Annotated in this window: 54 protein-coding genes and 1 pseudogene (1 of these 55 cut by a window edge); 22 read left to right on the plus strand and 33 right to left on the minus strand. The window is 69.7% G+C overall.

Translation table 11 applies throughout. The features are described 5' to 3' along the window. Positions 1-543 precede the first annotated feature (543 nt). Entirely contained in the window at positions 544-1,428 is an 885-nt protein-coding gene (locus ABZ420_RS02950; RefSeq protein ID WP_357116489.1) for a LysR family transcriptional regulator, read from the minus strand. 78 nt (positions 1,429-1,506) lie between these two features. Between ABZ420_RS02950 and ABZ420_RS02955 the strand changes: the two genes are divergently transcribed. From ABZ420_RS02955 to ABZ420_RS02965, 3 genes are all read left to right on the plus strand, one after another. Next, a complete protein-coding gene (locus tag ABZ420_RS02955) occupies positions 1,507-2,439 on the plus strand; it encodes an EamA family transporter (RefSeq protein WP_357116491.1) in 933 nt (310 codons plus the stop codon). Beyond that, positions 2,436-3,068, plus strand: coding sequence for an NAD(P)H-binding protein (locus tag ABZ420_RS02960; protein WP_357116493.1), 633 nt, complete (start codon positions 2,436-2,438; stop codon positions 3,066-3,068). Before ABZ420_RS02955 ends, ABZ420_RS02960 begins: the two co-directional genes overlap by 4 nt. 64 nt (positions 3,069-3,132) lie before the next feature. Continuing rightward, positions 3,133-4,071: a superoxide dismutase gene (locus tag ABZ420_RS02965; RefSeq protein WP_357116495.1), complete on the plus strand. Its 939-nt coding sequence runs from the start codon at positions 3,133-3,135 to the stop codon at positions 4,069-4,071. Positions 4,072-4,075: 4 nt separating this feature from the next. Here the strand turns inward: ABZ420_RS02965 and gatB are convergent, their stop codons facing one another. The 5 genes from gatB to ABZ420_RS02990 all read right to left on the minus strand — a co-directional run bounded on the left by gatB (position 4,076) and on the right by ABZ420_RS02990 (position 9,534). Further along, the gene (gene gatB / locus ABZ420_RS02970) at positions 4,076-5,581 is read right to left on the minus strand and encodes an Asp-tRNA(Asn)/Glu-tRNA(Gln) amidotransferase subunit GatB (protein ID WP_357116497.1); all 1,506 of its coding nucleotides are present in this window, start codon (positions 5,579-5,581) and stop codon (positions 4,076-4,078) included. 64 nt (positions 5,582-5,645) lie between these two features. Then, positions 5,646-7,022 carry an alpha/beta fold hydrolase gene (locus ABZ420_RS02975; protein ID WP_357116499.1) on the minus strand — a complete coding sequence of 459 codons (1,377 nt, stop codon included), beginning with the start codon at positions 7,020-7,022 and terminating at the stop codon, positions 5,646-5,648. Between the two features lie 36 nt (positions 7,023-7,058). Further along, on the minus strand, positions 7,059-7,502 hold the full coding sequence (locus ABZ420_RS02980) for a hypothetical protein (protein WP_357116501.1): 444 nt from the start codon (positions 7,500-7,502) through the stop codon (positions 7,059-7,061). Positions 7,503-7,526: 24 nt separating this feature from the next. Next, on the minus strand, positions 7,527-8,561 hold the full coding sequence (locus ABZ420_RS02985; RefSeq protein ID WP_040868533.1) for an ATP-dependent 6-phosphofructokinase: 1,035 nt from the start codon (positions 8,559-8,561) through the stop codon (positions 7,527-7,529). Positions 8,562-8,643: 82 nt separating this feature from the next. Beyond that, positions 8,644-9,534 (minus strand): serine hydrolase, encoded by an 891-nt coding sequence (locus ABZ420_RS02990; protein ID WP_357116504.1) that lies wholly within the window; start codon positions 9,532-9,534, stop codon positions 8,644-8,646. A 521-nt stretch (positions 9,535-10,055) separates the two neighbouring features. On the opposite strand from ABZ420_RS02990, the gene ABZ420_RS02995 reads away from it, so the two are divergent. The 5 genes from ABZ420_RS02995 (at position 10,056) to ABZ420_RS03015 (ending at position 13,088) form a co-directional block, all read left to right on the plus strand. After that, positions 10,056-10,379 (plus strand): metalloregulator ArsR/SmtB family transcription factor, encoded by a 324-nt coding sequence (locus ABZ420_RS02995; protein ID WP_357116506.1) that lies wholly within the window; start codon positions 10,056-10,058, stop codon positions 10,377-10,379. Further along, positions 10,376-10,549: a hypothetical protein gene (locus ABZ420_RS03000; RefSeq protein ID WP_357116509.1), complete on the plus strand. Its 174-nt coding sequence runs from the start codon at positions 10,376-10,378 to the stop codon at positions 10,547-10,549. Before ABZ420_RS02995 ends, ABZ420_RS03000 begins: the two co-directional genes overlap by 4 nt. Before the next feature lie 314 nt (positions 10,550-10,863). Beyond that, positions 10,864-11,964: a cytochrome P450 gene (locus tag ABZ420_RS03005; RefSeq protein ID WP_357116511.1), complete on the plus strand. Its 1,101-nt coding sequence runs from the start codon at positions 10,864-10,866 to the stop codon at positions 11,962-11,964. 180 nt (positions 11,965-12,144) lie between these two features. Then, positions 12,145-12,693, plus strand: coding sequence for a cysteine dioxygenase family protein (locus ABZ420_RS03010; RefSeq protein ID WP_357116513.1), 549 nt, complete (start codon positions 12,145-12,147; stop codon positions 12,691-12,693). Continuing rightward, positions 12,690-13,088: a rhodanese-like domain-containing protein gene (locus ABZ420_RS03015; protein ID WP_357116515.1), complete on the plus strand. Its 399-nt coding sequence runs from the start codon at positions 12,690-12,692 to the stop codon at positions 13,086-13,088. The genes ABZ420_RS03010 and ABZ420_RS03015 overlap by 4 nt, the downstream gene beginning before the upstream one ends. A gap of 1,576 nt (positions 13,089-14,664) precedes the next feature. On the opposite strand, the pseudogene ABZ420_RS03020 reads toward ABZ420_RS03015, so the two are convergent. The 3 genes and pseudogenes from ABZ420_RS03020 to ABZ420_RS03030 all read right to left on the minus strand — a co-directional run. After that, a pseudogene (locus ABZ420_RS03020) lies at positions 14,665-15,492 on the minus strand (serine/threonine-protein kinase); the annotation flags it as partial. A 70-nt stretch (positions 15,493-15,562) separates the two neighbouring features. Continuing rightward, positions 15,563-16,216, minus strand: a complete 654-nt coding sequence (locus ABZ420_RS03025; RefSeq protein WP_357116967.1) for a response regulator transcription factor — start codon at positions 16,214-16,216, stop codon at positions 15,563-15,565. A gap of 277 nt (positions 16,217-16,493) precedes the next feature. Beyond that, entirely contained in the window at positions 16,494-17,807 is a 1,314-nt protein-coding gene (locus ABZ420_RS03030) for a histidine kinase (RefSeq protein ID WP_357116517.1), read from the minus strand. Between the two features lie 158 nt (positions 17,808-17,965). On the opposite strand from ABZ420_RS03030, the gene ABZ420_RS03035 reads away from it, so the two are divergent. Genes ABZ420_RS03035 through ABZ420_RS03045 form a run of 3 tightly spaced genes read left to right on the plus strand, consistent with a single transcriptional unit; the run spans position 17,966 to position 21,575 of the window. After that, positions 17,966-18,274, plus strand: coding sequence for a hypothetical protein (locus tag ABZ420_RS03035; protein ID WP_357116519.1), 309 nt, complete (start codon positions 17,966-17,968; stop codon positions 18,272-18,274). Between the two features lie 51 nt (positions 18,275-18,325). Then, complete coding sequence (locus tag ABZ420_RS03040; RefSeq protein ID WP_357116521.1) at positions 18,326-19,033, plus strand: ABC transporter ATP-binding protein; 708 nt, start codon at positions 18,326-18,328, stop codon at positions 19,031-19,033. Between the two features lie 49 nt (positions 19,034-19,082). Beyond that, positions 19,083-21,575, plus strand: a complete 2,493-nt coding sequence (locus tag ABZ420_RS03045; protein WP_357116523.1) for an FtsX-like permease family protein — start codon at positions 19,083-19,085, stop codon at positions 21,573-21,575. 4 nt (positions 21,576-21,579) lie between these two features. Here the strand turns inward: ABZ420_RS03045 and ABZ420_RS03050 are convergent, their stop codons facing one another. Further along, positions 21,580-23,367 (minus strand): protein kinase, encoded by a 1,788-nt coding sequence (locus tag ABZ420_RS03050; protein ID WP_357116525.1) that lies wholly within the window; start codon positions 23,365-23,367, stop codon positions 21,580-21,582. 319 nt (positions 23,368-23,686) lie between these two features. Between ABZ420_RS03050 and ABZ420_RS03055 the strand changes: the two genes are divergently transcribed. Next, a complete protein-coding gene (locus ABZ420_RS03055) occupies positions 23,687-24,535 on the plus strand; it encodes a hypothetical protein (protein ID WP_357116527.1) in 849 nt (282 codons plus the stop codon). A gap of 6 nt (positions 24,536-24,541) precedes the next feature. On the opposite strand, the gene ABZ420_RS03060 is transcribed toward ABZ420_RS03055, so the two are convergent. After that, a complete protein-coding gene (locus ABZ420_RS03060; protein ID WP_040868547.1) occupies positions 24,542-25,207 on the minus strand; it encodes a response regulator transcription factor in 666 nt (221 codons plus the stop codon). Between the two features lie 189 nt (positions 25,208-25,396). Further along, positions 25,397-26,620: a histidine kinase gene (locus ABZ420_RS03065; protein ID WP_357116528.1), complete on the minus strand. Its 1,224-nt coding sequence runs from the start codon at positions 26,618-26,620 to the stop codon at positions 25,397-25,399. A gap of 167 nt (positions 26,621-26,787) precedes the next feature. On the opposite strand from ABZ420_RS03065, the gene ABZ420_RS03070 reads away from it, so the two are divergent. Genes ABZ420_RS03070 through ABZ420_RS03080 form a run of 3 tightly spaced genes read left to right on the plus strand, consistent with a single transcriptional unit; the run spans position 26,788 to position 29,462 of the window. Continuing rightward, positions 26,788-27,573 (plus strand): hypothetical protein, encoded by a 786-nt coding sequence (locus tag ABZ420_RS03070; RefSeq protein ID WP_357116529.1) that lies wholly within the window; start codon positions 26,788-26,790, stop codon positions 27,571-27,573. Continuing rightward, complete coding sequence (locus ABZ420_RS03075; RefSeq protein WP_357116531.1) at positions 27,570-28,961, plus strand: alpha/beta-hydrolase family protein; 1,392 nt, start codon at positions 27,570-27,572, stop codon at positions 28,959-28,961. Before ABZ420_RS03070 ends, ABZ420_RS03075 begins: the two co-directional genes overlap by 4 nt. Before the next feature lie 54 nt (positions 28,962-29,015). Then, entirely contained in the window at positions 29,016-29,462 is a 447-nt protein-coding gene (locus ABZ420_RS03080) for an SRPBCC domain-containing protein (protein ID WP_357116533.1), read from the plus strand. 43 nt (positions 29,463-29,505) lie between these two features. On the opposite strand, the gene ABZ420_RS03085 is transcribed toward ABZ420_RS03080, so the two are convergent. Then, the gene (locus ABZ420_RS03085) at positions 29,506-30,093 is read right to left on the minus strand and encodes a TetR/AcrR family transcriptional regulator (RefSeq protein ID WP_357116535.1); all 588 of its coding nucleotides are present in this window, start codon (positions 30,091-30,093) and stop codon (positions 29,506-29,508) included. Between the two features lie 108 nt (positions 30,094-30,201). Here ABZ420_RS03085 and ABZ420_RS03090 point away from each other — a divergent pair, with 108 nt between their 5' ends. Then, complete coding sequence (locus ABZ420_RS03090; protein WP_357116537.1) at positions 30,202-31,092, plus strand: SDR family NAD(P)-dependent oxidoreductase; 891 nt, start codon at positions 30,202-30,204, stop codon at positions 31,090-31,092. A 67-nt stretch (positions 31,093-31,159) separates the two neighbouring features. Here the strand turns inward: ABZ420_RS03090 and gatA are convergent, their stop codons facing one another. Both gatA and gatC read right to left on the minus strand, forming a co-directional pair. Then, on the minus strand, positions 31,160-32,686 hold the full coding sequence (gene gatA / locus ABZ420_RS03095) for an Asp-tRNA(Asn)/Glu-tRNA(Gln) amidotransferase subunit GatA (protein ID WP_357116539.1): 1,527 nt from the start codon (positions 32,684-32,686) through the stop codon (positions 31,160-31,162). Then, complete coding sequence (gene gatC / locus ABZ420_RS03100; protein WP_357116541.1) at positions 32,683-32,982, minus strand: Asp-tRNA(Asn)/Glu-tRNA(Gln) amidotransferase subunit GatC; 300 nt, start codon at positions 32,980-32,982, stop codon at positions 32,683-32,685. Before gatC ends, gatA begins: the two co-directional genes overlap by 4 nt. A 311-nt stretch (positions 32,983-33,293) precedes the next feature. Here gatC and ABZ420_RS03105 point away from each other — a divergent pair, with 311 nt between their 5' ends. After that, positions 33,294-33,944, plus strand: a complete 651-nt coding sequence (locus tag ABZ420_RS03105; RefSeq protein WP_062977055.1) for a hypothetical protein — start codon at positions 33,294-33,296, stop codon at positions 33,942-33,944. A 211-nt stretch (positions 33,945-34,155) separates the two neighbouring features. On the opposite strand, the gene ABZ420_RS03110 is transcribed toward ABZ420_RS03105, so the two are convergent. From ABZ420_RS03110 to ABZ420_RS03125, 4 genes are all read right to left on the minus strand, one after another. After that, entirely contained in the window at positions 34,156-34,689 is a 534-nt protein-coding gene (locus ABZ420_RS03110) for a GNAT family N-acetyltransferase (protein ID WP_357116969.1), read from the minus strand. A gap of 139 nt (positions 34,690-34,828) precedes the next feature. Further along, positions 34,829-35,152, minus strand: a complete 324-nt coding sequence (locus ABZ420_RS03115) for a hypothetical protein (RefSeq protein ID WP_357116543.1) — start codon at positions 35,150-35,152, stop codon at positions 34,829-34,831. Between the two features lie 20 nt (positions 35,153-35,172). Next, the gene (locus ABZ420_RS03120) at positions 35,173-36,417 is read right to left on the minus strand and encodes an ATP-binding protein (protein ID WP_357116545.1); all 1,245 of its coding nucleotides are present in this window, start codon (positions 36,415-36,417) and stop codon (positions 35,173-35,175) included. Between the two features lie 122 nt (positions 36,418-36,539). After that, positions 36,540-36,776 carry a hypothetical protein gene (locus ABZ420_RS03125; RefSeq protein ID WP_357116547.1) on the minus strand — a complete coding sequence of 79 codons (237 nt, stop codon included), beginning with the start codon at positions 36,774-36,776 and terminating at the stop codon, positions 36,540-36,542. 151 nt (positions 36,777-36,927) lie between these two features. On the opposite strand from ABZ420_RS03125, the gene ABZ420_RS03130 reads away from it, so the two are divergent. Further along, positions 36,928-37,281: a hypothetical protein gene (locus tag ABZ420_RS03130; protein ID WP_357116549.1), complete on the plus strand. Its 354-nt coding sequence runs from the start codon at positions 36,928-36,930 to the stop codon at positions 37,279-37,281. Here the strand turns inward: ABZ420_RS03130 and ABZ420_RS03135 are convergent. From ABZ420_RS03135 to ABZ420_RS03160, 6 genes are all read right to left on the minus strand, one after another. After that, a complete protein-coding gene (locus ABZ420_RS03135) occupies positions 37,268-38,317 on the minus strand; it encodes an S-adenosylmethionine:tRNA ribosyltransferase-isomerase (protein ID WP_357116551.1) in 1,050 nt (349 codons plus the stop codon). The two genes, ABZ420_RS03130 and ABZ420_RS03135, sit on opposite strands and share 14 nt — an antisense overlap. Next, entirely contained in the window at positions 38,314-39,009 is a 696-nt protein-coding gene (locus ABZ420_RS03140; RefSeq protein ID WP_357116553.1) for an SDR family NAD(P)-dependent oxidoreductase, read from the minus strand. The genes ABZ420_RS03135 and ABZ420_RS03140 overlap by 4 nt, the downstream gene beginning before the upstream one ends. Before the next feature lie 69 nt (positions 39,010-39,078). Continuing rightward, the gene (gene ligA / locus ABZ420_RS03145; protein ID WP_357116971.1) at positions 39,079-41,145 is read right to left on the minus strand and encodes an NAD-dependent DNA ligase LigA; all 2,067 of its coding nucleotides are present in this window, start codon (positions 41,143-41,145) and stop codon (positions 39,079-39,081) included. A gap of 408 nt (positions 41,146-41,553) precedes the next feature. Further along, on the minus strand, positions 41,554-42,591 hold the full coding sequence (locus ABZ420_RS03150; RefSeq protein WP_357116973.1) for a methionine synthase: 1,038 nt from the start codon (positions 42,589-42,591) through the stop codon (positions 41,554-41,556). A gap of 184 nt (positions 42,592-42,775) precedes the next feature. Further along, positions 42,776-43,891, minus strand: a complete 1,116-nt coding sequence (mnmA, locus tag ABZ420_RS03155) for a tRNA 2-thiouridine(34) synthase MnmA (RefSeq protein WP_357116555.1) — start codon at positions 43,889-43,891, stop codon at positions 42,776-42,778. Then, entirely contained in the window at positions 43,891-45,120 is a 1,230-nt protein-coding gene (locus ABZ420_RS03160; RefSeq protein ID WP_357116557.1) for a cysteine desulfurase family protein, read from the minus strand. The genes mnmA and ABZ420_RS03160 overlap by 1 nt, the downstream gene beginning before the upstream one ends. A 240-nt stretch (positions 45,121-45,360) precedes the next feature. Here ABZ420_RS03160 and ABZ420_RS03165 point away from each other — a divergent pair, with 240 nt between their 5' ends. Next, entirely contained in the window at positions 45,361-45,696 is a 336-nt protein-coding gene (locus tag ABZ420_RS03165) for a hypothetical protein (RefSeq protein ID WP_357116559.1), read from the plus strand. Between the two features lie 395 nt (positions 45,697-46,091). Here ABZ420_RS03165 and ABZ420_RS03170 read toward each other — a convergent pair whose 3' ends face one another. From ABZ420_RS03170 to ABZ420_RS03180, 3 genes are all read right to left on the minus strand, one after another. Further along, positions 46,092-47,117: a lysophospholipid acyltransferase family protein gene (locus tag ABZ420_RS03170; protein ID WP_357116561.1), complete on the minus strand. Its 1,026-nt coding sequence runs from the start codon at positions 47,115-47,117 to the stop codon at positions 46,092-46,094. 5 nt (positions 47,118-47,122) lie between these two features. Further along, positions 47,123-47,950, minus strand: coding sequence for a GNAT family N-acyltransferase (locus ABZ420_RS03175; RefSeq protein WP_357116563.1), 828 nt, complete (start codon positions 47,948-47,950; stop codon positions 47,123-47,125). A gap of 254 nt (positions 47,951-48,204) precedes the next feature. Then, positions 48,205-49,497, minus strand: a complete 1,293-nt coding sequence (locus ABZ420_RS03180) for an NAD(P)/FAD-dependent oxidoreductase (protein ID WP_357116565.1) — start codon at positions 49,495-49,497, stop codon at positions 48,205-48,207. Between the two features lie 112 nt (positions 49,498-49,609). Here ABZ420_RS03180 and ABZ420_RS03185 point away from each other — a divergent pair, with 112 nt between their 5' ends. Beyond that, a complete protein-coding gene (locus tag ABZ420_RS03185; protein ID WP_040868605.1) occupies positions 49,610-50,467 on the plus strand; it encodes a LysR family transcriptional regulator in 858 nt (285 codons plus the stop codon). A 143-nt stretch (positions 50,468-50,610) separates the two neighbouring features. Here ABZ420_RS03185 and ABZ420_RS03190 read toward each other — a convergent pair whose 3' ends face one another. Then, positions 50,611-51,540 carry an IPT/TIG domain-containing protein gene (locus tag ABZ420_RS03190; protein ID WP_357116567.1) on the minus strand — a complete coding sequence of 310 codons (930 nt, stop codon included), beginning with the start codon at positions 51,538-51,540 and terminating at the stop codon, positions 50,611-50,613. A 378-nt stretch (positions 51,541-51,918) separates the two neighbouring features. Here ABZ420_RS03190 and ABZ420_RS03195 point away from each other — a divergent pair, with 378 nt between their 5' ends. Together ABZ420_RS03195 and ABZ420_RS03200 are read left to right on the plus strand one after the other, a co-directional pair. Beyond that, positions 51,919-52,125 (plus strand): hypothetical protein, encoded by a 207-nt coding sequence (locus tag ABZ420_RS03195; protein WP_357116569.1) that lies wholly within the window; start codon positions 51,919-51,921, stop codon positions 52,123-52,125. A gap of 3 nt (positions 52,126-52,128) precedes the next feature. Next, entirely contained in the window at positions 52,129-52,332 is a 204-nt protein-coding gene (locus ABZ420_RS03200) for a DUF397 domain-containing protein (protein ID WP_357116571.1), read from the plus strand. 218 nt (positions 52,333-52,550) lie between these two features. On the opposite strand, the gene ABZ420_RS03205 is transcribed toward ABZ420_RS03200, so the two are convergent. The 4 genes from ABZ420_RS03205 to ABZ420_RS03220 all read right to left on the minus strand — a co-directional run. Further along, a complete protein-coding gene (locus tag ABZ420_RS03205; protein ID WP_357116572.1) occupies positions 52,551-53,606 on the minus strand; it encodes a cobalamin-independent methionine synthase II family protein in 1,056 nt (351 codons plus the stop codon). 373 nt (positions 53,607-53,979) lie between these two features. Continuing rightward, positions 53,980-54,201, minus strand: a complete 222-nt coding sequence (locus ABZ420_RS03210) for a hypothetical protein (protein WP_357116574.1) — start codon at positions 54,199-54,201, stop codon at positions 53,980-53,982. A gap of 428 nt (positions 54,202-54,629) precedes the next feature. Then, entirely contained in the window at positions 54,630-55,586 is a 957-nt protein-coding gene (locus tag ABZ420_RS03215) for an electron transfer flavoprotein subunit alpha/FixB family protein (RefSeq protein ID WP_040868613.1), read from the minus strand. Between the two features lie 37 nt (positions 55,587-55,623). Then, a protein-coding gene (locus tag ABZ420_RS03220) for an electron transfer flavoprotein subunit beta/FixA family protein (RefSeq protein WP_062969571.1) crosses the window boundary here: on the minus strand, positions 55,624-56,308 show its 3' portion. 101 nt of this gene lie beyond the right edge of the window; the window shows 685 of its 786 coding nt (coding positions 102-786); its start codon lies beyond the right edge, outside the window; the stop codon is at positions 55,624-55,626.

Below are 56,308 nucleotides of genomic sequence, written 5' to 3' on the forward strand. Positions count from 1 at the left end.
ACCAGGCCACCGACGACGTCGACCTGGCGGCGGCTGTGCCGCCCTACCCGCGTGAACACCGCGTGCTCCTCCAGATAGGCCAGCACCGCTGGCGACTTCGTCGCGGACGCGTCGGCCACTCGGACGCGAACCGGGCCGCGAACGGCGCATGCTCGGTCTCGCTTCGCTCGAAATCGGTGGTTGAGCTGGTGGGGTGTGTGAGGCGAGTGATGGCGCGACCCGCGGCTTGCCCGTCAAGGTGGTCAGGGGTCAGGGCGGCACCGACGGGCGTTCGGCGGAAATCGGACCGCTGCCAGGTGGCGTCGCGCGCGGAGCATTCGTCCACGGGCTCGCCGTGTATCCGATGGCGTGACGCCCGTAGTGCTGGATCGAGCGAGGCATGTTCTCCAGCCGGGTCCGGTCAGCGGAATCGGGGGTCCGCCAGCAGCACCACGCGGTCGGCCGCCGGATCGAATCCGAGTACCGTCGCTCCACACAACAGATCCGGCACCCTGCCATGCTGCCGGTCCGGGCCATCGGACGCAGCCGATTCCTCGGCGATCCTCACGATTCGTCACGATCTACCGGGACGCCGAGGACGGTGAGGAATGCGGTGGCCGCTGGTGGGCGGCTGCGGCTCCAGATGATGTATTCGACGCGGGCCGGGGCGTCGGAGACCTCGATGGTGACCACGCCCTCCAGTTGCGGCGCGTAGGCGGAGGGCAGCATGGCTACGGCGAGGCCGGGGCGGACGAGGCGAGCGATGTAGTCGGCGCTGGTCACTTCGAAGGCGACGTCGCGGTCCAAGCCGGCGGCCGCGAAGGCCTGGTCGGATTGGAGGCGTCCGGCGGTTCCAGCCGGAAGGTCGACGAAAACCTCGGAGGAGAGTCTGCGCAGATCGACCGTGGGCGCACCGGCGAGGGGATGGTCGGGTGCGACCACGGCGACGAGCCGGTCACGGGCGAGTTCGTGGGCGGCGACACCCCGTGGCCGGGCCGTGGTCGGCAATCCGAGAAAAGCCACGTCGAGGGCTCCCTGCGCGACTCGCTCGACGAGTTCTTCACTCGCGCCCACCCGCAGGCTGATGCGCACGTGCGGGTACCGCTGCCGGAAATCACGCAGCGCCTCCGGGATGTCGACCGCGGCGACAGTGGGAATCAGGCCGACGGCGAGCCTTCCACGTACCTCGCCGACCGCCGCGGCGACCTCGGCGGCCGCGCGCTCGGCGGCGTCCAGGCATTGGCGGGCGGCCGGGAGAAACGCCGCACCGGCCGGAGTCAATCGCACCCGGCGGCTGGTGCGCTCGAAGAGTCTCGCGCCCAATTCCCGTTCCAAGCGCGCGATCTGGTGACTCAGCGCGGACTGGACGACCAGGCATCGCTCGGCGGCTCGAGTGAAGCTGTTCGTCTCGGCGACGGCGAGGACGTACCGCATCTGCTGAAGCTCCATGGATCAATCGTGTATCGAGATCGATGAAGTGACAAACATGTGTTGGACTCATTAATCCTGCCGGGCGAGACTGCGAATGTGGAAAGTTCAGCAGCACAGAGGGTTTCCGGCAGAGACGGAAGTCTCCCTCGCACCGTCCTGACGGCGCTCGCTCCCGTGTCCTGGGGCACGACATACGTCGTCACCACCGAACTTCTTCCCCCGGGTCACCCGCTTTTCGCAGGGCTCCTGCGCGCGTTGCCCGCGGGTGTGCTCGCGCTGGCGTTCACGCGGACCCTGCCCCGGGGAGCCTGGTGGGGCAAAGCCGCGGTGCTGGGCGTGCTCAACATCGGGCTGCTGTTCCCGCTGTTGTTCCTCGCCGCCGAACGCCTGCCGGGCGGGGTGGCCGCGACGTTGGCGGCGGCCCAGCCGCTCGTCGTGGCCGTCCTGGCCGTGGTGGTCCTGCACGAGAGCCCGTCGGCGTGGCGCCTGGTCTGGGGCGCGGTAGGCGTCGTCGGCGTCGGCATGGTGGTGATCGGGCCGCACGCGACCCTCGACCTCGTGGGGATCGTGGCGGGCCTCGCCGCCGCGGCGTCGATGGCGCTGGGCCTGACGCTGACGAAGAAGTGGGGACGGCCCGCCGAGGCGAGCCCCACCGCTTTCGCCGGCTGGCAACTCACCGCGGGAGGCCTGTTCCTGCTGCCCCTCACGTTCCTCGTCGAGGGTTCGCCTCCCGCGATCGACCCGCCCGCTGCCCTCGGCTACCTCTGGCTGGGTCTGGTCGGCGGTCTGCTCGCCTATGTCCTCTGGTTCCGCGGGATCGGGACACTGCCGGTCACCTCGGTCGCGGTTCTCGTCCTGCTCTCGCCGCTGGTCGCGGCGGTTCTCGGCGCGATCCTGCTCGGCCAGACGCTCGGCCCGATCCAGCTCGCCGGGTTCGGGCTCGCGCTGGCCGCCATCGTCGCGGGACAGCTTCCCGCGCCCAGCCGCTCTTCCCACGTTGTCCCGACACCCGAAGGGGTACTGAAATGAAGATCACCGTCATCGGAGCAAACGGCATGGTCGGCTCCCGCGTCGTCGGCGAAGCCTCGAGCCGGGGCCACGAGGTTGTCGCCGTGTTCCGGAAACAGCCGCCGACCGTCCTGCCTCCCGGGGTGACCGCGGTCGAGGGCGACGCGAACGACCCCGCCCGGATGGGTGAACTGTTCCACGGCACCGACGCGATCGTGGCCGCGACCCGTCCGGGCACCGGCCAGGAACACACCGTCACGGCGACAACGACCGCCCTGCTGGACGCGGCCACGGCTACCCGGACGCGCATCCTCGTGGTCGGCGGCGCCGCCCCGCTCCGGAATCCGGAGCGTCCCGATCGGCTCGTCCTCGACAGTCCGGAATACGTACCGCCCGCGATCCGCCCGATCGCCGCCGCCAGCGTCACGCAATGGGAAACCTGCCGAGCGCATCCGGCCGACTGGGTCTATCTCAGCCCGCCCGCCCTCCTCGAACCCGGACAGCGCACCGGCAAGTATCGACGCGGCACCACCACCCTGATCACCGGCGCCGACGGCGCGTCCCGGATCTCGGCGGAGGACTTCGCCGTGGCCGTCCTGGACGAACTCGAGAACCCGGGTGAGAGCAGGCATTTCACCGTCGGCTACTGAGCGCGGACTCCGGGACTGCCGGACGTCATCCGCGATCGGCGGCCCCGGACGAAGGGACGATGGGATGAGGCGAGTCCTCGTGATCTCGGCCGCACTGGCCTGTCTCGGCGCTACGGCGCTGGTATCCACCGACCGAACAGCGGCACACCGCCCGGTCCGCACCGCGATCGACCTGCCCGCCGGGTTCCAGCCGGAGGGCATCGCGATCGGGTCGCGACCGGTGGCCTACTTCGGTTCGCGGACAGACGGCTCCATCTACCGCGCCGACCTGGTGACCGGTCGAGGCGACATCCTGAGCCCCGGGCCGGGTACCCCGGCACTGGGGATGCGGCTCGACCACCGCGACCGGCTGTTCGTCGCCGGAGGCACCGGAGGCGACGCCCGCGTCATCGACACCCGAACCGGCGCGGTGCAGGCGAACTACCGGCTCGCGACGCCGCCGGACACCTTCGTCAACGACGTGGTACTCACGCCCGCGGGCGCGTGGTTCACCGACTCACGAACACCCGTGCTGTACCACCTGCCCATCGGCGACGACGCTGCCCTGCCGCCACCCACGGCGGTGGTGCGTCGCCCGCTGACCGGCGACATCCGCTACCAGCCCGGAGCGATCAACGCCAACGGGATCGTGCGCACGCCGGACGGCACCGGGCTGATCATCATGCAGTCGGTGACCGGCCGGTTGTTCCGTGTCGACCCGGCGACCGGTACGACACGGCGGATCGATCTCGGCGCCGAGTCGCTGCCCGACGGCGACGGACTGCTGTTGCGCGGCAGCACATTGTTCGTCGTCCAGAACCGGTCCAACGCGATCGCCGTGGTCGCGCTCGATCCCGCGGGTACGAGGGGCACGGTCGAACGGCGCGTCACCGACCCGCGTTTCGACGTACCGACGACCGTGGCCGCGTTCGGCGAATACCTGTACCTGCCGAACGCCCGCTACACCACGCCGCCGACCTCGAGCACGCTCTATACCGCTATCGGGGTCGATCGACCCCGATAGCGAGTCAGCTGCAAGCAGCGAGCACGAGCTCCCGGACGCGGGCCGCGTCGGCCTGCCCCCTGGTCGCCTTCATGACGTCGCCGACGATCTTGCCCGCCGCCTGCACCTTGCCGGAGCGGATCTTGTCGGCGATGTCGGGGTTGGCGGCCAGGGCCTTCTCCACCTCCGACTGCAAGGCGCTGTCGTCGCTGACCATGCCGAGGCCCTTGGCTTCGACGATCTGCGCCGGGTCGCCCTCGCCGGCCAGCACGTGGTCGACGACCTGCTTGGCCACCTTGTTGTTGATCGTCTTCGCGTCGACCAGCTTGATCACCTCGGCGACCTGGGCCGGGGTGATCGGCAGCTCGTCCAGCGCGACCTCGCGCTCCTTGGCCTTCTCGGTGAGGTAGGCGACCCACCAGGAGCGCGCCTCGTTGGCCGGGGCGCCCGCGTCGACGGTGGCGATGATCAGGTCCAACGCACCCGCGTTGACCAGGTCGCGCATCACCTCGTCGGACAGGCCCCAGTCGGACTGGATGCGCGCGCGGCGCAGCCAGGGGTACTCGGGGATGGTGTCGCGCAACCGCTCCACCCACTCCGCGTCGGGCGCGACCGGCTCGAGGTCGGGCTCGGGGAAGTAGCGGTAGTCCTCCGCGGTCTCCTTGCGGCGGCCGGGCGAGGTGGTGCCGTCGGTCTCGTGGAAGTGGCGGGTCTCCTGCACGATCGTGCCGCCGCTCGCGAGCACCGCCGCCTGCCTGCGCATCTCGTAGCGCACCGCGACCTCGACGCTGCGCAGCGAGTTGACGTTCTTGGTCTCGGTGCGGGTGCCGAATTCGGTGGCGCCGACCGGCATGAGGGAGACGTTCGCGTCGCAGCGCAGCGAGCCCTGCTCCATCTTCACGTCGGAGACGCCGAGCGACTTCAGCAGATCCCGCAGCGCCGTCACGTAGGCCCGCGCCACTTCCGGCGCCCGCTCCCCCGCGCCGGTGATCGGCTTGGTGACGATCTCGATCAACGGCACGCCCGCCCGGTTGTAGTCCAGCAGGGAGTGGCTGGCGCCGTGGATGCGACCGGTCGCGCCGCCGACGTGCACCGACTTGCCGGTGTCCTCCTCCATGTGCGCGCGCTCGATGTCGACGCGGAAGGTGCTCCCGTCGTCGAGCAGCACATCCAGGTGCCCGTTCGTGGCGATCGGCTCGTCGTACTGGCTGATCTGATAGTTCTTCGGCTGATCGGGGTAGAAGTAGTTCTTGCGCGCGAACCGGCCCCACGGGGTGATCGAACAGTTCAGCGCCAGCCCGATCCGGATGGCGGACTCGACGGCCTTCTGATTCACCACCGGCAGCGAACCCGGCAGACCGAGGCACACCGGGCACACCTGGGTGTTCGGCTCGGCGCCGAACTCGGTCGGGCAACCGCAGAACATCTTCGTCGCGGTGTTCAGCTCGACGTGGACCTCCATGCCGAGCACCGGCTCGAACCGGGCGAGGACATCCGAGTAATCCATCAGGTCGACCGTGGGTGCGCTCATGGCCATCAGTTTAGGTAAACGCTCCCGCCGCAGCGCAGCGGCTCTCGCGTCGTGCGGCGGCGCGCTACTTCACCGGGACCCGCTGACGCAGCCAGCCGGTGACGTAGTCGAGCACCTCGGGGGCGATGGTCGTCTCGATGGTGCTGCACTCGCTGGGACGGCCGGTCTCGGTGGGCTGCATCAGGTGATTGAGCCCCGGGAAGACGTGGACGGTCGCATCGGGGTCGGCGGCGAGATGATCGCGCATCGGCTGCTCGCTCTGCGCCGGGGGCACCTGGAGATCCTTGCCGCCGAAGAACGCGAGCACCGGAACGCGCAGGGCGGCGAGGGCGGGCGCCGGATCGTAGGCGACCAGGGCGGCCAGATACGGCGTGATCTGCGCGGCCGCCTGGTCGTCGGGCACCCGCTGGTCGTCGGGCAGCGACTGGTTCTGCCGGATGGCCAACTGCCGAGCGCCGTCCAGGTCACCCGCTTTCAGCAGGGCGGCCAGTTCGGTGGTGTCGCGCACCCGGGTCTCCACCTGGTCCGGAGGAGTGCCGTTCGCGGCGGCGAGCAAGCGAGTCTGCTCGATGAGCACCTCCGCACCGGGGACACCGGGCCCGGCCATCAGGACGGCGAACGCGACGCCGCTGTCGGGGCGCGCGGCGACCAGCGGTGCGAGGTAGCCGCCTTCGCTGTGCCCGAAGAGCCCGACCCTGGCCGGGTCGAGCTCGGGGCAGGTGCGCAGGAAGCGAACACCCGCGGCGGCGTCCTCGGCCAGGTCGGCGTAGTTCGCGTCGTCCAGTTTGCCGCCGGTGCCGCCGACGCCCCGGTCGTCGGTGCGCAGCACGGCGTAGCCCGCGCGGGTGAAGGTGTCGGCCAGCAGCAGGAACGGCTTGTGGCCCATGAGGTCTTCGTTGCGGTCCTGGGGGCCGCTTCCGGAGATCATGAGGATGGCGGGAAACGGGCCCGGCCCCTGCGGTTCGGTCAGTGTGCCCGCGATGGTGATGTCGCCGTTGCGGTAGGTGACGTCCTCGGTCTTGTACGGGAACGGCGGCTTCGGTTCCTGTGGGCGGGCGGGCGGCGTCACCTTGCCTCGGCTCAGCGTGAGCCGGAAGCTCTGGCCCGCCTGGGTGAAATCGCCGGTGATGCGGTCGCTTCCGGACTCGTACTCGCCACGGAACACCGGGTCGCCCGGGATATCGGGGATCGCGAACGACACGCCGTTACGGTCGGTGCGGACGTCCTTCAGCTGCGTGCCGCTCACACCCTGCAAGGGGATGTCGATACTGGCCGTACCGTCGTCGCGGAAGCTCACTCCGACTTGCAGGGGCTGACCGGGGACCTCGATGGCGCCGTGCCAGTCACCGGTGGTCGGCTCGGGCGGATTCGACTCCGAACACCCTGCCGCCAACGCCGCGATGACCAACAGAGCCAACGCGATCAGTCGCCCACTGCGCATGCGACTCACAGTACCGACGATTCGGACCGTCCCCGGCTATTCGCCGCGCGCGTACCGCACCGCGGCGGCGATCTCCGCCATGTCCAGGCGCAGGCCCGGCTCCCGCTCCTGCACCTCGTGGAACTCCAGCAACGCGTCCTCGGCGGTGGTCTGCCGACCGAGCCGGGTCAGTTCGCGGCGCACGTACTCTCCCAACGGCAGTCCAGCGGAGCGAGCGCGCCTGCCCAGCACGTCGAGAGTCTCGATCGGCAGGTCGTAGCTCCGCACGAGCGCTGCGGCGTCTGCGTCGATCTCCGGCGCCAGGTCGCGCCCTTCGGATTCCAGGAATTCGACGACCGTGTCGTCCGCGGTGCGGCGCAGCGCCAGCGCGACCAGCTCACGCCCGAGGTATCGCGGCAGCGGTAGCCCGGCCGCACGCGCCCGGCGGCGCAGGACGTCGACGGCGGCATCCGGCAGGTCGTGCACAGGGAGTTCGGCCATACCGGCCAGGGTAACCCGGCAGCGCTACCCGAAGAACGCCTCCGCCTCACGGTGGCGTTCGGCGGGCACCCGCTTGAGCTGCTTGGTGGCCTCCGACAGCGGAACCAGGTCGATGCTGGTGCCGTGCAGCGCGACCATCTGACCGAACTTGCCCGCGTGCACCGCCTCGGCCGCGTGCAGGCCGAAGCGGGTGGCCAGCACCCGGTCGTAGGGCGTGGGGCTGCCGCCGCGCTGCACGTGACCGAGCACGGTGGTGCGGACCTCTTTGCCGATGCGCCGCTCGATCTCCACGCCCAGCTGCTGGGCGACGCCGGTGAACCGCTCGTGGCCGAACTCGTCGATACCGCCCTCGCGCAGAGTGAATCCGGAGTCCGGCGCCGGGTGCGACCCCTCGGCGACTACGCAGATGAAGTGTTTGTCGCCGCGCTGGAAGCGCCGCTTGATCATCGCGCACACCTCGTCCACCTCGAACGGGACCTCGGGCACCAGAGTCAGGTGCGCGCCGGCCGCCATGCCGGCGCCGATCGCGATCCAGCCCGCGTGCCGGCCCATCACCTCGATGAGCATGACGCGCTGGTGCGATTCGGCGGTGGTGTGCAGCCGGTCGATCGCCTCGGTGGCGATGTTCAGCGCGGTGTCGTGACCGAAAGTGACGTCGGTGCAATCGATGTCGTTGTCGATGGTCTTCGGCACGCCGACCACCGGCACGCCCTCGTCGGACAGCCAGCTCGCGGCCGTCAGCGTGCCCTCGCCGCCGATCGGGATCAGCGCTTCGATGCCGTTGTCGTCCAGGGTCTGCTTGATCCGGCCCAGGCCCGCGCGCAGCACGTCGGGGTTGGTGCGAGCGGTGCCGAGGATGGTGCCGCCCTTGGTGAGGATCCGGTCGGTGCGGTCGTCATTGCGGATCTGGATCTTGCGATCCTCCAATAGACCGCGCCAACCGTCCTCGAAGCCGACGATCGCGTCTCCGTAGCGGCCGTTCGCGGTACGAACGATGGCGCGGATGACCGCGTTCAGTCCTGGGCAGTCTCCGCCTCCGGTCAGAACTCCGATGCGCATGGCCGCTATCTTGCCCTTCATGTCCGATCTCGGCAGCCCCGCCCCCGTGAACGGCGTGTAACACTGACCTGGACGGATGGCCTCATGCGGCCGGGCAGCGCCCCCCGGCCAGCTCGTCGAGATGCTCGGAGACGACCGTGGCCAGTTTGTCCAGGATGTTCATGCCGTCGCTGAACGATCCGGACTCGGGCTGCACCGCGATCGCGATCGCGATCTTGCCCGAGGGGACGTCGATGACCCCGAACTGGCGCACGAGATAGGCGCCCGAGGTGTCCGGCCCCCAGCCGCCCTTGAACTCGGCGCCACCGAACTCGCCGAGACCCCAGCGCTGGCTTGCTATGACCTGTTCCATCAGCGAGGTCACCCGATCGGCCTGGGGCAGACATGGCAGCCGCGAGGCGAACCGCACCTGGTCGGTCAGCGACCATTCCGCCTGCCCGAAGGCCGAATGCTCGGCACGGGCACGGGTCGCGGGTACAACGGTCCTGTTGTCACCGGCCTCGCGCAACACCGCCTGCACGGCCTGCGCCGCCTCCTGCGCGGTGCCCAGCGACTGCCAGAGCGCGTCGGCTGCGGCATTGTCGGACTGCGTGATCGCCGCCGACGCGGCGTAGCTGGAGCTGCTCGAACTGCGCCGGAGCGCGGCGATGGTCAGCGGGACCTTCATCGTCGACCAGGCCGGGCCACTGGTCCATTCGCCGAAGGTGACCACCTGCTCGCCGCCGACCGGCATGATGGCCATGCCGAGCTTCCCGCGCACACCCGCCGCCAGTTCGGCGTAGCTCGCGGCCAGGGTGCCCGGCACGATGAGCGACAAGCCCTTCTGGTCGGTACGTGCCGAGGCCTCGGTGATGCTGGGTTCGGTCGACGCCGGATCTTCCGCGCGGTTGGTTCCGCATCCGGCTACCAGAGATACGACAAGCGCCGCACAACCCAGGACGGTCCGAGTTCTGCGGAATAGATCAATAGACATTCTCGACACATTCTTTTCGCGAGCTCCGCCGGGCCGCGCCACTGGTCCGGCGTCCCGATACCGTACTTGCCCGGCTCGCCGGCCGTCGGCCGCGACGGCGGGGGCGCGGCCACAGGTCGGCTGATCCTTGTGGCCCCGCCAGGTGACGACGGCGTGGTCAACAAGCATGGACACCTCCACCTACCCGCCCGATGTCGCCGAGCGGCCGGGGTCGGCAGCGGCGCTGCTCGCCGCGACCTCACCCGAGAACTGCTTCTCGTTATCCCGGAGAACGTACTAGATGAATCGATTACGCCCCAGTTCGCCGAAAACTCCTGACCGCCATCCGCACTGCCGAACCGAGCGCCGCACACCGCTCCCGCTCAATAGCATTGAGGTATTACCGCAGGATTTATCGGGTGCTGAGACGCGGGAATCGATGGTCCGATTTTTCGGGGAGCACGTTTGGCGGGCTTCACGACATGACGCCCCGAATCCCGCCTGCGCCCCTACCTGCACGCGCCCGCGAATCCGCGGATCGCATGGCATCTACGTTCGAGGCGCTGGCCGAGCCTCGCCGCCGGAAGATCCTCGACCTGTTGCGCGAACGGGAACGACTGGTCGGCGATTCGGTCGGCGAGCTGCGATTGGCTCAGCCCACGGTCTCCGAGCACCTGAAGGTCCTGCGGGGCGCGGGGCTGGTGGACGTGCGTCAGGACGCGCAGCGCCGCTGGTACCGGTTGCGGCCGGAACCGCTGACCGAGATCGCGGCCTGGCTCGCGCCGTACCGGCGAATGTGGGAATCGAGCCTGGACGCCCTGGAACGTCATCTCGACGCCGTACCCGACGAGGAAGGACAACCATGAGCGATTCCCGAGCACGACTGCGCACCGTCGACGGCGCCCCCACCCTGCGGTTCGGACGCAGGCCGTCCCATCCCCCGGAGAAGGTGTGGCGCGCGATCAGCGACCCGGGCGAGATGGCCGCTTGGTTCCCGGCCGCTGTCATGCCCAGCGGATCGCTCCGCATTCACTGATCGAGCGGCTCAAACGACCCCACCACCGGGTGCCGACTGCTTACGATCCCGTAGCACATCGCGAAACATGCACCTGCTCGGCACGTAGCCGACCCGCGTGACAGCACGCGTCGGTGAAGCGCCTTCCCCTGGAGTCATGACCTTTGTCCACGCCACAGTCCCCGCAATCCGCCTCCGACAGCACGAAAAGCTGTCCCGTACAGCACGGTTCGCCACTCGACTCCGACGGGCCCCGGTTCCCGCTGTATACGGAGGCATTCGCCGCCGATCCCCATCGCGCCTACCGAGAGATGCGCGACCGATACGGCTCGCTCGTGCCGATCGAACTGGCGCCGAACGTGCCCGCCACGTTGGTGATCGGCTATTACACCGCGTTGCGAATACTCAACGACCCCGTGCATTTTCCCTCGGACCCGCGAACTTGGCAGCAGGGCATTCCCGCGGGCTGCCCGATCCTCCCGATGATGGAGTGGCGGCCGAACGCGTTGCGCAGCACCGGATTCGAGCACCAGCGCTACCGGCAGGTGAATGTCGCGAGTATCGGCGAAGTCGATCTGCACGCGTTGCACTCGACGACCGAGCAGATCGCGGGCCCGCTGATCAATGCCTTCTGCCAGGACGGCGCTGCGGACCTGATCAGCCAGTACGCGTTTCCGCTGACGTTCGCGGTGCTCAACTCGGTGCTCGGCTGCCCGCCGGAGATCGGGCAGCAAGTCGCGATGGGCATGGCCGCCATCTTCGAAGGCGTCAACGCGGACAAGGGCAACGCGATGCTCGCCGACGCGCTGTACGACCTGGTGCAGATGAAGCGGGGAAGTCCGGGCGACGACATCACCTCGCGACTGCTGCGCCACCCCGCCGCGCTCGACGACATGGAGATGATCCACCAACTGGTCACCTTGTACGGGGCGGGCATCGAACCCCAGCAGAACCTGATCGCCAACACTTTGCGATTGATGCTCACCGACCCCCGGTTCGCGGGCGGGATATTCGGCGGCAGTCTTTCCACCCGCGACGCGCTCGACGAGGTGCTGTTCGACGACCCGCCGGGGGCCAACTACTGCTTCAGCTACCCGAAGCAGCCGATCCTGATCGACGACGTCTGGTTGCCCGCGCACCAGCCGGTCGTGATCAGCATGGCCGGTTGTAACCACGACCCGGCGATCCACACCGGCGAGTACACCGACAGCCGTGCGCACCTCGCGTGGGGAGCCGGACCGCACGCCTGCCCCGCCCGATCGATGGCCTACCTGATCGCGCAGGACGCCATCGACCAGCTCCTCGACGCGCTACCCGAGATGCGGCTCGCGGTCCCGGCAGAGGAGCTGACCTGGCGACCGGGTCCGTTCCACCGGGCCCTCGTGTCGTTGCCCGTCGTGTTCCCCGAATCCCCGCCGATGCCCACGTTCGGGTAGCGAACCGCGCGCTCGCCGGGCGCCGCGGCGGCCGCCCCCGGGCCGTATGACCGCTCCCTGACCGCGATCGATCGAATTTTGTTCGCGCTGATCGTGATTGGTGTCAAACGCGCCGCGACGGCGCAGAATCCACGCGGCAGCCGCGAAGCGCTCATCCGACCGATCCCGTCAGGAGCACATGTGACCACTTCCCTTCCGGTGAACCTCAAGCACGCGCGCGACATCCATCCCGACATCGACGTGCCGCTGGTTCGAGACGCCATCCACCCGGAGCGGGCGCTGTGGTCGGCTGCGGAACTACACCGGCTGACCAGCCTGGTGGCCGAAGAATTGGCGACGCCGCTGCTGGACATCGTGCGATTCGATGCCGATCAGCGCTGGTGGACCCGCCTGGCGTTGACCATGGGCGTCGAGTTGTGGCTGCTGTCCTGGGCCCCGGGACAGGGCACCGAACCGCACGACCACGGCGGCGCCTCCGGCGCGTTCACCATGACCGTGGGGGAACTCAGCGAGGAGTATCTGCATCTCGGCGGTTCGATCCGGAAGGCGGAACGGCGAGCGGGCGACACGGTCGGCTTCGGCCCCGATCGAGCGCACCAGCTGCGCAACGACAAGCTGTGGCCGGCCGCGTCGGTGCACGCGTACTCGCCGCCGCTCCGGCCGGTCCGCGAATACCGTACGCTGGCGGACTTCGCAGGAACGTCGGTGAGCGGAGTGGGAGCACGATGAGTACAGGCGCCGAGGACATGGTCGCGCGCGCCAGGGCGCGGCTGGAGCGGGTGACACCGGAGCAGGCCGCCGCGGTGCAGTCCCGGGGTGGACTGATCGTGGACATCCGGCCGCACGCGAACCGGGTCGCCGAGGGCGAGATACCCGGCGCGGTAGTGGTCGAACGGATCGTCCTGGAGTGGCGCTTGGATCCGAACGGCGATCACCGGCTACCGAGCCTCACCTCGGACACTCCCGTCGTGATCGTGTGCAACGAGGGCTACGCCTCGAGTCTCGCGGCGGCCGACGGGTTGCGCCTCGGGCTGCGGCGGGTGACCGACCTCGTGGGCGGGTTCCGGGCGTGGAAGGCGGCGGGCCTGCCGGTGGTCGCGGGCGGAACCCCGGCCGTGCCCTAGCCGGTCCCCCATTCCGGGCGACGCGGCATCATTCGGGCAGCCGTCAGTAGACGTAGACGACCGCGTTCTCACCGCCGCTGCAAGTGACGAGCGGCCCCTCGGGCAGGCAGTTCATGGTGTAGGACCGGCCGGTGACCGGGCTGGTCGCGACGATCGTGCGCGGTGCGTCGCGAGTCGCGTTCTGCGCCGCACCGTTCGCGGCATAGGCGCTGCGCACCGCTTCCGCGAACGCGCAACTGGTCACCGGGGTACCCGTCGCCGACTGGGTGAACGTCCCGGAGGCAGCTTGCCCCTGGCCGCACGGTTTCGCGCCCGGAGGGAGCGTCACCGGAGTCATCTTCGCCGAGGTGGACGTCGCGGGCGAGGACGACGTGCGGGTCGGCGCCTGGGTACTGGGCCGCGCGGCCGGCGCGGGCGCCTCGGAAAGGGCGGCGGCGGAGGTCGGCTCGACCTCGCCGGAGCCGAACGACTGCCAGGCGATCGCGCCGCCGACGGTCAGCGCGACGATGGCGAAGACGGCCACCATGATGGGCAGCGCTATCGAGCGACCCGCACGCGACGAGGAGTAATCGGACTCGTCGTAGTCGTCGTAGCCGTACTCCGGCTCGTCGCGGCCCACCGGGTAGCCGGTGCGCGCGGGGTAGTCACCGTGCGGCGGATAGTCGGTACGCGCCCCGTAGCCGTCCTGCCCTGCCGGTTCCAGATACTGGGTCGGCGCCGCGTCCGGTGCGGGAAGATAACCGGACGCGCCCTGCGGGGCGACCGAGCCGGGTCCTCGATCCGGATAGGGCGCGGGCTCCGGGTAGTTCTCGACTCCCGGATGCGCCCCCTCGGCGAAGGCGTAACCAGGCGCCTGGGAGTAGGCGTGCGGCGGCATATCGGAATACGCCCGAACCTCGGTCGGCTCCGCATAGCTTCGCGTGGCATCCGGATCGGCCTGCGCGAAGTCATCCGCCGGTGCCGCGTACGGCTGTGACGGCACGTCGGAATACGCCTGAATCGCGGTCGGTTCCGCGAATCTCCGCGTGGCATCGAACTCGGCCTGCGCGTTGTCCGCCTGTCCCGCGTGCGGCTGCGGCGGCACGTCGGAATACGCCCGATCTCCAGTCGGTTCCGCATAGCTTCGCGTGGCGTCGGGATCGGCCTGCGCGAAGTCCTGCGGCTGTCCCGGGTAGGCCTGCCCGGGATCGAAGTAGTCCTGTGCGGCCGGATCGGCGAAATTCTGCGGATACACCTGCGTCGGCGGAGCCGAATGCTCCGGTGCCTGCGGGTATCCCGCGGATTCTAGATATGCCTGGGTTTCCGGGTACAGGTGCGCGTCCGGGAAGGGGCGCATCGGAGGCAATTCCACCTCCGGCGTCGACAGCACTCGCGGCCCCGAGGGGGGCGGCGTCGTTTCCGCGGGCGGAAGCGGCGTGAACTGGAATTCCGCCGGCCGGATCACCGTCGGCCCGCTCGGATGGATCACCGCGGGAAGCGAGTGTTCGCCCGTCGATTCCGGCGCGGCCGCCGCACCGGGGCGCTGGGACCGGTCGGGGGCCCGCACCACCAGCATCGGCCCGGTGGCAGGCGCGGAGGTGAGCGCGGCGCGCGCCGCCCTGGCCAACGCCGTCGCGGTCGGGAAGCGGTCGGCCGGGTCCTTGGCCATACCGCGGCTCACCACCTCGTCCAACGCGGCAGGAATGCCTGCGGCCTGTGCGCTCGGCCGCGGCGGCGGATCGGACATGTGCGACTTGATCAGCACGTTCATGCTGGCCGACGGGAACGGCGTCGCTCCGGTCAGGCATTCGTGCAGCACGCAGGCCAGCGAGTAGACGTCGGCGCGGCCGGTCACCGGTCCGACGTCGAAGCGTTCCGGGGCCATGTAGATATAGGAGCCGACCGCCATGCCGACCAGGGTCACCGCGCTGTCGCCCTCGGTGTGCGCGATGCCGAAATCGGCGAGATACGCGAAATCCGCGTCGGTGACCAGAATGTTCGCCGGTTTCACGTCGCGGTGCACCAGATTGCTCGCGTGCGCGGCGTCCAGGGCGGAGGCGATCTGCTCGATGATGCCGACGGCGCGGGCGGGGCTCAGCGGCCCCTGACCGCGCAACATGGTGCGCAGGTCGGCGCCCCGGACCAGCCGCATGTCGATGAACAGCACGCCGTCGATCACGCCCCAGTCGTGGATCGGGATGACGTGCGGTTCGGCCAGCCGGGCGGCGGCCTGCGATTCGCGCCGGAAACGCAATTGGTACATCGGGTCTTTGGCGAGTTCTTCCGACAGCAGCTTGACCGCGACCGCGCGGTCCTTGACCGTGTCGTATGCCTCGTAGACCTCCCCCATTCCCCCCTTGCCCAGCAGCGACCGCAGTTCGTACGGCCCGAAACGCGTGCCGGTTCTCGGCCCAGGTTCCTGCACCCGTCATCCTCCGCATCCCGGGCGGGGATCGCACACCGAGATCACGCGGTACGCGACCGGAGCCCACCCGTCACAGAGTGGATTCTCCGGGTGCCACCACCCCGTGGTCAAACGCGAACACGATCGCCGCGGCGCGATCCCGGAGTTCGAGCTTCCCGAAGATATGTCCCACATGACTTTTCACGGTCACTTCCGAGATGCCGAGCTCGCGAGCGATCTCCGCGTTCACCCGGCCGCGCCCGATCAGTTCGAGCACCTCGTACTCGCGGGCGGTCAGGTCGGACAGGCGGGCATCGGTGTTGGTGCGCACCGGGCGCACCGTGCGATAGGCCGACAGCACGCGGCCGGTCACCGCGGGGTCGAGCCAGGCTCCGCCGCCCGCGACCATCCGCACCGCGCGGATGAGGTCCTCGGCGGGCGAGTCCTTCAGGATGAATCCGGCCGCGCCCGCGCGCAGCGCCCCGGACAGCAGCTGATCGTCGTCGAAGGTGGTGAGCACGAGAACCGGCGGAGCGCCGTCGCGCGCCCGCAGCATCCTGGTCGCGTCGATGCCGCCGACCCGTTTCATCCGCAGGTCCATCAGCACCACGTCGGGGCGGGCCTGGGCCACAGCGGCCGTGACCTCGTCCCCGTCGGCGCACTCGCTGACCACGAATCCGTCCCGCCTGCGCAGGATTCGCCGCAGTCCGCCGCGCACGAGTTCCTGGTCGTCCACCACCAGCACCGTCACGGCGTCTTCGCCACTCGCGGGCGAGGTCAGGCTCACGACCGAACCTCGCCGACGCCCGGCTCTGCCGTGCGCGACGGCACGCCGCATCCTCGGCTCGCCCGCCGACGCTGACTCACAACCACCTCATCCACGCCCCGCTCGACCCTTCGCCACGGCATACCGCATCCTCGGCTCACCCGCCGACGCTCACTCACAACCACCTCGCCGAAGCCCGGCTCCATCGGTCGCGACGACGACACGCCGTATTCCCGGTCGACTCGCTGACGCTCGCTCACGAACCCTCCCGTCCGTTCGTCGTGGACCCGGGCAGCACCGGACACGACAGCCCGCCGCGGCCGGGCGCGAGCGGAACACCGGCGCGCACCGACCAGCCGCGGTCCGACGTGCCCGCGGTCATGCGGCCGCCGAGTAGTTCGGCGCGCTGGCGCATGCCGGAAAGCCCCATGCCCGCGCCGCGGTGGGCGGGTAGTCCCCCGGGCACCGTGTTGTCCACCGTGAGGGTCACCATCGTCGCGTCCACCGCAAGCCGGACCCTGGCGGACGCGCCGTGCGCGTGCTTGACGACATTCGCCAGCGACTCCTGGCAGATCCGGTACAGCGCGAGCCCGACTGCGGGTGACACCGCGCCCACATCGCCGTCGCGGTCGTATCGCACGTCCAGGCCCGCTCGCACGAAATCGCCGACCAAGTCCTCGATGTCCTCCACGCCCGGTTCCGGGACCTGCTTCCAGGGTCGCGCGTCGAGCAGGCCGACGGTGCGGCGGATGTCGGCCATCGCCTGCCGCCCGAGCCGCTCGGCATCGGTCAGCGCTTCCACGGCTTCGTCCACGTCGCGGTCGGTCTGCAACGCGTGCCGGGCGGCGGTGAGATGCAGCAGCGTGACGCTCAGCGAGTGCGCGATCACGTCGTGCACCTCCCTCGCGATCCGGTGGCGCTCCTCGTCGGCGGCCTGCGCCGCGCGGATGTCCTGGTAGCCGCGTTCCTGGTAGAGGAAGCGGCGCTGATATTGCAGCATCAGCCCGGCCATCCAGCCGAACGCGATGCCGACCAGATAGGTGGGCAACCCTTCCGGGACGTGGCCGATCGCATCGAAGGCGACCAGTTGCAGCATCATCGCGACCGTGACCGGGATGCTCACCCGTTTCGGCGCGATCGCCGCGATCTCCCCCGCGGCGGCCACCAGGACGAACGGAGCGAAGTCGGCCGCGACCGGTTGGGCGAGGAACAGCGCCTCGGCCGCCATGGCCAGCACGCCGAGCAGCAGCGGGCGCGGCAGCACGCCGAGCAACGCGTGCAACGGACCGAATGCACAGGTCAACAAGACCGCGACGATCGGGAGCGGGGTCGGGAAGTAGCTGTGCCGCTGCACCGCCGCCGCGACCGCCACGGCGAAGACCGCGATATCGACGCTGACGATGACCGACGGCGGATAGTCGTATGGCAACTCCTCGACGCTGCGGCGGAACGCCGCGATCGGATCGCGCGCGAACTCGGCGAACCGCTCCCGGACACGCCGTATCGAGGCCCGCACGCGGCCCGCGCGAGGCGTACCGGGCGGTGCTTCGGCTACGCCGGTCGAACCCATTCTGTAAGGCTAGCCGCCGCATCCGGGCCGGTACATCGTCCCGCGAGCGGGCCGCCGCTCCTACCGTGGGCGGAGACGCATTCGGGTCCCTGGCACGACGACAACAAGACCGTCGCGTCCGTAGCGTGGGCGATAGTTCACAGAGGAAGGCGATGGCCATGTCCTGGACGGATCAGCACGCTCGAACCGACATCGTGCACACCGTGCTCACCCGCGCGGCGCTCGACCCGGCCGATCCCGACCTGTTCGAGGGGTTCGATGACCTGGATCGGCTGTTCGGTGGCGCGAAGGGGCTCCTGCTCACGCTGCGCTACCGGTGGAACCTGCATTTCGCCGCGAAACTCGACCAAGGGCTGACGGCGATGGAGGCCTATCTGGAACTGTCGGCCGAGCAGCCGGTGCTGCGCGCGGTGCTCGACGCGCAGTATCGTCGCCGCAAACTCGCGTCGGAGGCCATGGCGCGGTAGCGCGCGATGAGGAACGAAGAATTGATCGACCGTACGGAGCGGGGGACAACGATGCCGGAACCGGCGATGCTGGAACTATCGGGCGTGACGAAGGAGTACCGGGTCGGCGGCCAGGCGGTCCGCGCGCTCGACGACGTCGGATTGCGTATCGAGACGGGGGAATTCACCTCGATCATCGGGCCCTCCGGTTCCGGCAAGAGCACTCTGTTGCATCTGCTCGGCGCGCTGGACAGTCCCGACGCGGGCTCGATCCGGTTCCGGGGCGAGGAGATCGGCGCGCTGGACGAGGAACAGCAGTCGGCGTTCCGGCGCCACCAGGTCGGTTTCGTGTTCCAGTTCTTCAATTTGCTGCCCACGCTCTCGGCGTGGGAGAACGTGGCGATACCGAAATTGCTGGACGGCACGGGTTTGCGTAAGGCCAAGCCGCGCGCCCTGGAATTGCTCGACCGGGTCGGGCTGGCCGAGCGGGCCGAGCACCGTCCCGCCGAATTGTCCGGCGGGCAGATGCAGCGAGTGGCGGTGGCGCGGGCGCTGATCATGGAGCCGCCGCTGATCCTGGCCGACGAGCCCACCGGCAACCTCGACTCCAAGACCGGCGCCGCCATCCTCGAATTGCTCGGTGAGATCGCCGGAGCCGGCAGCTCGGTGGTGATGGTGACCCACGACATGGGCGCGGTGACCTACTGCGACCGGGTGATCACGCTGCGCGACGGCCGGATCGGGTCCAATGACAAGGTCGAGCGGACGGTCAACGCATGAGCATGAGCGGTCAGGGCCGGAGGCGGCAGCGAAGCGGGAAGGTCACCGCGTGATCGGCGCAGCGTGGGATCGTCTGCGGCTGTTCAATATCGGCGAACTGCTCGCCCATCGCGGCCGCACCATGATGTCGCTGATCGTGATGGGCGTCTCGGCGTCGCTGCTGGTCGCGGTGCTGAGCATCTCCGGCTCGGTCACCGGCTCGGTGGACAAGCTGACCCGCGGCCTGGGCGGCAAGGCGCAGCTGGAGGTCAGCGGTATCACCGACGCGGGCTTCGACCAGCAACTGCTGCGGCGGATCGCGACCACACCCGGCGTCGCGGTGGCGGTGCCGATGCTGCGGACGCAGATCGGCACCGGCGCCGACCGCGCGCTGCTGATCGGCGCCGATTCGAATATCGGCGCGCTGGGCAGCGAATTGACCACGCCGATGAGCGCTTTCACGGGAAAGCTGCTCTCGGTGCCCAACGGGGTGCTGGTTGGCACGGGACTGAACCGGGCCGAGGGCGAGCAGTTCACGCTGGGCGGTACGACGGTCACCGTCGCGGGCATCCTCGATGAGAAGACTTCCGGCAAGCTCAACGGCGGTCACCTCATCGCCGCTCCGCTCGGGCTCGCGCAGAAGGTCACCGATCGCGCGGGACGGCTGGATTCCGTGCAGATCATTCCCGCCGATGGGGCCGACCTCGCGCAGGTGCGCGCGGCGCTCACCGAGGCGGTGGACGGCCGCGCGGTGGTGGCCGAGCCGAGTCTGCGCACCGCGCAGGCGGGCGGGGCGATCCAAATGGTCCGCTACTCCACCACCATGGCGTCGGCCGCCGCGCTGATCGTCTCGGCGTTCCTCATCTACAACGCGATGAGCATGGCGATCGCCCAGCGCAGACCGATGCTCTCGCTGTTGCGCGCGATCGGCGGCAAACGCGGACCGATGGTGCGCGATCTGCTGGCCGAGGCCGGGCTGCTCGGCGTGCTGGGCGGCGCGGTCGGCGCGGCGCTCGGCGTGTTCATGGGCAACGTCGCGATCGGCACGCTGCCCACCGCGATCGTGGAGTCGGTGGAGGCGCGCACCGAATACTCGGTGCCCTGGTACGTGATTCCGTTCGCCGTCGTGGCCTGTGTGTTCACCAGTGTGCTCGCGGCGTCGCTGGCCGCGCGGCAGGTGTACAAGGTCCAGCCCATCGAGGCGCTGGCACCGGTCGGGGCCGGGCGGACCGATACGGCGAGCCCGCTGCTGCGCTGGCTGGCCGTCGTGGCAGGCGGCGGGCTGGCCGGGGCCGCGGTGCTGATCGCGAGCAGCGATCTCGGCCGCTATTCGCTGACCGCCATCTCGATCTCGTTCATCGCCGCGATCCTGCTCTGTTTCGCCGCCACCGGTCCGATCGTGCGGGCCGCCGCGGGAATCGCGCGCTGGTTCCGCGCTCCCGGCGCACTGGGCGCGACCACCCTGGAACGCGCGCCGCGGCGGGTGTGGGCCACGGCGATGACGGTGATGATCGGCGTCGGGGCCACCGTCGGCATGAGCGGCGCCTCGAGCAACATGATCGACTCGGCCACGGTCACTTTCACGGATCTGGCGCGCAACGACGTCTACATCAGCCCCGCCTCGATGGCGCAGTTCCCCACCGGGCCGCTGCTGCCCGCTGATCTGCGGGACAAGCTCGCGGCGGTGCCCGGCGTCGCGCACCTCAGCCCGGCCCAGATGGCCTTCGCCACCCTCGGCGGCACTCGCGTGATGCTGCAAGGGTTTCCGCCGGATGCGCGCGAGACGCGGATGCGCATGCTCACCGACGATTCGGTCGCCCGGCTGTCGGCCGGAGAGGGCGTGGCGATCTCCCGCGACGTGGCGCGCTCGCTGGGCGTCGGTGTGGGCGCGGAACTCACCCTGCCGACGCCCACCGGCCCGCACACGGTGCGGGTGCTGCAGGTGATCCCGTATTTCTCCGCCATCGCCGGCGTGGTGATGATGGACCTGAACCTGCTGCGCACCTGGTACGAGCGGCCCGGCGAGACGGTGATCGCCGCCGACATCGCGCCCGGCGCCGATCGCGCGGCGGTGCTCGCGGCGATCCGGCAGGTGGTGCCGCCGGAGCTGAACGTGGACACCGGCGCGGACACCGTGGTCGCCGCGTCGTCGAGCATCGAGCAGGGCATGGCGATGAGCAACGCCATCCTGTGGATCGTGGTGCTGGTGGCCACGGTGGCATTGCTCAACACGTTGATGCTCTCGGTGCTGGAGCGCCGCAGGGAACTCGGCGTGCTGCGCGCCATGGGCACCGGGCGCAAATTCCTGATGCGTTCGGTGCTGGCCGAGGCCGCCGGAATCGGGATCGTCGGCGCGGTGCTGGGTCTGGCGCTCGGCGCGGCGGTGCAGTTCCTGGGCACGGTCGCGATCGGGCACGCCCTGACCATCGACGTCGCCTACCGGCCGAGCCCGATGCTGCTGGTCTACGGCATGATCGCGCTGGCGCTGGCGCTGCTCGGGTCGATCCCGCCCGCGTTGCGCGCGGCCCGGCTGCCGATCGTGGAGGCCCTCGCGGTCGACTGAGCGTTCACAGCGGCAGGTCGGCGAACCACGTCTTGAATTTCGCCGCGGTGATGCCGAAGCCGGAGCCCGGGTTGCTGTCGGTGAGGGTCACCGTGGCGAACAGCAGGTAGCTCGACCGGGCCGGATCGTCGTCGAAGTCGACGACGAGATAGCCGTCCGGAAACCCGCTGGTCTTCTCCTGCCAGCGGTAGGTCGAATACGACTTGCCGCCGTTGCGTTCGGTCGCCGCCGTGTTCGACGGCAGGTCCCGCACCGCGGCCTGGGCGTCCTGCGGCGACTTGAAACCGATGAGGACGTAATCGGGGTCGGCGATCGGCGTGCCCCAGCAGTTCCAGGCCCTCGCCCAGTTCGGGAAGTCGGGTACGCCGTTGGCGCTGGACACCTTGCCGCCCGGTTTGGCGGTGCCGAGGAAACAGGTCTTACCGCCATAGCCCGGGCCGGAACCGATGTCGTATTTCGTGTCGACACCCTGGGGTAGCAGTTCGGGAAACGCCTTGGCGAGCTTGTCCGCATCGGAGGGGCCCGCGGGCGTCTTGGTGCCGAGGTCCAGCGGCGACGCGGAATCCGAGAATCCCACCTTCGCGACGATGATGCCCGCACCGACCAACAGCGCCACGATCACCAGGACGATCGTCACGATCAGGCCGGTGTTGGAACGCCCTTGCGACGGATATCCCGGCGGCTGGTGCGACGGGTAACCCATCGGCGGCGGGGCGGAATGTGGTGGCGCCACGGGATAACTCGGCTGCGGAGCTGCCGCGGCATATCCGTTGGACGCCGGGAACTGCTGTCCGCCGGTCGGATTCGGGTGGTACTGCGGCGGCGCGGTGTAGCTCGGGGTGGATGCCGTGGGGACGTAGGTCGGCGGACTCGCCTCCGGCACGGGGTACGCCGGTTGCGCGAGGACGGTGGGCGCGGGCTGCGGCTGGTACTGCGCGGCCACCACCGTCGGCGCGGGCTCGGTGAGCGCGCGCCGTGCGGCGGAGGCGAATTCGACGCAGGAGGCGAATCGGTCGTCGGGCCGCTTCGCCATGGCCCTCGCGATCACCGCGTCGAGCGCGGGGGACAGACCGGCGCGCCGTGCCGCGACGGAGGGCGGCGGCAACTGGAGGTGTCCGCGAATGATGTCGGCCGGGGCGGGAGCGTCGAACGGGGCGATGCCGGTGAGCAACCAATACAGCGCGCAAGCCAGTGAGTACTGATCGGAGCGGTGGTCCAGGTGCGCACCGGTCATCTGCTCGGGCGAGGCGTAGGCGAGCGTCGCGGTGAACATGCCGGTCTGGGTCAGGTGGGTGGAATCCTCGCGCAGCCGGGCGATGCCGAAATCGGTGAGGAAGACCCGCTCGCCCTGGCCGCCCACCGCACGCGCCAGCATGATGTTCGCGGGCTTGACGTCACGGTGCAGCACACCCATCCCGTGCGCGTAATCCAGTGCGGACGCGACGCCCTCGATGATCTGCACGGCCCGCTCCGGCGGCAGGCTCTGCGGGTTCACCGTCGCCGCGTCGACCCCATCGACGTACTGCATGGAGATCCACAGCTGTTCGTCCTCGGTGCCGCGGTCGTACACCGCGACGATGTTCGGATGGTCCAGCTGCGCCGCCAGGTCCGCCTCCCGCTCGAACCGGGCCCGGACCTCCGCGTCGGTGAACAACTCCCGGTTCAGCAGTTTGAGCGCGGTCTGCCGTGGCAGCCTGGGGTGCCTGGCGAGATACACCGATCCCATGCCGCCCTGGCCGAGCAGCCTCTCTATGGTGAACCCGGCGAACACCGCACCGCTGTTGAGCAACACGCCCCCTTCAGGTGACCGCGGCGCCCGGACCGCACGTCCGGGCGCTTTCATACCGATCCTGGAGCCTACCGGGTGACGCCGTGGCCACGGAGTTTCGAATTCTCCGGGAAGATCGGCAAAACTATGGTCGAGACATCGTGCTGTCGACGCCGTCGCGCCGCGGCGATGTCTCTCGTCCGGTCACCGGCCGGACGAGCCCGATGAGCTATTTTGCACCGCCGATTTACAGTGTGACCGTGTCACCGGTGGTGGGGAGGACTCGGTGGTGAGGTCGACGAGATCCGCTTCGACGTGTCGTGTGGCGCTACGCGCCGGAGCGATGGTGGTGCTGCTCACGTTGACCTCGTGCACTCTGTTCCCCGTCGATCGGGCCGCCACCGAGACACCCGCCGTGGTCGTCGACACGGCGGGAGCATGGCGGCCGAACCTCGCGGTGTCGGTGCCGGACTCGCTGGCCGCCGATTTCACCCAGTTGCAGCCGCAGCTGGGCGGACAGGTCGGCATGGCGATCATGCCCGTGGGCGGTGGCCGGATGACCGTCTACGGCGACTGGGTCAGCGGCATCGCGTGGTCGACCATCAAGGTGCCGCTCGCGATCGCGGCGCTGCGGCACGACTCCCAAGAAGAGATCCGGCAGGAGGTGGAGGCCGCCATCACCTGGTCGGACAACGACGCCGCCGAGGCGCTGTGGCAATCGCTCGGCGACGGGCTGGCAGCGGCCAAGGCGGTCCAGGACGTGATCGACGAGGCGGGCGACGCCACGACCGGGGTGGCGGGCCCGCGCACCACCTTGGACTACAACTCCTTCGGCGGTACCGAATGGACGCTGGCCAACCAGGCCCGTTTCGCCTCCCGGCTGCCCTGCCTGCCCGAATCGTTCCACGTCACCGAGCTGATGACGGAGATCACCCCCGAACAGGCGTGGGGTCTGGGCGTACTGGAGGGCACGGCCTACAAGGGCGGCTGGGGCCCCGACGACGTGACCGGCGTCTACACCGTCCGCCAGTTCGGGCTGGTGCCGGTGCGGTCCGGCATGATCGCCGTTGCCATGGCGGCGACGGCCGATTCCGGCAGCTTCGACGACTCCACCACCATCCTGAGCCGGATGGCGCGGATGCTCGGTCGTCATCTGGGCGAACTGCGCGGCGGGTCCTGCCCGCCGCTGTGATCCGGCTCAGCCGGGGGTGACCAGGCCGGTCTCGTAGGCCAGGACCACCGCTTGCGCCCGGTCCCGCAGGTTCAGTTTCGAGAAGACCTTGGAGACATGGGTCTTCACGGTCTGCTCGGCCACGAACAGGGTTTCGGCGATCTCGGAGTTCGACATGCCTTTCGCGATCAGTTCCAGCACTTCCCGCTCGCGGGGAGTCAGCGCGGACAGTTGCGGCGCAGGCTTTGCGCGGGCCGCGCCGCGGCGGCGGGTGACGTCGGCGATGAGCCTGCGGGTGACCGTGGGCGCGAGCAACGCCTGACCGTCGGCGACCACGCGCACCGCGCGCACCAGTTCCTCGGCGGGCGCGTCCTTGAGCAGGAACCCGCTGGCGCCGAGACCGAGCGCCTCGTAGACGTAGTCGTCGATGTCGAAGGTGGTGAGCATCAACACGCGCACCGGCGGCTCGAATCCGGCGGCCAGGATGGCGCGGGCGGCGTCCAGCCCGTTCATCTCCGGCATGCGCACGTCCATCAGTACGACATCCGGACGCAGCCGCTTCGCCTCGGCCACCGCGGCCTTGCCGTCGGCCGCGTCGCCCACCACACTGATATCCGGCTGCGCCGCGAGCAACGCCCCGAACCCCTGCCGGACCATCGCCTGGTCGTCGGCGATCAACACCGTAATTGCCACCCGCTCACCCTAATTGCCCCGGGCCTCCGCCCGCCGAGCCGTTCGCCCAGTGGCGCTGTCCTCCGTGGCCACGTGGGACAGCAGCCTGTCGGGTGGCCGTCGGCATCTGGGCGGCGGCTGCCGACAACGCCACACCGGCATCGACCGGCGCGTACGCTCCACGACTCGTCCGCACCAGCGGCCCGGCACTCAACGTTCGGGTTCGCCGGGCGCGGCGGCGACAGCGGCAACGGCGGCGTCCGGCGCGCTGAGCGGGAAGCGCGCGTGAACTATGAAACCACCGTCCGCCCGCGGCCCCGCCGTCACCTCACCGCCGACTGCCAGGGCTCGCGCCTGCATGCCCGCGATGCCGTGGCCGCCGTTGCCGACCGGCCGGGCGGGCGTCGCTCCCGGGCCGTTCTGGACGTCGAGCAGTAGTTCCGCGCCGTGGCTGATGCGCACCTGGACCGGGGCGCCCGGGGCGTGGCGGGACGCGTTGGACAGTGATTCCTGCACGACGCGATAGAGGGCGAGGCCGGTGGTCTCCGCGATCGTGTCCAGCGCGCCGTCGACGGTCCACTCGATGTGGACCCCCGCGCGTCGCGCGCCCTCGAACAGGGCGATCACGTCGGCCGCCTTCGGCTGGGGCGCGTGATCCGGCAGTTGGCCGTCGCTGCGCAGAACACCGAGCATGCCGCGGATCTCGTTGAGCGCTTCGCGGGCCGTGGCGCCGATGGACTCGAACTCGGCGCGCGCGGCCGGGGTGACGCCCTCCACCCGGTACGGCGCGGTCTGCGCCTGCACCACCACCAGGGACATGTGATGGGCGACGACGTCGTGCAGATCGCGGGCGATGCGAGCCTTCTCCTCCAGGATTGCCCGGCGGGCCCGCTCGAGTTCGTTGGCCTCCTCTTGGCGCACCAGCTGCCGCCGCGACAGCGCCAGCCAGCGGATGAGCAGGCCGAACAGCACCAGCGCGGCCAGCGCGATCGGCCAGCCCCAGGCGGCGTTCGCGAACGCCTCCCCTTCGCCGGGCATGGTGGTCGCGAACAGCAGGGCCGTCGCCGCCCACGCCACCGCCGCAATCTGCCCCGGGGCGCGCACCGCCACCGCGAGCAGCAGCACCAGCAGGCACAGCATGTGGACGACCTGGAACGGCAGGTCGTTGTTCGGTTGATGCGGTATCGCCAGCGCGATCACCAGCGCGGAGCCCGCCGAGATCGACCAGCCCAGCGCCGGGTTGATCCGTACCAGCAGCACCGGGAACGCGGCGAGCGCGGCGATGAACGGCTGCGCCGCGGTGGGGACGGCGTGGGTCAGGTGCAGGGTCGGCCAAGCCACCGCGTACCAGATCAGCGCGACCAGTAGCGTGCCGAGGTCGAACCAGGTCCGCGCGTCCAGCCGTCGCGTCCAGGCGCGACTTTCTCCGTTCATGCCTACGACACTAGGAACTCGCAGTTCACCGCGGCCTCATACCCACGGGTGATTTCCGGCCCGCTACCCCGGGGGGAGACCGTGCGACCGCTCCCCCGGCGGCACGGCACGGGAAACGTCCCCGGGCGTGAGGCGGCCGCCGGAAGCGATTCCCTAACGTCGTCGCCATGAGCACACCGACCAGCGCCGGGCGCGAGACCCGGTCCGCGGCCGTAGGAGCCCGAATCCATTCCGTCGCATCCAGTTCCGTCACCGTCCACACGCGACGCTACGCTGCGCTCACCGCGACGGCGCTGACCACCATGGCGGCGACGGTCTTCCTGGCCCCCGCCCCGCAGGCCGCAGCGACGGCCGCGCCGATCGAGAGCGCGCAGGCGAGCGCCGCCGTCGCCGAACTGGCCGCGGGCGGCTCCGAGGCGCTGACCGCGATCCCGGCGGACTTCGTCGCGTCGTTCGGTTACCGGCCGAGCACGATGGACGGCCTGCTGGTCAATCCGCGCGGCGATTGCTCTTCTCCGGTGACGCTGCCCGCGGAGTTCGATACCGCGTGCAAAGCCCACGACCTCGGCTACGACCTGCTGCGCTACGCCGACCGGCGCGGCGAACCGCTGGGCCCGTGGGCGCGGCAAGCCTTGGACGCGACGCTGGACCGGCAGATGCACCAGGCCTGCGCCGCCCGCGGCGACTCGTTCTCCCGCGCCCGCTGCGATGCGATGGCATCGATCGCGAACACCGCCGTCGATCTGAACTCGCGCAGGCAGGACTACGGCGCACCCGTGGTCGAGCCCCTGCTCGGCGCGGCGGACACCGATTCGACGACGAGCTGGCAGCTACTGGGCGCGCTCGGCGCCGGGATCGCCGGGCTGACGGCGGTTCTCGTGCTGCGCAACCGGCGGCGGGGCCCCATACCCGCGGCGGCCCTGTCGTACGCCACGGACCCGGTACTGCCATGACCTGGTCCGTCCTGAAGTCTTCGGATCGCCGCACATGGTTCGCCGCCGGGGCCCGCCGGGTCGTGCCGCCGCGGATCGGCACGACGCTCGGCATCGGGACCGGAGTCCTGGCCTCGCTGGCACCCGGACTGCTTCCTCGCACACCGAGCGCGCAAGCCGTACTGACCGGGCTCCTCGCGGCACTCGCTCTCGGAGTGGCGGGGATACTGCGGATCACCCTGCGACGCTGCGGATTCGACATCGACGAGCGCCAGGCGTGGGCCCGACTGCCGCTGCTGATCGCGACGGCGGTGCTGGTGTTGGGCGCGACGGCGAACGCGGGGCACTGGCAGAACCGGCTTCGCGCCGCGATGAACACGCCGCCGATCGGCACGGGCTACTGGGTGCGGTGTGCGCTCGGCGCCGCGTTGATCATCGGACTGTTCGCCTGCGCCGCCCGCTCGATCGCCTGGGCAGCGCGGAAACTGGGCTGGGCGCGGGGCGTCTCGCTGGCCGCCGTCGTCGCGGTTCTGCTGTATCTCGTCGGCGTACCCGCGATGGTCGGATGGCGGGAGTCGGTGTACGCGCGGGCCAACGCCGAGCTGGATCCCGCTCTGGTGCGCCCGGTTTCGTACTCCGGGGCCGGTAGCGCCGAATCCGCGGTGAGCTGGACGTCGCTGGGCGCCGAGGGGCGGAAGTTCGTCAGCGATCCGCCGGCCCGAGCCGTGCGGGTCTACATCGGGGTGGCCTCGGCGCCCGACCTGGACACTCGCGTCGCGCTGGCGATCCGGGAGTTGGAGCGCTCCGGCGGCTTCACGCGCTCCCACCTGGTCGTCACCGTACCCACCGGCTCGGGCTGGATCGACGCGAACGCCGTGGCGGGCTTCGATCAGCGCTTCGACGGCGATGTGGCGCTGGTCGGGTTGCAGTACTCCTATCTCCCGAGCTGGGCGACGTTCGTGTTCGGCCGAGACGCGGCCGTTACCGCCGCACGCACGCTGTTCACCGCCGTGGAACGCCATATCCAGGGACTGGCACACCCGCCGAAGCTGTACCTGTACGGGCAGAGCCTGGGAGCCCTCGGCGGCAACGCCGTCTTCTCCGGCGACGCCGAGCAGGACGGCCGGACCTGCGCGGCGCTGTGGGCCGGACCTCCGGCCAACCGCGTCCACCGTGGCGGCGCGACAGTGCTGGCGAACAGCTCCGACCCGGTGATCCACTGGTCGCTCGCGCAGCTGTGGCGCGCGCCCGACCTCACCGGGGCCCGCGTCGACGCCCCGGTTCCGCAGTGGCTTCCGGTGATCGGCTTCGCGCAGACGACCGCCGATCTGCTGGGCGCGTTGCACGCTCCGCCGGGCCACGGTCACCGTTACGGCACCGATCAGGGCACCGCCATGGGTTCCTGCTGAGCCGTTCGGCGCGGCGCCCGCGCGGGACCGTCTAGAACATGTTCTAATTTCCGCATGGCCTTCGTCATCGACCTCGCCGCCGACATCGACGCCCCCGCCGAGCTGGTCTGGCAGGTGATCACCGACTTCCCCCGCTACGGCGAGTGGAATCCCTTCGTCACCGAGTGCCGCAGTTCACTGGTGCCCGGCGAGCCGATCGACATGCTGGTCCGGGTCTCCGGATCGAGCCCGCGCAAGCAGCGGGAATGGATTCGTTCGCACACGCCGGGCCGGGAGCTCAGCTACTCGATGAAACCGGTGCCTCCCGGCGCGCTGCACAGCCTGCGCTCGCACACGGTGACGCCACTTCCGGACGGTCGCACCCGCTACGAGTCGCACTTCGAACTCGGCGGATGGCTGCATCCCGTGGTCGTCGCGCTGCTCGGCAAGAACCTGCGGCGCGGCTTCGAGGGCATGACCGACGGCGTCCGGAAGCAGGCCGAATCGCTGCGGGCCTCCTGAGCACGATCGGCCGGAAGGCGTCGAAGCGAACTCACGAGCGGCTTCACCCGCGCAGATAGGCCAGCGCCGCATCGAGCGCGGCGTCGGCGTAGGCCTCGGTGAGCCCGCCGAGCCCCAGCGACCACCGCATCTGCGTCGGACCGAACAGCAGATCGACGGCTAGCTCGAGATCCAGGCCCGCGCGCAGGTCCCCGGCGGCGACGGCGGCGGCCAACCGGTCGGCCACAGCGGCGCGCTGGGGCAACAGCAGGCGCTCGCGATAGGCGGCGGCCAATTCGGCATCCTGCTGGATCTCGATGTACATCGCGCGGAGGAAGGATTCGAACCCGGGATCGGTCAGCGCGACGACCGAACCGCGCAGCAGCGGGCGCAGGTCCGCGGCGATGTCGCCGGTGTCGGGTAGCGCGAGACCCGCTGGACCCGAGTCGGATTCGAGCATGGCATCGAAGACGACAGCGCCCTTCGACGGCCACCAGCGGTAGATCGTCTGCTTGCCGACCCCCGCGCGGGCCGCGATCGCCTCGATGCTCAACTTCGCGTAGGACACCTCGCGGATCAGCTCGGCTGTGGCGGCGAGTATCGCCGCACGGGCGCGCTCGCTGCGGCGCGCGGCTGTGGGGGTGTCGGGCATGCCGTCACGGTAGCACTTAACGAGACGAAACGTCTCGTCTTGACAAGTAGAAACCGCCTTGGCACGGTATCCAACGAGACGGAGCGTCTCGTGACGAAAGGATCTCCCGTGACCAGAACCTGGTTCATCACCGGCGCAAGCCGGGGACTCGGCCGCGCATTCACCACGGCCGCGCTCGCGCAGGGCGATCGCGTCGTCGCGACCGCGCGGAATACGGAATCCCTCGCGGAGCTCGCCGACGACCGCCTGACCGTGCTGCCCCTGGACGTTCGCGAGCGCGAGAGCGTCCTCGCCACCGTGGGCGAAGCGTTCGCGGCGATGGGCACGATCGATGTGATCGTGAACAACGCGGGCTACGGTCTGGTCGGCGCCATCGAGGAACTGACCGAAGCTCAGATCCGCGAGCAGATGGAGACCAATTTCTTCGGAGCCCTCTGGGTTTCCCAAGCCGCCGTGCCACACCTGCGGGCGCAGGGCTCCGGGCACATCGTGCAGATCTCCACCGTCGGCGCCGTGGGCAGCCTGCCCCTGTTCGGCCTCTACAACGCGAGCAAATGGGCCCTGGAGGGATTCAGCGCCGCGCTCGCCGACGAACTGCGGCCATTCGGCATCCGGGTCACGCTCGCACAGCTGGGCGGCTTCGACACCGAGTGGGCCAAGTCGAGCATGCGGTTCGCGTCGGCGATCTCCGCCTACGCGCAGCTGCGCACCGCCATCCTCGGCATGCCGGACTATCCGGCACCAACTCAGGGCAGCGCGGACCTGCCGGAGACGAACGAACCGGCACCTCCCACAGCGGAATCCGCACCGGAAGATGGATCCGAGTGGACCGAAGCTCCGCCCGAAGTCGGCGCGGCAGGCCTGATCGCATTGGTGGACATGCCGAATCCCCCGCTACGCAAGATCATCGGGCCTGGCGCACACCAAATGGTCGCGCTCGCATTGGATCAACGTCGCCGCGATTACGCCGAAGACCCCGAATTCACCTGGCCCGCATAGCGATCTCGCGGAGCCGCTCGGCTACCGCACAACCCGTGCGGGGATCGAGCGGCTCCCGCGAAGAACGTCAGGCGATCGGGCCGCGGGCGGCCTCGTAGGCCGCGCCCACCCGGTAGAGGCGGTCGTCGGCGAGGGCGGGCGCCATGATCTGGAGGCCGACGGGCATGCCGTCGTCCTTGCTCAGACCGGAGGGAACCGACATCGCGGGGTGGCCCGCCAGGTTGGTCGGCAGCGTGCACAGGTCCGACAGGTACATGGCCAGCGGATCGTCGACCTTCTCGCCCAGCTTCCACGGAGTGAACGGGCTGGTCGGCGAGACCAGCACGTCGACCTGCTCGTAGGCCTGGTCGAAGTCGCGGGCGATGAGGGTGCGCACCTTGAGCGCCTGGCCGTAGTAGGCGTCGTAGTAGCCCGCCGACAGCGCGTAGGTGCCGATCATGATGCGCCGCTTGACCTCCGGGCCGAACCCGGCCGCGCGCGTGGCCGCCATGACCTGCTCGGCGCTGTGCTGCCCGTCGTCGGCGACGCGCAGGCCGTAGCGCATGGCGTCGAACCGCGCGAGATTGGACGACACCTCCGACGGCATCACCAGGTAGTAGGACGACAGCGCGTACTCGAAGTGCGGGCAGGACACTTCGACCACCTCGGCGCCGAGATCCTTCAGCACCGCCACGGCGGCGTCGAAGGAGGCGAGCACGCCGGGCTGGTAGCTGTCGGAGTGCAGTTCTTTCACCACACCGATCTTGACGCCGCGCAGATCGCCCTGCGCTCCCGCGCGGGCGGCGGCCACCACCGGCGGCACCGGCACGTCGCGCGAGGTGGAGTCACGCGGGTCGTATCCCGCGATCACCTCGTGCAGCAGCGCGGTGTCCAGCACCGTCCGGCCGCACGGGCCGCCCTGGTCCAGCGACGACGCGCACGCGACCAGGCCGAATCGCGACACCGTGCCGTAGGTCGGCTTGGTGCCGACGGTGGCGGTGACGGCCGCGGGCTGGCGGATCGACCCGCCGGTGTCGGTGCCGATGGCCAGCGGCGCCTGGTTCGAGGCCAGGGCCGCCGCGGAGCCGCCGCCCGAACCGCCCGGGATGCGGGTGGTGTCCCATGGGTTGCGGGTCGGGCCGTAGGCGGAGTTCTCGGTGGAGGAGCCCATGGCGAACTCGTCCATGTTGGTCTTGCCGAGGATCGGGATGCCCGCCTCGCGCAGCCGCCTGGTGACCGTCGCGTCGTAGGGCGAGACCCAGCCCTCGAGGATCTTCGACGCACAGGTGGTCGGCATGTCCGTGGTGGTGAACACGTCCTTGAGCGCCAGGGGAACTCCGGCCAGCGGCGAGGCGGGCGCGGCGCCCGAACCGATCGCGGCGTCCACCGCGGCCGCGGCCTCGAGCGCCTGCTCCCCCGCGATGTGCAGGAAGGCGTGGTACTCGCCGTCGACCTCGGCGATCCGGTCCAGGTGCGCTCGGGTGACCTCCACCGACGACAGCTCGCGGCCGTGGATCCTACCGGCCAGCTCGGCAGCGGACAGCGTGGTCAGGTCGGACCCACCCGTATCCCGGCCACCGCCACCCACGGAGTCGCGATGCGATGCTGCGTTCATTCGCCCTCTCCCAGGATCTGCGGCACCATGAACCGCTGCTCGTCCACCGCGGGCGCGCCGGACAGCGCCTCGCGCGGGGTCAGGCCGGGCACCACTTCGTCGGGCCGGGTCACGTTGGTCGCCGGGTTCGGCGACGCCGTGGCCGGGACGTCGGCGGCGGTGACCTCGGAGATGGTCCGCACGTGGCTCAGGATCGAATCCAGCTGTCCGGCGAACTGATCCAGTTCGGCATCGGACAGCGCGAGCCGGGACAGCCGGGCGAGGTGTGCGACCTCGTCGCGGGAGATGGCGGGCACCGCGGGACCCCTTTCGGCTTCGGTATCAACTATCGACTGTGCTCAACCCACACAGCCTAGCCACCGGCGACCAGGTCACCATCCGGCACCCGCGCTTCGTCGGCGCGGCGGCGCGGGCGACGCCCGGCAACCGCTTCCCGCCCGCGACACGTCCGATCGGACTAGCTCGACACGCCGCTTTGGCGCGAATTCGCCGAGTGGCGTGCGTCACTGGAAGGTCTTCGACTCGATAACCGGCCGTAAGGGGTGTAAGTATTGCGTGACCCGGGTATTCGTTCAGAGCCTCGGCCGCTCTAAGAAAGGAAACGCACGTGTCGTATCTGCTCCGCGTGCAACTTCCGGATCGACCGGGAAGCCTCGGCTCTCTCGCTCTCGCACTCGGCTCCGTCGGCGCCGACATCCTCTCGCTGGATGTGGTCGAGCGCGGTGCCGGCTACGCCGTCGACGATCTGGTCGTCGAAGTGCCCTCCGGAGCGCTCCCCGACACCCTCATCACCGCCGCCGAATCGATCGGCGACGTGCACGTGGACTCGATCCGCCCGTACTCCGGCGTGCTCGACACCCACCGTGAGCTCGAACTCATCGATCAGGTCGCCAGCGCTCGCGACGACCGGATGCAAGTACTGGTGGACGGTGTGCCGCGGGTACTGCGGGTGGGCTGGAGCACGATCATCGACATCGGGCCGCAGGGCGCCTACCGGGTGGTGGGCAGCCCGAGCGCGCCGCAGACGCAAGCGGGTTCGGCGCCGTGGATGCCGCTGGAGAAGCCCTCGGTGCTCGATCCCGAAGCCGACTGGGTGCCGGAGATCTGGCGCGACATGGACACCAAACTGGCCGCCGCTCCACTCGGCAACACCGGCAAGGTGCTGCTGCTCGGCCGGCCGGGCGGCCCCGACTTCCGGCCGTCCGAGGTGGCCCGGCTGGGTTACCTTTCGGGGATCGTCGCCACCGTCCTCGGCTGATTCCGCAGCGGCGCAGCGGATTTCGCGCCCCGAGCGCACACCGATGCGAACTCTCGCCGCCTACCTCGTTCCGGTCCCGGCACGGTAGATGCCACCCCGTCGAGTCGGGAAGGTTCGTTCCGCCGGAAAGCCCGCCGGGGCGCAGCCGCTGCCCGACACGGCCGAGCGCTGTCGGCGAACCCCGCCTCAGCGGCCCGAAAGCGATAATTCCTCAGACGGATTCGCCGGAAGGGTCGAGCGGTAGCCGCAGCACGTGCAGCAGCTCCCCCGCGCTGGTGCGCCAGTTGCGGCTCGGCACGGGACGGAAGCCGAAGCGGTCGTATATCCGGCGGGCGTCGGCCATGGCGGGCATGGTGGTGAGAGCGACCGCGGCGCGGCCTTCCGCGCGAGCCTGATCGATCACCGTGCGCACCAGAGCCGTTCCCACACCGAGTCCGCGCGCGGACTTCGCGACGGCGAGCATGCGGAATTCCAGTTCACCCGGCAGCGCGATCTCCGCGTACGGATTGCCCGCCGGTGCGACCGTGAGCGAGCCGACGATCCGGCCCGCGTGCGTGGCGACCAGGATCCGGGCCGAGCCGGCACGCCGGGCGGTGTCGGCCAGCTCGCCCGCGTACCAGCTGCCCGCCTCCACGAAGCCCTCGCCGACGTAGACCTCCACCGTCAGCTCGCCGACCGCGTCGTACTCGTCCGGCCGCGCCTCCCGGACGACGACGCCCGCGTCCCGCACATCCATACCCGGCATGATGCCATCGACCATGACGTGGGCTACGGCACGTCCGTCGTCCACCGGTATCTCCCGTCGCATCACGCGGGCTGCGGCACGTCCACCTCGCACGACCGCGCTGCCCGTGTGCGGCGTGGCGTCGGCGCTCGGAGGACGCTCAGCCGGACCGCGCGATGCGCCAGCGATCGGGCTTGCCCGGCGGATAGACGACGCGGAGCAGATCGCCGGTCTCCGGCCAGGAACTCGTGTCCCACACGAAGCGGCCGTACACGACCTTGCCGGAGACCGAAGGACCGGTCAGGTTCCCGGTGATGGTCACGTACTGCTCGCCGGGAACATCGGGGCGCGGGCTCACACCGGTGATGTAGAGCGTCCCCTCCTCCGGGTTCGCCGGTTGATAGCCCCGCCTGCCGCGGATCGCGAACACGATCAGCGACACGAGCACCGCGGTCAGGGTCACCAGCGCGACGAACTCCAGCATGTCCCCATGCTAGGTGCGCGTCACACCGGGGCGAGCTCGCTGGTGCCCCGGCCGGTGCGCCGGACCTGCCAGACCGACACGCGGGTGCGTTGCGAGCGCCCGTTGCCCCGATCGATCAGCATCCGGTTGTCGGTGGTGAAGATCAGTTGAGCGCCACGGGCATTCGTCTCCGGGTTCTGGAACAGCTGGATCAGCCGATCGGTCTCCTCGGCCGACAGGCACGCGCCGATGTCGTCGACGGCGAGCACGCGGCCCGCGTCCAGCGCGTCGAGCATGGCGGGCAGCACCCGCAGCAACGACAGCGTGGCGGAGGATTCGTCGGCGATCCCGAACGGGGTGTCGATGCCGTCGTGCACGAGGTTCAGGCCGACCCCGCGCCGTGCCACCATCCGCGCGTACAGGGCGTCGCGCGCGGCCTTCAAGTTGGTCAGTTCGCGCTCGAGCAGCACGGCGGTCAGGCCGTTGTCGCGCAGCAACTGGTCGGCATAGCCGGGCGAGGTGGCGCACAGGTCGATCTGTTTGCCGAGGCCGGTGATGTCGGCGTCCAGTTCGCGCAGGTAATCGGCGTACAGGGGGTCGGGCTCGGCGACGAGCAGATCGGTGATGCCCAGCTCGGCCGTACGCAGCAGCATCAGCAGCCGCACCGCGTTGTCCGGGGAGCGGGAGATGTGGCTGCCCAGCCGGTGGGCGATGGCGTCGGGTTCGGCGGGACCGCGCTGCACCTCGAGCATGGACTCGAACCATCGGTAGGCGGGCACCAGCGCGTCGGAGTACATCTGGCCCGCGAGGCTGAGCAGCAGGGCGTTCGGACGGACCAGCGGAGCCAGCGCGGTGATCCCGTACCGCGCCGCTTCGAACATCGGGCCGATCTTGATCTGTTCGCCGCTGCGCTCGAACACGATTCGCTTGCGCGAGCGCGGGTGGGTGTGCAGCCATTCGGCCGTCACATCGGCGTTGTCCAGCCGGAAACCATAGGTATACGGCACGCCTTCGGCGACGAACGACGCCACGAATTCCGAGGGCCGCTCCGGGAATCCGAGATGCGGGGCACGCACCGGCCCCGCGTACGGATCCCACCCCGTCACCGAGTGCAGCACCGCGTCACGCATCTGCCCGAGCGCGTCGATCAGGTTCGTCTTTCCCGCAGCGGCGCCGCCGTGCACAGCGGTCACCGGAACGGCCACCGGCCCGCTCCCCTTGGTCAGCCGCAGCTCCTGCTCATCGGCCAGCGATCTGTGATTGGTCACCTGAAAACTGCGCAGCATGCCGCCATACTTCCGTCCGCTCCCGTGTGGGGCGACATCACCCCGCTGACACCCGCGATCCGCGCAGCACGCCCACCTCGCGCGAGCAGGCCCCGGGCGCACGCACAGCTGTCCGCGCCGACTCACTTATCGGTGACGACTCCGGCTTGTTCGGTGTCGACACCCTCGTTCGAGCCGTTGTCGTAGTGCAAGGTGAGCGTTCCCCGCCGCCGACTCGACGTGGAACGCCTCGCCGCCACCGCGGAGCGCACCTTGTGCACGTCGGCGGGGACGACCGAGCGGTTCTCGTGATGGTCGCCTCGACCGGGGAAGTGGGCCTTCGACCAGCCGTTGCCCGGAGTTCCTGCGTCCCGGCACAACTCGGCACGACGAGCGCCGTGAACGCCCCCGGACTCGCGGCAGCCGCACCTCGGTCGCCGGGACAAGCCCGGTGATAGCGGGTTAGCATGCCTGCACGCTGCGGTGGTTTCGCGGCGTACTGCCGGAATGTTCGATGGGATGAGGGTATCGATGGAACCGACGGTTCGTCGTCTTGTGGTTGGCAGCTCGGTGATCGCCGCGCTCGCGCTCGGCACGCTGGTCGTGGCGCCGGAAGCGGTGGCGGACGCGCCGTGTCCGGAGGGCTCCGCGCGCGTATTCCTGGCCGACAGCACGAACACCTGCCAGGGCGGCGGGACGGTCAGCTACGACCCGCCCGGCGTGGTGTCGAAAGTGTGCTCGACCGCGAGCGCCGACGTGTCCGCCGAAGCGACGTTCAAGAATCGCCGTGGCAAGCTGATCACCCAGAAGCTCGACCTGAGCGGCGGCCGCTGCGGACGATTCGACATCGCGGGTCAGCTGGGCGCCACGGTCACGGTCGGCTGAGTCGACCGCCCGGACCGAACAGCAGCGCGCTGTCGCCGAACTCGTGCCACAGATAGCCGGTGTCCACGGCCGCGGTGTAGGCCGCGGCGACGGTGTCCTCCCCCGCCACCGCGACCAGGAGATCCAGGTGTGACGCGCCGGGCGCGTGCCAGCCTGTGATCAGGCCGTCCACCACCCGGGCCGGGCGATCCACTCCGAGCACCACGTCCGTCCATCCGCGCGAGGCGTGCACCAGGCCCGACGGGTCGGCGGCGGTTTCCAGCGCCCGCGTCACCGTGGTACCTACCGCGACCACGCGTCCACCCGCGGCTTTCGTGGCATTCACCAGCCGCGCCGTAGCGGGCGGCACGACGAACCGCTCGGGGCTCGGCGGTTCCCCCGCCTCCGGCGAGGAGACCCCGGTGTGCAGAGTGATCGGCGCGAGAGCGACACCCGCGGCGATCAGATCCAGCACCAGACGCTCGGTGAAAGGGCGCGCCGCACTGGGCATTTCCGCGCTGCCCGGCACCCGGCCGAAGACCGTCGTGTAGTAGGAGGCCGACCATCGCTGCGGCACATACGAATACGTGATCGGCCTGCCGTGCGCGGCCAGTAACCGAGGCACGTCGGTGGTGGCGTCCGCGCTCCAGAGACGTCGTCCGCCCGGCAGCCAGGGCGTGCGCAGCGTCGCCGTGGCGCCCGGTAGTCGCAGCACGGTCCCGGACGAGAGCCGCTGCGCCGGATAGGGAGTGCGCCGCGTCGTCCGGACCTCGATCACCCAGCGGCCGTCGTCCAGCCAGGTGGAGAAGTGCAACACCACCGGCTCGCCCTCCAGCGCGCCGTCGAGGGCCGACGACATGGTCGCCGAGTTGTTCACCACGACGAGATCGCCGGGACGCAGCCGGTCCGGTAGTTCACGGAACATGCCATGGGTCAGTTCCCCATCGGCGACGAGCAGGCGGACGTCGTCGCGCGCGATCCCCCGCGCCTCGGGCGGGACGGCGGCATTGCGTTCCGGGGACAGGTCGAAGGACGGCAGGGTGGTGCGCACCGTCATGACGCCCGTCCGGCCACGAAATCCGCTGCGGCATACCGCCCGCTCCTGGGTCTCTCCGCGAGCAGCCGCAGCAGCGCGGGTACCACCGTCGCGGGCTCCGGCCGGTCGGAGATATCGGCGCCGGGAAACGCCGCCTGATGCATCTCGGTGCGCATGTCACCCGGGTCGAACGCGTAGATCGACAGGTCCGGATGCTCCGCGCCGAGGATGGCGGTGACCTGGTCGAGCGCCGCCTTCGACGACCCGTATCCGCCCCATTCGGGATACGGCTCCGACGCGGCGTCGGAACTGATGTTCACCACGGCGCCGCCCGGGCGCAGCAGCGGCAGCGTGAATTGCAGAATCGCCAGTGGCGAAAGCAGGTTCGTGCGAAGTACAGCCTCGAATTCCTCGAGCGGATAGTCCGCGAGGCGAGGGAGCGGACTCGGACCGAGGCGGCTGGCGTTGTTCACGACCAAGCCGAGTTCACCCTCAGCGCGCGCGGCATCCGCCAGCAGGGCGCGATCCGCGGGAACGGTGACGTCACCGGGGATCGCGCGGAACTCCGATCCGAGTTCGGCGGCCACCCGCGTCAACCGGTCGGCACGACGCGCGGTCCCCAGCACCCGCCACCCCTGTTCGATCAGCGCCCGCGCGAGGGCCGCGCCGAATCCGGCCGACGCGCCGGTGACCAGTGCGGTAGGACGAGACATGATGGACCTCCTGGTAGTCGCCTACCAGTCGATCCTCATACCTCAACGGTCCTTCAGGTCAAGCGCCGATCACTCCTCGGCTTCGGCATCCTCCGCGGCCGTCTCCGGCGCGACCGCTACGGGGCCGCCCTCCAGCAGCCGCCGGAACCCCTCCTCGTCGAGGATCGGCACACCGAGTTCCTCCGCTTTGGCGGCCTTGGATCCGGGTGCGTCACCGATCACCACGAACGCGGTTTTCTTCGACACCGAGCTTGCGGCCTTGCCGCCGCGCCTCAGGATCGCCTCCTTGGCGCCGTCGCGGGTGAAGCCCTGCAACGAGCCGGTCACCACGATGGACAGGCCCTCCAGGTTGCGCTCGATGGATTCGTCGCGTTCATCCTCCATCCGCACACCCGCTGCCCGCCATTTCGCCACCACGGCGCGGTGCCAGTCCACCGTGAACCACTCCGCCACCGCGGCCGCGATGGTCGGGCCCACACCGTCGGCCGCGGCCAGCTCTTCTCCCGACGCCTGCTCGATACGGTCCAGGCTGCCGAATTCGGCCGCCAGCGCGCGCGCCGCGGTGGGCCCGACGTGCCGGATGGACAGGCCGACCAGCACCCGCCACAGCGGCCGGTCCTTGGCCACGGCCAGGTTCTCCAGCAGCCGCTTGCCGTTGGCGGAGAGGCTGCCGTTCTTGTTGGCGTAGAGCGAGGTGGTCAGCAGCGCCGCCTCGTCCAGGTCGAAGAGGTCGCCCTCGTCGGTGATGGCGCCGGACTTCAGCAGATCGATCGCGCCTTCGTACCCGAGGGCCTCGATGTCGAAGGCGCCGCGGCCGGCCACGTGATACACGCGCTCGCGCAACTGCGCCGGGCAGAACTGCTGGTTCGGGCAGCGGATGTCGGCGTCGCCCTCCTTCTCCGGGCGCAGTTCGGTGCCGCACTCGGGGCAGTGCGTCGGCATGACGAATTCGCGCGCGTCTTCGGGACGCGCGTCCACCACCGGCCCCAGCACCTCGGGGATCACGTCGCCCGCCTTGCGGATGGTGACCGTGTCGCCGATCAGCACGCCCTTGCGCTTGACCTCGGCGGCGTTGTGCAGGGTGGCCATCGCGACCGTGGATCCCGCGACGGACACCGGCTCCATCACCGCGAACGGCGTCACCCGGCCGGTGCGGCCCACGTTCACCTGGATGTTCAGCAGCTTGGTCGTCGCCTCCTCGGGCGGGTATTTGTAGGCGATCGCCCAGCGCGGGGCGCGTGAGGTGGAGCCGAGGCGGCGTTGCAGCGCGGTCTCGTCGACCTTGATCACCTGGCCGTCGATCTCGTGCTCGATGTCGTGCCGGTGCTCGCCCCAGTAGGCGACCCGTTCGATCACCGCGTCGATGCCCTGCACCCGCCTGGTGTGCTCGGACACCGGCAGACCCCACGCGGCGAGCGCGCGGTACGCCTCGTACTGCGAGGTCGGCGTGTAGCCCTCGATCCGGCCGAAGCCGTGGCAGATCATCCGCAGCCTGCGCCGCGCGGTGACCGACGGATCCTTCTGCCGCAGCGACCCGGCGGCGGTGTTGCGCGGGTTTGCGTAGGGCGGCTTGCCCTCGGCCACGATGGCGGCGTTGAGCGTCTCGAAATCCTCCAGCCGGAAGTACACCTCGCCGCGGACTTCCAGCAACCGCGGGATCGGGAATTCCTCGCTGGGTGCCAGCTCGCCGGGGATGTCGTCGATGGTGCGCGCGTTGAGCGTCACGTCTTCGCCGGTGCGTCCGTCGCCTCGGGTGGCGCCGCGGACCAGCCGCCCGTTCTGATAGACCAGGTTCAGCGCGACGCCGTCGATCTTCACCTCGCACAGGTAGTGCAGGTCCGGCCCGGTCTCCGCCTCCACCCGCGCGGCCCAGGCGCGCAGCTCGTCGACGTCGAACACGTTGTCCAGCGACAGCATCCGCTCGAGATGATCGACGGCGGTGAAGTCGGTCGCGAAGCCGCCGCCGACGAGCTGGGTCGGCGAATCCGGCGTGCGCAGGTCCGGATGTTCGTCCTCCATGGCCTGCAACCGCCGCAACATCGCGTCGAACTCGCCGTCGGAGATGATCGGCGCGTCCCGGACGTAGTAGCGGAACTGATGCTCACGCACCTCGTCCGCGAGTCGCTGCCACTCCACCCGCTGCTCTGCCGACGCCGGGGCCGCCGCGCTGTCGCTGTCACTCACCCAACGCACATTAGCGGAGGGCACCGACAGCACATCGCCGTGTTCGCGCACGTCGCCGCACTCGCGGGCACGGATTCCGGCCGGTCCGTTTTCCCCGGCCCAGCAACGAAGCGGCGGAATCGATGGCGCTCTCCGCAAGCCCACGACATGCCGTTCGGAGCGGTGCGGCAGCGCCGCCGGGCGAGGGCACCGATCGCGATGACCGAACAGCCGGGCCGAGCCCGTGATTCTCCGGCGGGATGCTCGCGAGGTAGTCGTTCCAGCGCTGCGGATCCTGGTGCGCCCGCGCCCCGCAGGAGTCACTCGGGCGGCTGTGCTCGTCAGGAACCACCGCGCATCGAGCGACGCACGCCCCGGCGATCAGGAGAACGAAAGCTCTTCCGGTTCCTCGGCATACGCGCGCGCGACATCCGTGGCCAGGCGCAGCGCCCGTCGGCTCCACTCCAGCGGGACGCCCGCCAGACCGCAGGCCGGACCGACCGCCACCCGTTGCGCGAGCGTGCGGCGGCCGAAGCCGAGCCGATCGATCAGCCGCACGCCCGGCTCGGCGAAGGTCCGCCAGGTGACCTCGGTGGCCGGTACCCCGGTCGGGATGACGCCGAGCATCAGTTGCTTGCCCGCCTCGAGTGCCTCCCCGACGTCGTCGAGCTGCTCGGTGCCGATCGTGCTCAGGTCGAAGCCGATCGCGTCGGCGGCGCTGCGACGCAGCAGGCCCAGCGCGGGCGGCTCCGCGCAGCTGTGCACCAGCACCGGCGCGGACTGGGCGGTGATCACCGTGTCGAGCAGGGCCAGCGCTTCCGGCTCGGGCAGGGCGCGCACGGTGTTCAGCACGCTCACCCCGCGCAGCGAGCCGTCCAGCACCGCCGACAGCGACGGCTCGTCCAACTGCAAGACGACCTGCGCGCCGAGCCGCTTACGCACCTCCGCCACGTGCTCCGCCAGCCCCTCGGCCAAGGATTCCGCGAGGTCACGCACCGCGCCGGAATCGGTGAGCACCCGATGACCGCCGGGCAGCTCGACCTGCGCGGCCAACGTCAGCGGGCCCGCCGCCTGCACCTTCACCGGATGGCCGCGGCCGGACAGACCGGCGTTCTCCCACGCTTCCTCGAGCGCGTCCAGATCGGTCCGCAGCAGGTCATGGGCCCGCCGCGAGACCGCACCCGGGCGTGGCGCGAGCCGGTAGCCCCTGGGCGTTGTGTCGAATCGCAAGTCCACCAGCAGCGCGGAGACCCGCCCGATCAGGTCCGCCCCCGCGCCGCGAGCGGGCAATTCCACCAGATGCGGTAGCTCGCCGAGTTCACCGACGATGGTCCCGGCGGCCTCGCGCGGGTCGGCGCCCGGCCAGGAGCCGACACCGGTGGCGATTCCGCCCCGCAGGCGCACCGGCTCGGTCGCCACGTCCGTCCCGCCGTCTCGCGTCACGTCATCCGTGCCGGTCTCGTCCACTGTCGCCGTACTCCGTCCGTTCGATTCCGCCATTCCGGGATTCCGTCGTCCGCAACAGCTACAAGGTATTTCGGTCCCCACACCACAAGGGGCTGCGAGGGAGAGGACGGCGGGAGGCCGCGCCGGGCGGGCCGGTTCACCGCGCCGCCTCGGCCCCCGTTTCGCTCGCGACAGGTTCCCGCACGGTACCGGAGATGGTCCCGCTGCCGATCACCTCGTCGCCCTGCGGGTCCGGACGGTAGAGCACCACCGCCTGGCCACGCGCGACGCCGGTCAGCGGCTCACGCAGCCGCACGATCAGTCCGTCATCGACCGACTCGGCGACCGCGGGCGCGGTGCCGCCGTGCGCGCGTACCTGCGCCACGCACTCGATCGGGCCCGCGGGCGCGGAACCAGAAGTCCAGATCGCGCGCTCCGCCTCGATCGTCCGCACCCGCAGGTCCTCGGCCGAGCCGACGCGCACCGTGCCGGAATCGGGATCGATGCCGGTGACGTATCGCGGTTTGCCGTCGGCGGCCGGACCCGGCAATCCCAATCCCTTGCGCTGGCCGATGGTGAATCCGTGCACGCCTTCGTGCCGCGCGAGCACCTGACCGTCGGCGTCGACGACCGCGCCGGGCCGGATGCCGATCTTCGCGCCGAGGAACGCGCGGGTGTCGCCGGAGGGGATGAAGCAGATGTCGTGGCTGTCCGGCTTGTTCGCGACGGCGAGGCCGCGCTCGGCCGCCTCGGCGCGAATCCGCGGCTTGGGGGTGTCGCCCACCGGGAACATCGCGCGCGAAAGCTGCTGCGCGGTCAGCACCGCCAGCACATAGGACTGGTCCTTGTCGGCGTCGACGGCGCGGCGCAGCACGCCGTCCTCCAGCCGCGCGTAATGCCCGGTGACCACGGCGTCGAAGCCGAGTGCCACCGCGCGGTCGGCCAGCGCGGAGAACTTGATCTTCTCGTTGCAGCGCAGGCACGGATTGGGCGTCTCACCCGCCGCGTAGGCCGCGACGAAATCATCGATGACGTCTTCTTTGAAGCGGTCGGCGAAATCCCAGACGTAGAACGGGATGCCCAGCACGTCGGCGGCGCGCCGGGCGTCACCGGCGTCCTCCTTCGAGCAACAGCCGCGCGATCCGGTGCGGAGCGTGCCCGGTGTCGCCGACAGCGCCAGATGCACGCCGACCACCTCGTGACCGGCGTCGACGGCACGCGCCGCCGCCACGGCCGAATCCACACCACCGCTCATCGCGGCGAGTACCCGCATCAGACACCTCCTCTCGCACCGGCCAGGCCCGCGGCCTTGGCCCGCTCCACCACCTGCGGCAATACTTTCAGCACGGCGTCCACGTCGGCGCGCGTCGAGGTGTGCCCCAACGAGAAGCGCAGCGAGCCACGCGCCTGCCACGGCTCGACGCCCATGGCGATCAGTACGTGACTGGGCGTGGCGACGCCCGCGGTGCACGCCGAACCGGTCGAGCATTCGATCCCCGCCGCGTCCAGCAGCATCAGCAGCGAATCCCCTTCGCAGCCGGGAAATGTGACGTGCACGTTGCCGGGTAGACGCCGTTCGCCCGCCGGACCGTTGAGCACCGTGTCGGGCGCTACGGCGCGGATCCCGTCGATCAACGCGTCCCGCAGGGCGACGAGTTCGGCCGTGCGGACGGGCAGTTCGACCGCGGTCTGGCGCAGCGCCGCGGCCAGCCCGATCGCGGCCGCGGTGTCCGAGGTCCCCGACCGCAGGTCGCGCTCGTGGCCGCCGCCGTGCAGCAGCGGCACGCACGGCACCTGCCTGCCCAGCAGCAGCACCCCGGCGCCGTGCGGTCCACCCACCTTGTGCCCGGCGAAGCTGGCGGCGGAAAGACCGCTCGCGCCGAAATCGATGGGCAGCTGCGCCGCCGCCTGCACCGCGTCGCTGTGCATCGGCACGCCGAATTCCGCTGCCACGGCGGCCAACTCGGTGATCGGCTGGATGGCGCCGACCTCGTTGTTCGCCCACATGACGGTGACCAGCGCGACGTCGTCGGGATGCGCGGCGAACGCGGCGCGCAGCGCGCCGGGCGCGACCATCCCTTCGGCGTCCACCGGGAGCCAGGTGACCTCGGCGCCTTCGTGCCGCTCCAGCCACTCCACCGCATCGATCACCGCGTGGTGCTCGATCGAACTGGCGATGATCCGGTTGCGGCGCGGGTCGGCGTCGCGGCGCGCCCAGAAGATCCCCTTCACCGCCAGGTTGTCGCTCTCGGTGCCGCCGGAGGTGAAGATGACCTCCGAGGGCCGGGCGCCCAGGTCGGCGGCGATCGACTCGCGCGCCTCTTCGAGCAGCCGCCGGGCGGCACGCCCCGAGCCGTGCAGGGATGAGGCATTGCCCGTGGTGCGCAGGGCAGCCGTCATCGCCTCGATGGCCGCGGGCAGCATCGGTGTGGTGGCCGCGTGATCGAGGTAGACCGTGTGGGGCGCAGCACCGTTGACCGGACCCGAAAAAGCCGACTTCATGACCAGTTAAGGATAGCCGTCACGATGAGCGGGTTATTCCCCCCTGCTCGCGCGCCCGCGGGGGGGCGCGAAAGCCATGTGACCGGCCGGATCTCAGGGTTCTCACCTATTGAATGTGCCGCTGAATAGCGGTACGTTGTTCAACGTATTGATCGCCGGTCGGTCCGTTCGCAAGCCGGATCCAGGACCGGGACGCCGGGCGGTCGACTACCGGACGAATCGATCAGTGAGGAAGTTCCGATGGACCAACGCACCCATGGACGTACGCGACGTGTACTGGCACGCGTCGCCGCCGCGTCCGTACTCGCCCTGATGCCGCTCACCGCCGTCGCGGTGCCCGCGCTCGCCGACCCGATCGTGCTCGAGCCCGCCGACCAGGTCGACGCGGCCCACGGCCGCCCCGGGCACGGCCACGGCGGCCACCGTCACGACGGCTGGAACAACGGACGGCACAACGACTGGGACCGGGGACGTCACGACGACTGGTTCCGCGGCCGCGACCGCCACGACGACTGGGACCACGGCAGGCCCGGTTGGCACAACGGCTTCCGGCCGCCGACCGGAAGCGGCTTCTGAGTTCTTCCACTGTTTCCGGGGCGGGCCGACATCGGCTCGCCCCGGAAACTATGTGGAACTGAGAATTCGGCTTCACCGAGTGCTCTCGGTAGGGGCGTTGCCCGGACACCGAGGCTGCGACCGCTGGTAGCCCGTCGACGGCCTCCCCGGCGTGTGGGCCCGGCGCAACTTCGACACATCCGGGTGAGCGCGGGTCGAACCCCGGTTCGAAGATCAGCGCCGGTGTTTCGGTGAGAGCAGGGCCAGCGCCTGACAAAGCAGCGCCGGTGTCTCCGGGAGAGCGGCGCCGGTGCCGCAGGGAGCGGCGGTGGCACTGCAGAGAGCAGCGTCGGTGTCTCCGGGGAGCACGGCGTCGCGGATCAGGGCGCCACCGGGCCATCGGTTTGCCAAGTTGTCTACCGAGCGGCAGCGCTGCTCCGGCGGCCGAGCAACATCGGGCGGCGGAGCGGCCTGCGCACCTCCGGGGCGTCGACCGCGAGCGACGGATCCTGCACCCTCGTGTGCCCGGCCTCGATCCACTCCGTGGCTTCGACCGCACCACGACGCGACACCGCGGTCCCTCGGACGACGGCCTCGCAGCGGCGGGCCAGCTCGCGCCGGTCCGCGCCGGGGTCCAGCACCGGTTCCAGCACCACCTCGGCGACCATCCCGCGCGAGCGCAGCACCCGCCGCGCGGAGGAGGCGAACGTGTCGGCGCCGACGAACGCGGGCACCGTGCACGGCACGCCGTGCCGGTCCAGGTAGCGCAATCGCACCGGCTGCACGGGGGTGCCGGTGTCCACGGCCGCTTGGAACAGCGCGGAACGCATGGTGCCGTAGGCGCGGCCGCACCAGGTGGTGCCCTCGGGGAAGACGCCGATCCGCTCGCCCGCGGCCAGTCGCGCTCCCACCGCGGCCACCACGCCGGGCAGCTGCCGGAGGCTCTCGCGCTCGATCGGGATCACCCGCATCAGTTTGGCGAGCTTGCCGATCAGCGGCCAATCCACCATGTCCGCGCGGGCCACGAAGCCGAGTGGCTGCACCGAGGCCAGCGCGACGATGTCGGTCCAGCCGATGTGCCCGGTCACGACCAGCACGCCATGGCCCGCCGTCCCGAAGCCCGCGGGTGTGAGCGCGGCGTCGCCCTCATCGACGACACCGCGCTCGTTCACTACCACCCGGTTGTCGACGATCCGCAGCCGCATGCCCAGGCAACCGAGCAGCAGGTGAGCGTAGCGGCGCTGCAACGGCACGCGCTTGCCCCGTGGTGTCACCGCGTTCGCGAACGGGAAGCTGAGCAGCAGTCCGGCCACCCCGGCCAACCGGGCGGCCACCCGCGCCGGTCCGACTCCATCGATCGAATCCAGGCAGCCGGGCCCGCAGGGGCTCGACGGCATCCAGGCGTGTGCGGTGGACATCGCGGGCGGCGCGTCGAAAACCACGGTCCTCACCGTCCCCCGTCGAGCGACGCGGCCGCGTCTTGTAGTCGGTCGAGATATCGGGTGTTGATGGTGTCCAACCCGAGCAGCACGACGAAGTCGGCGACCGCGAAATCGGGATCGTGAGCGGGTTCGCCGCACACCTCCGCGCCCAGCCGCAGGTACCCGCGCATGAGCGGGGGCAGCTTCGGCCGGGACGGCGGCGTCAGTTCGTCCAGGGACTTGCCGTCGACGATCACCGGGTTGTGCGGGTGCACCCGGCGCTCCGGGTCGGAGGCGTGCCTGCCGAGCAGCATGTCGCGCACGCCGCGCACGTTCACCCCGGGCGGGTCGGCCGGAGTGTCCTGCATCGGCACCGACACGCAGCCCATCACCCACTCGTAGCCGGTGAGCTGGATGTAGTGCAGGATGCCCGCCCACATGAGCGTGAGCACCGAGCCGTTGCGGTGGTCGGGCACCACGCAGGCGCGGCCCATCTCGACGATCCGCATCCTCTCCGGATCCAGTTGGGCGAGATCGAATTCCGTCGCCGTGTAATACCCGCCCGCCGCGGCGACTCGGTCCGGCGGCAACATCCGGTAGCAGCCGACGAACTCACCGCTGGCGTCGTCGCGCACCAGCAGGTGGTCGCAATGCTCGTCGAATCGGTCGGCGTCCAGGCCGGTTCCGGTGTCCGGGATCCGGAAGCCCGGCTCGTTCGCGAACACGTTGTAGCGCAGGCGCTGCGCGGCGACACGGTGGTCGCGGTCGGAGGAGACCACCAGGGAGTAGCGCGACCGCCCCTCCCCGGAGTCCGTCGCTCGAGCCGGGGCTGTCAACACGGACGAAATAGTCATATCCATGATGAAGCCAGTCCGACAATGCGCCTCAGCGACCTCGAAGTGTCGCCGCGATGCCGGTTGGGTTAACGAGACGGCGGTCACACCGAGCGTTCACCGAACGGTTCCGCCGCGTTCGTCCATCGGCATCGAAACTGCTTCCGACATGCGGTTTACCGCGCGAAGCACGTTCGGGCCATGAAGCCGCCCGCGCGCACCGTGAATCGCGCCGCCTTCGAGCGTGCGACGCGATTCTCAGGCGCGAGAAGTCATCAGGCGGCGCGCTTCTCCGCGGCGAGTACCTTCGGCGCGGTCGTGTCCTCTTCGGCGAATCCGGGACGCCCGGTGAAGATGAACGCGACCAGCCAGGACGCGACCGCGGCGAAGCGGTTGCGGAAGCCGACCAGGTAGAACAGGTGCACCGCGAGCCAGATGAACCAGGCGATCACGCCGCGGAAGGTGACGCGGTCGTTGAGTTTCGTCACGGCGCTGAACCGGCTGATCACCGCCATGCTGCCCTTGTCCCAGTAGGTGAAGGGAGTGCCGGGCTGCTTCTTGCGGCGGATGATGTCGGCGGCGTGCCTGCCCTCCTGCATGGCCACCGGCGACTGGCCGGGGTAGCCGTTGAGCGAGGTCATGTCGCCGATGGCGTAGATGTCGGCGTAGCCACCGACGGTGAGGTCCGGGTTGATCAGCAGCCGGCCGGCCCGGTCGGTCGCCACGCCGGTGGCCTCGGCCAGGATCTTCGCGAACCCGCCCGCCTGCACGCCCGCCGACCAGACCACGGTCTCCGCCGGGATGGCGTGCTCGACGCCGTCGGCGCTCTTGACGGTGACCTTGCCGTGCTCGATGTCGGTGACGAAGGTGCCGAGCAGCACCTCCACGCCGCTGTTGGTCAGCGACTTCTTCGCGTACTCCGACAGCCCGCCGCCGAACGGCGGGAGCACCTCGCCGGCGCCCTCGACGAGAGTGACCGAAACCTCCTGGTGGAAGTGCCGTTTCGCCAGCTCCTTCAACTGACCGGCCACCTCGACGCCGGTCGCGCCCGCGCCGACCACGACGAAGCTCAGCAGCCTGCGCCTGGTCTGCTCGTCGGCCTGCGCGGCCTCGGCGAAGACCCGCGCGATCTGCGCGCGCAGCCGCCGCGCGTCATCGATGGTCTTGAGCGAATAGGTCTTCTCCGCGAAGTCGTCACGGCCGAAGTAGGACTGGCTCGCGCCGGTGGCCGCGATCAGCGAGCCGTAACGGATGCGGTGGCGCTCGCCCTCGTGCTCGTAGGTGACGATGGCGCGATCGGGGTCGATGTCGACCACGGTGCCCAGGCGCACGTCGGCCTCGCGATGGCGGCGCAGAATCCCCGCGATCGGCGGCGCGATCTCATCCGATGCGAGCACACCGGTCGCTACCTGGTACAACAGCGGTTGGAACAGATGCTCGGGCGTGCTGGAGATCAGCACATAGTCCACCCCCGACTTGGCCAGCTGTTTGGCGGCGGCGAGCCCGCCGAACCCCGATCCGACAATGACGACACCCGCGGTTTCGATTCCCGCTTCCACGTACTGCATGACAGCCTCCTTCTCTCATTACCAACCGCGATCCGGAGGACGGATATTTCAGGTGTGTGGGCGCATAATTCAGATGAGTCTTATCTCGATTCGTAATTAATAGGAGGTCGCTGTGGAACTTCGGCAGCTCACCTACTTCGTCGCGGTGTGCGAGGAGCTCAGCTTCAGCGGCGCCGCGGCGCGGTGCTTCATCTCGCAGTCGGCGATCAGCCACCAGATCTCCCGGCTCGAGCGCGACCTCGGCGTGCAACTGTTCGAGCGCTCGACCCGCTCGGTCGTCCCCACCGACGCGACCGCCCGGCTACTTCCCCTGGCGAAACAAATGCTGAGCCTGGAATCGGCGATCCGGGCCGCCGTGCGAACGGTGGGGCCGCGCATCCGGCTGGCCGCGAACATGTCCTTCGCCACCCGCTCGCTGTCGGCCATCGCGGGAGCGCGCGCCGCGCATCCGGAGGCGGAGATCGAGTTCGTGATCAAACCCTTCCGTCAGCGCATCACCGCGGTGGCCGACGGGGACTGTGATCTGGCGCTCATTCGCGGCCGCGTCGACCAGCCGGGCCTCGTGGTGGAGCAACTCTGGGTCGAGGACCTCGTGATCGCCACCTCCAGCGCACATCCGCTGGCGACCAGAGACACGGTGACCCTGGCGGACCTGAGTTCGTATCCGCTGCTTCTTCCGCCGGAGCAGGAACAGGTCCTACTGCACACCGTGATCCGCAACGCCTTCGCCGAACTGCCCACCGGCCCCACGTTCGGACCGCCGATCCCGCCTGATCACACGGCGACGATGGAGTTGATCAACCGGCCCGACGCGTGGACGGTCCTGTACGCCGAGAGCACCACCGAGGGACTGGTGGTGCTACGGCTGGCCGAATCCAAGTTGCGCATCCCGGTCTCGGCGGTACTGCGCGCCGACGCCAGGCGATCACCGATCCTGGACACCCTGCTCTTGGCGCTGCACCGCTGCTGAGCACGGTCATTCGCCAGCGGGCCGTTCATCGCCGCGAGACGTCGGCTGCGGGCGGTCCCGGCTCCGGTCACGGAACTCGCGACATCGTCCGCTGCCGAGTCGATCGAGCGGGGCAGCGTGCTCGACATCGTCGACACCAGCGATCACGGAAGCGGAGTGAATCCGATTCCGATCGTGTTCGGTCCTTGCGCTGCGATGTCGTCGAGAATTCCGTGGATACCGGTGAACCGGAACGGTGCCCACGGCTCGAGCGGATTGATCGCGGAGGTGATTCCGACCAGACCGCTGCGTGTGGTCACCGGTCCACCGCTATCGCCCGGAATGATCGCAGCCCATGAACTGATGACGTTGTTCTCGTACTCGATTACGAGACCGCATGTCGTTCCGGACACCTGGCCGTATTTGCACATGATGTCCGAAAGCGGAACCGGATGCGCACCGATCCGGCTGATCACGGTCCCGTTCGGCGTCGTGTTGACCGGCTTGATCTTCGTTTCGTCCAGCTTGATGATCGCGTAATCCTTGGACGAGTCGGCCGGAAACCGCATCGACGGAAAGCCGGGCCAATTCGTGGCCCACGTGGCGTAACACCCGATCGGGCCCAGTCCGCGATGCCCCGTGAGGAATACCTCCTGAGCTCTGGTGTTCCGAGTCATCATATGTCCTGCCGTGAGAGCTACCAGATTGCCGAGTTCGTCATATCCGACAGCTCCCACGGTGCCCCAGCTTCCGCGCGGCGGTCCGCCATCGGACATGATCGACGATCCCGGACCGAAATTCACCCCGGCCGGCGCGGGCGTGCCGACATAAGTGAACGAGACGCCGTTACTCAGCCCGCTGGGCGTGGTGACGATGATGTGCACAGCTCCTCTTGCCGCAGGAGAGACCGCTGTGATCCGCGTTGCGGACTCGATCGTGAACGAGGTCGCCGGAGTGGTTCCGAATTCGACCGCCGTAGCGCCGTTCAGATTCGTCCCGGTCAAGATGACCTTGGTTCCACCGACGATCGGCCCCGAACGTGGGCTCGCCGAAATCAGAGTCGGAGCCGCAGAAAGGGAAGGAGTGGTAGACATCGTGCGACCTCCTCGGCCCCGGCGGGAATTGGTTCCGCAGCGCCAGGATCGCGAACTCGCTCGGTCCTGACTCTCATCAGTAACGCGCCTCAACAGGTACGCGGGCAAGAGATCTCTCGATCCGTTTTCTTCCGTTTTCAGATCGATCCAGTGGTTGGGGAAGGTCGATGGCGCGGGAGCAGACGTGACCAGAAGTCGTGACGCACCGCATCCCACAGTCCGGTCGGACCCGGCAACAGTTCACGGGCTCGAGCGAGGTCGGGGTAGCAACCGGGGCCGTACGAGGCGTCACGTCGGATGTGCCGCGCACGATTATGATCGCGATGTGGTGACCTGCCGGACGTCGAAACTCTTGAAAACCCGCGGCTTCGGTGTGTCATGGAGTTCGACTCGAACGCCAAAGGCGTGCCGGTCGAACCGCCGATCGTCTACTTGGAGGACGAACCTGCACAGGATATACACCTGGAGAAAGCCGGGGAGATTCGGCTCTACGGCGAGCTCGCCTCGGCCATCCGGGAAACGTGCCTGGGTGAAGTGGAATCGCGAGACCTGCTCTGGCGGGTGGCAAGGAGTTACGAGCGGTGAACGGTGACCTATCCGGCGCGAGAATGGTTCAAGAGCAGCCGCAGCGAGAGTGGTTCGCAGTGCGTCGAAGTGGCATGGCTGCGCGACGGCATGATCGGCGTCCGGGACAGCAAGAACCTCACCGGTCCAGCGTTGATGTTCGCACCCGGCGAGTGGGACGCCTTCACAACCCGTGCGCAGGGCGGAGATTTCAACCTCCCCGCCTGACGAGAATTCGCATGTAGCCGAATCGACCGGCCCCGCTTCGCCGATCACACGGCCGCGAGCGGGGCCGATCCACATGCGTTGAGCAGCTTTCTGCGACAGGCCTATTCCTCGACCGTCATGCAGGCGTTGAAGCATCGAGCAAACGCATTGCTTCCGACGTATCGCCGAACGACACCGGCCCCGGTTGAAACCGGGGCCGGCCGTATGAGTAACGCAGTTCAGACGCCCAGCTCCGTCGCCGCCAACGCCGTGCCCTCGACGCGCGCGCGGATCTTGGCGAACGCGGTCTCCCGTGAGGTGGAGGTGTCGTCGGCGAACGGCGAGAAACCGCAGTCGTCGCAGGTGCCCAACCGGTCGACGGGCAGGAAGCGAGCGGCGAGCAGCACGCGGTCACGCACCTGTTCGGGTGTCTCGACGCGCGGGTCGATCGGGTCGGTGACGCCGATGAACACGCGCGCCGTAGACGGCAGGTGTTCGGCGACCACGGCCAGCACCTTCTCCGGGTCGGGCTCGCTGGCGAACTGGAGGTAGAACGCGCCCACCCGCAGTTGCAGCAGCTTCGGCAGCAATTCGACGTAGTCCACGTCCAGGCTGTGCGTGGAGTCCTGGTCGCCGCCAGGGCAGGTGTGCACGCCGATCCTGGCCCGCTCCTCGTCCGAGAACCGTTCGAGCACAGTGTTGTTCAACTCGATGAACTGGTCGAGCACCCCGCCGCTGGGATCCAGCTTCAGCGAGAGCCGCCCTTCGGTGAAGTCGAGCTGCACCAGGTGCGCCCCCGCCTCCAGACAGCCGCGGATGTCGGCCTCGGCCGCGTCCGCGAGATCGGCGAGGAACTGCTCGCGCGGATAACCCTCGATGCCCTCGGCCGGATACAGCAGGCTCAGCGCCGACGGCGCGATGACGGCCTGCTTCACCGGAACGGTGGCGTGCTGCTGGGCGGTCCGCAGATAGTCCGCCGCGTGCGCGGCGTAGCGGAACGGGCCGGAGGCCAGCCGGGGCAACTGTCTTTGGTGCCCGTCGGCGAACGGGATGACCGCCCCGTCCGGGGCCAGATTGTCCAGCCCGGCGAGCGGATAGGTGGCGAAGCTCGGCTTGGACTGCTCACCGTCGGTGACGACGGGAGAGCCGAGTTCCTCCAAACGGCGGATGGTCTCGGCGACCGCGCGCTGCTGGAGTTCGGCGAGCGCGGCGGCGTCGCCGGAATCGTCGGCCATGGCGGCCAACAGGTCGCGAGGTCGAGGGATGCTACCGATCGGTTCCGTTGGGATGCTCACCGGCCGAGTGTAAGTCCGGCACCTGCATCTCCGACGCCAAATCACCTGCACCGTAGATTCTTTCGCATCGGTCACGACTCTCGCTCACCTGGCCTCGAGAGTTCGCACCAATCTCGCGCCGACCTTTCCCGACCGAGCACAACAAACCAAGTGTGCGGTCACAGGCGTAAATGGTGGCGAGGGCTTGCAAGGTCTCACACTCGAGTTCCGGCGGTGGGAACAGGCCGAATGGCGGTCGGAGGCAAGTAATTCGGCGGTGGTGGAAACGGAACAGGACCACCGCGCAGCAATCGACGCGGTGGTCCTGGGGTTGTGCGCCAGATCGTGCGGTGAGGATGGTGCGGACCAAGTCAGCCCGCCCTCACCACTTCGATCAGCGGAAGATGCCCATTCGCCAGCCGTTTCCTTCGGCCTTGCAGCTGTAATGGGGCACGTTGATGTCGCCCGCGGAAACGCGCCGCGCCTCCTCCTGCTTCGCGGCGACCAGGCATTCCTTTTCGTTCGGATACACCTTTGCCTGCGCCGCAGGTGCCGAGGCGATCAAAGCCCCCGTGGCCAGCGCACCCATCAGCAGTCCCGTAACCGTCTTCTTCACTTTTGATCCCCTAGTGTCGATGACTCCCCCCCTTCGGGGGACTTGACGCCAATGAAGCTAGCAGGCAACGCGCGAGATCGGCGGATGGAGTCGTCAACCGTGCCGACCACGAACAGTTTCGGGCCATCTGGCGCGTATGCCACTGCACCCCGAACCAGTCGGGCGTCAGGCACAATGTCACCTTCGAGCAGGGGCGGCGTGCCGAGTCCGCAGGCATAGTCGAGGCAGGGCTCGAGCCAGGGCGAGTTGCGCTGCGAGGCCGACACTGGTTCCAGGGCTGAATCAGGACTTTCGCGCTGCGGCGGCCGGATCGGGCGGTGATCTCATGGGCGCGTTCGGGATCGAGTACCGGAACCGCAGACCGACCAACTCAACGAAAGGCGGCCCCGACCTGAAGGCCGGGGCCGCCTTTCGACCAGCCGAGAGCGTCAGCCCTTGTGCGACTTGACCGCTTCGGTCAGCTGCGGCGCGACGTTGAACAGGTCGCCCACGATGCCGTAGTCGGCGATCTCGAAGATCGGCGCCTCTTCGTCCTTGTTGACCGCGACGATGGTCTTCGAGGTCTGCATGCCCGCGCGGTGCTGGATCGCGCCGGATATGCCGAGGGCGATGTACAGCTGCGGCGAGACCGTCTTACCGGTCTGGCCGACCTGGAACTGGCCCGGGTAGTAGCCGGAGTCGACGGCGGCGCGCGAGGCGCCGACCGCCGCGCCGAGCGAGTCGGCCAGCGCCTCGACGACCGAGAAGTTGTCGGCGGAGCCGACGCCGCGGCCACCGGAGACCACGATGCCCGCCTCGGTGAGTTCCGGACGGTCACCGGCCACGACCGGCTCCCGCGAGGTCACCTTGACCACGCCGTCTTCCTGCGCGGGCACCTCGACGGTCACCTTCTCGCCCGCACCGGCCTGCGCCGAGGCCTCGACGGCGCCCGGGCGGACCGAGATCACCGGAACATCGCCGGTGACCTTGGCGTCGACGGTGAACGCGCCACCGAAGATGGAGTGCACCGCGGTGCCGTCGGACTTCACGTCGATGACGTCGACCAGCAGGCCGGAGCCGATGCGGGCGGCCAGGCGACCCGACACCTCCTTGCCCTCGGCGGTGGCGGCGACGATCACGGCGGCGGGCGAGACCGACTCGGTCAGCGCGGCCAGCACGTCGACCTTCGGGGTCACCAGGTAGTTCTCCACATCGTCGGACTCGGCGATGTAGATCTTCTCGGCGCCCGCGGCGGCCAGCGCGTCGGCCAGCTTCTCGCCGGTGCCCGCCGTGCCGAGCACGACGGCGGCGGGCTCGCCGAGAGCGCGAGCCGCGGTGAGCAGTTCGGTGCTGACCTTCTTGATCGCACCCTCGGCGTGCTCGACGAGCACGAGTACTTCAGCCATTTGTTCTCTCCTAGGAAGTCTGCAGGCGCTACCGAGATCAGATGATCTTCTGGCCGATCAGGTACTGAGCGATCTTGCTGCCGCCGTCGCCCTCGTCCGCGATCTTCTCGCCCGCGGTGCGCGGAGGCTTCGGCGTGGCCGCGGTGACGGTGGAGCCCGCGTTCGCGACGCCCACGGTCGACGGGTCGACGCCCAGGTCGGCCAGCGTGAAGGTCTGCACTTCCTTCTTCTTCGCGGCCATGATGCCTTTGAAGGACGGGAAGCGCGGCTCGTTGATCTTCTCGGTGACGCTGACGATGGCCGGGAGGGTGGCCTCCAGCTTGAACACGCCGTCGTCGGTCTCGCGCTCGCCGGTGATCTTGTCACCGTCGACGGTCAGCTTGCGCAGGTGCGTCAGCTGCGGGAGGCCGAGGTATTCGGCGATGATCGCGGGCACGGCGCCCGCGCGACCGTCGGTGGCCTCGTTGCCCGCGATGACCAGCTCGACACCCTCGACCTGGCCCAGCGCGCTGGCCAGCACCCAGGCCGTCTGCACGGCGTCGGAGCCGTGGATGGCCGGGTCGTTGATGTGGATGGCCTTGTCGGCGCCCATGGACAGCGCCTTGCGGATGGCCTCGGTGGCGCGGTCGGGACCAGCGGCCAGCACGGTGACCTCTCCGCCCTGGGCTTCCTTGATCAGCAGCGCTTCTTCGACGGCACGCTCGTTGATCTCGTCGAGAACG

Origin of the sequence: Nocardia sp. NPDC005745 (genome assembly GCF_040630775.1) — a bacterium.
Classification (GTDB): Bacteria; Actinomycetota; Actinomycetes; order Mycobacteriales; family Mycobacteriaceae; genus Nocardia.

Coding starts and splice junctions, on each gene's coding strand:
- ABZ420_RS03030 (WP_357116517.1), bottom strand. CDS start 17,807: ATGGGTTCGACCGGCGTAGCCGAAGCACCGCCCGGTACGCCTCGCGCG.
- ABZ420_RS03085 (WP_357116535.1), bottom strand. CDS start 30,093: ATGCCCGACACCCCCACAGCCGCGCGCCGCAGCGAGCGCGCCCGTGCG.
- ABZ420_RS03000 (WP_357116509.1), top strand. CDS start 10,376: ATGAGCGATTCCCGAGCACGACTGCGCACCGTCGACGGCGCCCCCACC.
- ABZ420_RS03195 (WP_357116569.1), top strand. CDS start 51,919: ATGGAGTTCGACTCGAACGCCAAAGGCGTGCCGGTCGAACCGCCGATC.
- ABZ420_RS03120 (WP_357116545.1), bottom strand. CDS start 36,417: ATGCTGCGCAGTTTTCAGGTGACCAATCACAGATCGCTGGCCGATGAG.
- ABZ420_RS02960 (WP_357116493.1), top strand. CDS start 2,436: ATGAAGATCACCGTCATCGGAGCAAACGGCATGGTCGGCTCCCGCGTC.
- ABZ420_RS03160 (WP_357116557.1), bottom strand. CDS start 45,120: ATGAAGTCGGCTTTTTCGGGTCCGGTCAACGGTGCTGCGCCCCACACG.
- ABZ420_RS03080 (WP_357116533.1), top strand. CDS start 29,016: ATGGCCTTCGTCATCGACCTCGCCGCCGACATCGACGCCCCCGCCGAG.
- ABZ420_RS03055 (WP_357116527.1), top strand. CDS start 23,687: ATGGTGGTGCTGCTCACGTTGACCTCGTGCACTCTGTTCCCCGTCGAT.
- ABZ420_RS03035 (WP_357116519.1), top strand. CDS start 17,966: ATGTCCTGGACGGATCAGCACGCTCGAACCGACATCGTGCACACCGTG.
- ABZ420_RS03115 (WP_357116543.1), bottom strand. CDS start 35,152: ATGCTGGAGTTCGTCGCGCTGGTGACCCTGACCGCGGTGCTCGTGTCG.
- ABZ420_RS03075 (WP_357116531.1), top strand. CDS start 27,570: ATGACCTGGTCCGTCCTGAAGTCTTCGGATCGCCGCACATGGTTCGCC.
- ABZ420_RS02965 (WP_357116495.1), top strand. CDS start 3,133: ATGAGGCGAGTCCTCGTGATCTCGGCCGCACTGGCCTGTCTCGGCGCT.
- gatB (WP_357116497.1), bottom strand. CDS start 5,581: ATGAGCGCACCCACGGTCGACCTGATGGATTACTCGGATGTCCTCGCC.
- ABZ420_RS03065 (WP_357116528.1), bottom strand. CDS start 26,620: ATGAACGGAGAAAGTCGCGCCTGGACGCGACGGCTGGACGCGCGGACC.
- ABZ420_RS03130 (WP_357116549.1), top strand. CDS start 36,928: ATGGAACCGACGGTTCGTCGTCTTGTGGTTGGCAGCTCGGTGATCGCC.
- ABZ420_RS02985 (WP_040868533.1), bottom strand. CDS start 8,561: ATGCGCATCGGAGTTCTGACCGGAGGCGGAGACTGCCCAGGACTGAAC.
- gatA (WP_357116539.1), bottom strand. CDS start 32,686: ATGAACGCAGCATCGCATCGCGACTCCGTGGGTGGCGGTGGCCGGGAT.
- ABZ420_RS03175 (WP_357116563.1), bottom strand. CDS start 47,950: ATGACTATTTCGTCCGTGTTGACAGCCCCGGCTCGAGCGACGGACTCC.
- ABZ420_RS03215 (WP_040868613.1), bottom strand. CDS start 55,586: ATGGCTGAAGTACTCGTGCTCGTCGAGCACGCCGAGGGTGCGATCAAG.
- ABZ420_RS03180 (WP_357116565.1), bottom strand. CDS start 49,497: ATGCAGTACGTGGAAGCGGGAATCGAAACCGCGGGTGTCGTCATTGTC.
- ABZ420_RS02980 (WP_357116501.1), bottom strand. CDS start 7,502: ATGGCCGAACTCCCTGTGCACGACCTGCCGGATGCCGCCGTCGACGTC.
- ABZ420_RS03070 (WP_357116529.1), top strand. CDS start 26,788: ATGAGCACACCGACCAGCGCCGGGCGCGAGACCCGGTCCGCGGCCGTA.
- ABZ420_RS03140 (WP_357116553.1), bottom strand. CDS start 39,009: ATGTCTCGTCCTACCGCACTGGTCACCGGCGCGTCGGCCGGATTCGGC.
- ABZ420_RS03190 (WP_357116567.1), bottom strand. CDS start 51,540: ATGTCTACCACTCCTTCCCTTTCTGCGGCTCCGACTCTGATTTCGGCG.
- ABZ420_RS02995 (WP_357116506.1), top strand. CDS start 10,056: ATGGCATCTACGTTCGAGGCGCTGGCCGAGCCTCGCCGCCGGAAGATC.
- ABZ420_RS02990 (WP_357116504.1), bottom strand. CDS start 9,534: ATGTCTATTGATCTATTCCGCAGAACTCGGACCGTCCTGGGTTGTGCG.
- ABZ420_RS03165 (WP_357116559.1), top strand. CDS start 45,361: ATGGACCAACGCACCCATGGACGTACGCGACGTGTACTGGCACGCGTC.
- ABZ420_RS02950 (WP_357116489.1), bottom strand. CDS start 1,428: ATGGAGCTTCAGCAGATGCGGTACGTCCTCGCCGTCGCCGAGACGAAC.
- ABZ420_RS03135 (WP_357116551.1), bottom strand. CDS start 38,317: ATGACGGTGCGCACCACCCTGCCGTCCTTCGACCTGTCCCCGGAACGC.
- ABZ420_RS02975 (WP_357116499.1), bottom strand. CDS start 7,022: ATGCGCAGTGGGCGACTGATCGCGTTGGCTCTGTTGGTCATCGCGGCG.
- ABZ420_RS03110 (WP_357116969.1), bottom strand. CDS start 34,689: ATGCCGGGTATGGATGTGCGGGACGCGGGCGTCGTCGTCCGGGAGGCG.
- mnmA (WP_357116555.1), bottom strand. CDS start 43,891: ATGCGGGTACTCGCCGCGATGAGCGGTGGTGTGGATTCGGCCGTGGCG.
- ABZ420_RS03015 (WP_357116515.1), top strand. CDS start 12,690: ATGAGTACAGGCGCCGAGGACATGGTCGCGCGCGCCAGGGCGCGGCTG.
- ABZ420_RS03040 (WP_357116521.1), top strand. CDS start 18,326: ATGCCGGAACCGGCGATGCTGGAACTATCGGGCGTGACGAAGGAGTAC.